General features: G+C 52.7%; 58 protein-coding genes and 2 pseudogenes (2 of these 60 running past the window's edge). 39 read left to right on the forward strand and 21 right to left on the reverse strand.

Annotated features, from left to right (window positions below; genetic code table 11):
• From HV107_RS11390 to rluF, 4 genes are all read left to right on the forward strand, one after another.
• Positions 1-31: the end of a Na/Pi cotransporter family protein gene (locus HV107_RS11390; protein ID WP_182063271.1), read on the forward strand. 1601 nt of this gene lie to the left of the window's left edge; 31 of the gene's 1632 nt are visible here — the last part of the coding sequence; its start codon lies beyond the left edge, outside the window; it ends in the stop codon at positions 29-31.
• Positions 32-175: 144 nt separating this feature from the next.
• Positions 176-532, forward strand: coding sequence for a type II toxin-antitoxin system RelE/ParE family toxin (locus HV107_RS11395; protein ID WP_182063272.1), 357 nt, complete (start codon positions 176-178; stop codon positions 530-532).
• The gene (locus HV107_RS11400) at positions 529-867 is read left to right on the forward strand and encodes a helix-turn-helix domain-containing protein (protein WP_182063273.1); all 339 of its coding nucleotides are present in this window, start codon (positions 529-531) and stop codon (positions 865-867) included. Before HV107_RS11395 ends, HV107_RS11400 begins: the two co-directional genes overlap by 4 nt.
• Before the next feature lie 51 nt (positions 868-918).
• Entirely contained in the window at positions 919-1791 is an 873-nt protein-coding gene (gene rluF / locus HV107_RS11405; protein WP_182063274.1) for a 23S rRNA pseudouridine(2604) synthase RluF, read from the forward strand.
• Here the strand turns inward: rluF and HV107_RS11410 are convergent, their stop codons facing one another.
• From HV107_RS11410 to lysC, 3 genes are all read right to left on the reverse strand, one after another.
• Entirely contained in the window at positions 1792-2064 is a 273-nt protein-coding gene (locus tag HV107_RS11410; protein ID WP_182063275.1) for a DUF3811 domain-containing protein, read from the reverse strand.
• 50 nt (positions 2065-2114) lie between these two features.
• Complete coding sequence (panS, locus tag HV107_RS11415) at positions 2115-3059, reverse strand: ketopantoate/pantoate/pantothenate transporter PanS (protein ID WP_182063276.1); 945 nt, start codon at positions 3057-3059, stop codon at positions 2115-2117.
• Positions 3060-3152: 93 nt separating this feature from the next.
• The gene (gene lysC, locus HV107_RS11420) at positions 3153-4502 is read right to left on the reverse strand and encodes a lysine-sensitive aspartokinase 3 (protein ID WP_182063277.1); all 1350 of its coding nucleotides are present in this window, start codon (positions 4500-4502) and stop codon (positions 3153-3155) included.
• A gap of 374 nt (positions 4503-4876) precedes the next feature.
• Here lysC and pgi point away from each other — a divergent pair, with 374 nt between their 5' ends.
• The 6 genes from pgi (at position 4877) to psiE (ending at position 11257) form a co-directional block, all read left to right on the forward strand.
• Positions 4877-6526 (forward strand): glucose-6-phosphate isomerase, encoded by a 1650-nt coding sequence (gene pgi, locus HV107_RS11425; RefSeq protein ID WP_182063278.1) that lies wholly within the window; start codon positions 4877-4879, stop codon positions 6524-6526.
• A 366-nt stretch (positions 6527-6892) separates the two neighbouring features.
• The gene (gene yjbE, locus HV107_RS11430) at positions 6893-7135 is read left to right on the forward strand and encodes an exopolysaccharide production protein YjbE (RefSeq protein ID WP_013095034.1); all 243 of its coding nucleotides are present in this window, start codon (positions 6893-6895) and stop codon (positions 7133-7135) included.
• Between the two features lie 63 nt (positions 7136-7198).
• Entirely contained in the window at positions 7199-7837 is a 639-nt protein-coding gene (locus HV107_RS11435; protein WP_182063279.1) for a YjbF family lipoprotein, read from the forward strand.
• Positions 7834-8571, forward strand: a complete 738-nt coding sequence (locus tag HV107_RS11440; RefSeq protein WP_182063280.1) for a capsule biosynthesis GfcC D2 domain-containing protein — start codon at positions 7834-7836, stop codon at positions 8569-8571. The genes HV107_RS11435 and HV107_RS11440 overlap by 4 nt, the downstream gene beginning before the upstream one ends.
• Positions 8571-10667 (forward strand): YjbH domain-containing protein, encoded by a 2097-nt coding sequence (locus HV107_RS11445; RefSeq protein ID WP_182063281.1) that lies wholly within the window; start codon positions 8571-8573, stop codon positions 10665-10667. The genes HV107_RS11440 and HV107_RS11445 overlap by 1 nt, the downstream gene beginning before the upstream one ends.
• Before the next feature lie 179 nt (positions 10668-10846).
• The gene (gene psiE / locus HV107_RS11450; RefSeq protein ID WP_000202963.1) at positions 10847-11257 is read left to right on the forward strand and encodes a phosphate-starvation-inducible protein PsiE; all 411 of its coding nucleotides are present in this window, start codon (positions 10847-10849) and stop codon (positions 11255-11257) included.
• 96 nt (positions 11258-11353) lie between these two features.
• Here psiE and malG read toward each other — a convergent pair whose 3' ends face one another.
• The 3 genes from malG to malE form a co-directional block, all read right to left on the reverse strand.
• A complete protein-coding gene (gene malG / locus HV107_RS11455; RefSeq protein ID WP_182063282.1) occupies positions 11354-12244 on the reverse strand; it encodes a maltose ABC transporter permease MalG in 891 nt (296 codons plus the stop codon).
• 14 nt (positions 12245-12258) lie between these two features.
• The gene (gene malF, locus HV107_RS11460) at positions 12259-13800 is read right to left on the reverse strand and encodes a maltose ABC transporter permease MalF (protein WP_182063283.1); all 1542 of its coding nucleotides are present in this window, start codon (positions 13798-13800) and stop codon (positions 12259-12261) included.
• A gap of 121 nt (positions 13801-13921) precedes the next feature.
• Positions 13922-15112 carry a maltose/maltodextrin ABC transporter substrate-binding protein MalE gene (malE, locus tag HV107_RS11465; RefSeq protein ID WP_182063284.1) on the reverse strand — a complete coding sequence of 397 codons (1191 nt, stop codon included), beginning with the start codon at positions 15110-15112 and terminating at the stop codon, positions 13922-13924.
• Between the two features lie 371 nt (positions 15113-15483).
• Between malE and malK the strand changes: the two genes are divergently transcribed.
• The 6 genes from malK to HV107_RS11495 all read left to right on the forward strand — a co-directional run bounded on the left by malK (position 15484) and on the right by HV107_RS11495 (position 22031).
• Positions 15484-16593 carry a maltose/maltodextrin ABC transporter ATP-binding protein MalK gene (gene malK / locus HV107_RS11470; RefSeq protein ID WP_182063285.1) on the forward strand — a complete coding sequence of 370 codons (1110 nt, stop codon included), beginning with the start codon at positions 15484-15486 and terminating at the stop codon, positions 16591-16593.
• A gap of 71 nt (positions 16594-16664) precedes the next feature.
• The gene (locus HV107_RS11475) at positions 16665-17978 is read left to right on the forward strand and encodes a maltoporin (RefSeq protein WP_182063286.1); all 1314 of its coding nucleotides are present in this window, start codon (positions 16665-16667) and stop codon (positions 17976-17978) included.
• A 114-nt stretch (positions 17979-18092) separates the two neighbouring features.
• The gene (malM, locus tag HV107_RS11480; RefSeq protein ID WP_182063287.1) at positions 18093-19046 is read left to right on the forward strand and encodes a maltose operon protein MalM; all 954 of its coding nucleotides are present in this window, start codon (positions 18093-18095) and stop codon (positions 19044-19046) included.
• A gap of 178 nt (positions 19047-19224) precedes the next feature.
• Positions 19225-19722 carry a chorismate lyase gene (ubiC, locus tag HV107_RS11485; RefSeq protein ID WP_182063288.1) on the forward strand — a complete coding sequence of 166 codons (498 nt, stop codon included), beginning with the start codon at positions 19225-19227 and terminating at the stop codon, positions 19720-19722.
• Positions 19723-19734: 12 nt separating this feature from the next.
• Positions 19735-20604, forward strand: coding sequence for a 4-hydroxybenzoate octaprenyltransferase (gene ubiA / locus HV107_RS11490; RefSeq protein ID WP_182063289.1), 870 nt, complete (start codon positions 19735-19737; stop codon positions 20602-20604).
• A 69-nt stretch (positions 20605-20673) separates the two neighbouring features.
• Positions 20674-22031 (forward strand): IS3 family transposase gene (locus HV107_RS11495; protein ID WP_105318584.1). Its coding sequence is split into 2 segments (ribosomal slippage): positions 20674-21136 and positions 21136-22031, totalling 1359 coding nucleotides; the frame shifts between segments, so codons are not numbered across the junction.
• Positions 22032-22136: 105 nt separating this feature from the next.
• Here the strand turns inward: HV107_RS11495 and plsB are convergent.
• A complete protein-coding gene (plsB, locus tag HV107_RS11500; RefSeq protein WP_182063290.1) occupies positions 22137-24557 on the reverse strand; it encodes a glycerol-3-phosphate 1-O-acyltransferase PlsB in 2421 nt (806 codons plus the stop codon).
• 153 nt (positions 24558-24710) lie between these two features.
• Here plsB and HV107_RS11505 point away from each other — a divergent pair, with 153 nt between their 5' ends.
• The 4 genes from HV107_RS11505 (at position 24711) to HV107_RS11520 (ending at position 27527) form a co-directional block, all read left to right on the forward strand.
• The gene (locus HV107_RS11505; protein WP_014068500.1) at positions 24711-25079 is read left to right on the forward strand and encodes a diacylglycerol kinase; all 369 of its coding nucleotides are present in this window, start codon (positions 24711-24713) and stop codon (positions 25077-25079) included.
• A gap of 108 nt (positions 25080-25187) precedes the next feature.
• Positions 25188-25796, forward strand: a complete 609-nt coding sequence (lexA, locus tag HV107_RS11510; RefSeq protein WP_182063291.1) for a transcriptional repressor LexA — start codon at positions 25188-25190, stop codon at positions 25794-25796.
• A 63-nt stretch (positions 25797-25859) separates the two neighbouring features.
• Complete coding sequence (gene dinF / locus HV107_RS11515; RefSeq protein WP_182063292.1) at positions 25860-27197, forward strand: MATE family efflux transporter DinF; 1338 nt, start codon at positions 25860-25862, stop codon at positions 27195-27197.
• Between the two features lie 120 nt (positions 27198-27317).
• Positions 27318-27527 carry a CsbD family protein gene (locus HV107_RS11520; RefSeq protein ID WP_028017939.1) on the forward strand — a complete coding sequence of 70 codons (210 nt, stop codon included), beginning with the start codon at positions 27318-27320 and terminating at the stop codon, positions 27525-27527.
• A 69-nt stretch (positions 27528-27596) separates the two neighbouring features.
• On the opposite strand, the gene zur is transcribed toward HV107_RS11520, so the two are convergent.
• The gene (gene zur, locus HV107_RS11525) at positions 27597-28109 is read right to left on the reverse strand and encodes a zinc uptake transcriptional repressor Zur (protein ID WP_182063293.1); all 513 of its coding nucleotides are present in this window, start codon (positions 28107-28109) and stop codon (positions 27597-27599) included.
• Between the two features lie 116 nt (positions 28110-28225).
• On the opposite strand from zur, the gene HV107_RS11530 reads away from it, so the two are divergent.
• Both HV107_RS11530 and traF read left to right on the forward strand, forming a co-directional pair.
• A complete protein-coding gene (locus HV107_RS11530; protein ID WP_166718264.1) occupies positions 28226-28714 on the forward strand; it encodes a cupin domain-containing protein in 489 nt (162 codons plus the stop codon).
• Positions 28715-28884: 170 nt separating this feature from the next.
• Positions 28885-30132 carry a conjugal transfer protein TraF gene (traF, locus tag HV107_RS11535; protein ID WP_182063294.1) on the forward strand — a complete coding sequence of 416 codons (1248 nt, stop codon included), beginning with the start codon at positions 28885-28887 and terminating at the stop codon, positions 30130-30132.
• Positions 30133-30164: 32 nt separating this feature from the next.
• Here traF and HV107_RS11540 read toward each other — a convergent pair whose 3' ends face one another.
• Together HV107_RS11540 and HV107_RS11545 are read right to left on the reverse strand one after the other, a co-directional pair.
• Positions 30165-30500 carry a type II toxin-antitoxin system HicB family antitoxin gene (locus HV107_RS11540; RefSeq protein ID WP_014068507.1) on the reverse strand — a complete coding sequence of 112 codons (336 nt, stop codon included), beginning with the start codon at positions 30498-30500 and terminating at the stop codon, positions 30165-30167.
• Complete coding sequence (locus HV107_RS11545; RefSeq protein WP_259349694.1) at positions 30497-30763, reverse strand: type II toxin-antitoxin system HicA family toxin; 267 nt, start codon at positions 30761-30763, stop codon at positions 30497-30499. Before HV107_RS11545 ends, HV107_RS11540 begins: the two co-directional genes overlap by 4 nt.
• Positions 30764-30906: 143 nt before the next feature.
• Here HV107_RS11545 and dusA point away from each other — a divergent pair, with 143 nt between their 5' ends.
• Both dusA and pspG read left to right on the forward strand, forming a co-directional pair.
• Positions 30907-31902 (forward strand): tRNA dihydrouridine(20/20a) synthase DusA, encoded by a 996-nt coding sequence (dusA, locus tag HV107_RS11550; RefSeq protein ID WP_182063295.1) that lies wholly within the window; start codon positions 30907-30909, stop codon positions 31900-31902.
• 136 nt (positions 31903-32038) lie between these two features.
• Complete coding sequence (pspG, locus tag HV107_RS11555) at positions 32039-32281, forward strand: envelope stress response protein PspG (RefSeq protein ID WP_182063296.1); 243 nt, start codon at positions 32039-32041, stop codon at positions 32279-32281.
• Positions 32282-32467: 186 nt separating this feature from the next.
• On the opposite strand, the gene HV107_RS11560 is transcribed toward pspG, so the two are convergent.
• On the reverse strand, positions 32468-33451 hold the full coding sequence (locus tag HV107_RS11560; RefSeq protein ID WP_182063297.1) for a quinone oxidoreductase: 984 nt from the start codon (positions 33449-33451) through the stop codon (positions 32468-32470).
• A 65-nt stretch (positions 33452-33516) separates the two neighbouring features.
• Between HV107_RS11560 and dnaB the strand changes: the two genes are divergently transcribed.
• Complete coding sequence (gene dnaB, locus HV107_RS11565) at positions 33517-34929, forward strand: replicative DNA helicase (RefSeq protein WP_182063298.1); 1413 nt, start codon at positions 33517-33519, stop codon at positions 34927-34929.
• A gap of 16 nt (positions 34930-34945) precedes the next feature.
• The gene (gene alr, locus HV107_RS11570; protein ID WP_182063299.1) at positions 34946-36025 is read left to right on the forward strand and encodes an alanine racemase; all 1080 of its coding nucleotides are present in this window, start codon (positions 34946-34948) and stop codon (positions 36023-36025) included.
• Between the two features lie 59 nt (positions 36026-36084).
• Here alr and HV107_RS11575 read toward each other — a convergent pair whose 3' ends face one another.
• Positions 36085-37215 (reverse strand): hypothetical protein, encoded by a 1131-nt coding sequence (locus tag HV107_RS11575; RefSeq protein WP_182063300.1) that lies wholly within the window; start codon positions 37213-37215, stop codon positions 36085-36087.
• 279 nt (positions 37216-37494) lie between these two features.
• Between HV107_RS11575 and HV107_RS11580 the strand changes: the two genes are divergently transcribed.
• Positions 37495-38127 carry a response regulator transcription factor gene (locus tag HV107_RS11580; RefSeq protein WP_259349695.1) on the forward strand — a complete coding sequence of 211 codons (633 nt, stop codon included), beginning with the start codon at positions 37495-37497 and terminating at the stop codon, positions 38125-38127.
• 83 nt (positions 38128-38210) lie between these two features.
• Here HV107_RS11580 and HV107_RS11585 read toward each other — a convergent pair whose 3' ends face one another.
• From HV107_RS11585 to HV107_RS11610, 6 genes are all read right to left on the reverse strand, one after another.
• A complete protein-coding gene (locus HV107_RS11585; RefSeq protein ID WP_182063301.1) occupies positions 38211-38501 on the reverse strand; it encodes a hypothetical protein in 291 nt (96 codons plus the stop codon).
• Between the two features lies 1 nt (position 38502).
• Positions 38503-38910, reverse strand: a complete 408-nt coding sequence (locus tag HV107_RS11590) for a hypothetical protein (RefSeq protein ID WP_182063302.1) — start codon at positions 38908-38910, stop codon at positions 38503-38505.
• A 64-nt stretch (positions 38911-38974) separates the two neighbouring features.
• A complete protein-coding gene (locus HV107_RS11595) occupies positions 38975-39457 on the reverse strand; it encodes a ribonuclease domain-containing protein (RefSeq protein ID WP_182063303.1) in 483 nt (160 codons plus the stop codon).
• A 17-nt stretch (positions 39458-39474) separates the two neighbouring features.
• Positions 39475-39924, reverse strand: coding sequence for a lysozyme (locus tag HV107_RS11600; RefSeq protein ID WP_182063509.1), 450 nt, complete (start codon positions 39922-39924; stop codon positions 39475-39477).
• Entirely contained in the window at positions 39924-40526 is a 603-nt protein-coding gene (locus tag HV107_RS11605) for a DUF2589 domain-containing protein (protein ID WP_182063304.1), read from the reverse strand. The genes HV107_RS11600 and HV107_RS11605 overlap by 1 nt, the downstream gene beginning before the upstream one ends.
• Before the next feature lie 74 nt (positions 40527-40600).
• The gene (locus tag HV107_RS11610) at positions 40601-41158 is read right to left on the reverse strand and encodes a DUF2589 domain-containing protein (protein WP_182063305.1); all 558 of its coding nucleotides are present in this window, start codon (positions 41156-41158) and stop codon (positions 40601-40603) included.
• Positions 41159-41364: 206 nt separating this feature from the next.
• Between HV107_RS11610 and tyrB the strand changes: the two genes are divergently transcribed.
• The 3 genes from tyrB (at position 41365) to HV107_RS11625 (ending at position 44002) form a co-directional block, all read left to right on the forward strand.
• Complete coding sequence (tyrB, locus tag HV107_RS11615) at positions 41365-42558, forward strand: aromatic amino acid transaminase (protein ID WP_182063306.1); 1194 nt, start codon at positions 41365-41367, stop codon at positions 42556-42558.
• A gap of 260 nt (positions 42559-42818) precedes the next feature.
• A complete protein-coding gene (gene aphA, locus HV107_RS11620) occupies positions 42819-43532 on the forward strand; it encodes an acid phosphatase AphA (protein ID WP_166718272.1) in 714 nt (237 codons plus the stop codon).
• 116 nt (positions 43533-43648) lie between these two features.
• Positions 43649-44002 carry an MmcQ/YjbR family DNA-binding protein gene (locus HV107_RS11625; protein ID WP_182063307.1) on the forward strand — a complete coding sequence of 118 codons (354 nt, stop codon included), beginning with the start codon at positions 43649-43651 and terminating at the stop codon, positions 44000-44002.
• Positions 44003-44005: 3 nt separating this feature from the next.
• On the opposite strand, the gene uvrA is transcribed toward HV107_RS11625, so the two are convergent.
• On the reverse strand, positions 44006-46828 hold the full coding sequence (uvrA, locus tag HV107_RS11630) for an excinuclease ABC subunit UvrA (RefSeq protein WP_182063308.1): 2823 nt from the start codon (positions 46826-46828) through the stop codon (positions 44006-44008).
• Between the two features lie 251 nt (positions 46829-47079).
• Between uvrA and ssb1 the strand changes: the two genes are divergently transcribed.
• A complete protein-coding gene (ssb1, locus tag HV107_RS11635; protein WP_014068526.1) occupies positions 47080-47604 on the forward strand; it encodes a single-stranded DNA-binding protein SSB1 in 525 nt (174 codons plus the stop codon).
• A gap of 79 nt (positions 47605-47683) precedes the next feature.
• Here the strand turns inward: ssb1 and HV107_RS11640 are convergent, their stop codons facing one another.
• Positions 47684-47965, reverse strand: a complete 282-nt coding sequence (locus tag HV107_RS11640; protein WP_182063309.1) for a YjcB family protein — start codon at positions 47963-47965, stop codon at positions 47684-47686.
• Between the two features lie 481 nt (positions 47966-48446).
• On the opposite strand from HV107_RS11640, the gene HV107_RS11645 reads away from it, so the two are divergent.
• The 4 genes and pseudogenes from HV107_RS11645 to HV107_RS11660 all read left to right on the forward strand — a co-directional run.
• The gene (locus HV107_RS11645; protein WP_182063510.1) at positions 48447-49850 is read left to right on the forward strand and encodes a sensor domain-containing diguanylate cyclase; all 1404 of its coding nucleotides are present in this window, start codon (positions 48447-48449) and stop codon (positions 49848-49850) included.
• A gap of 339 nt (positions 49851-50189) precedes the next feature.
• A pseudogene (locus HV107_RS11650) lies at positions 50190-50732 on the forward strand (CSS-motif domain-containing protein); the annotation flags it as partial.
• Positions 50733-50788: 56 nt separating this feature from the next.
• A protein-coding gene (locus HV107_RS11655; protein WP_095033700.1) for an IS1-like element IS1B family transposase occupies positions 50789-51486 on the forward strand; the annotation gives its coding sequence in 2 pieces (ribosomal slippage) (positions 50789-51038 and positions 51038-51486; 699 coding nt in all).
• Between the two features lie 11 nt (positions 51487-51497).
• Positions 51498-52535, forward strand: a pseudogene (locus tag HV107_RS11660) (EAL domain-containing protein); the annotation flags it as partial.
• Between the two features lie 5 nt (positions 52536-52540).
• Here HV107_RS11660 and soxS read toward each other — a convergent pair.
• Positions 52541-52867, reverse strand: coding sequence for a superoxide response transcriptional regulator SoxS (gene soxS / locus HV107_RS11665; RefSeq protein ID WP_003860277.1), 327 nt, complete (start codon positions 52865-52867; stop codon positions 52541-52543).
• Between the two features lie 98 nt (positions 52868-52965).
• Between soxS and soxR the strand changes: the two genes are divergently transcribed.
• From soxR to HV107_RS11685, 4 genes are all read left to right on the forward strand, one after another.
• On the forward strand, positions 52966-53424 hold the full coding sequence (gene soxR / locus HV107_RS11670; protein WP_014068530.1) for a redox-sensitive transcriptional activator SoxR: 459 nt from the start codon (positions 52966-52968) through the stop codon (positions 53422-53424).
• Between the two features lie 331 nt (positions 53425-53755).
• Complete coding sequence (locus HV107_RS11675; protein WP_182063511.1) at positions 53756-54427, forward strand: glutathione S-transferase family protein; 672 nt, start codon at positions 53756-53758, stop codon at positions 54425-54427.
• A 298-nt stretch (positions 54428-54725) separates the two neighbouring features.
• Positions 54726-56075 carry a guanine/hypoxanthine transporter GhxP gene (gene ghxP, locus HV107_RS11680; protein ID WP_182063310.1) on the forward strand — a complete coding sequence of 450 codons (1350 nt, stop codon included), beginning with the start codon at positions 54726-54728 and terminating at the stop codon, positions 56073-56075.
• 149 nt (positions 56076-56224) lie between these two features.
• A protein-coding gene (locus HV107_RS11685; protein WP_182063311.1) for a Na+/H+ antiporter crosses the window boundary here: on the forward strand, positions 56225-57125 show its 5' portion. The gene runs 746 nt beyond the window's last position; the window shows 901 of its 1647 coding nt (coding positions 1-901); its start codon is at positions 56225-56227; its stop codon lies beyond the right edge, outside the window.

Consider the following 57125-nt stretch of genomic DNA (forward strand, 5'->3'; position numbering starts at 1 on the left):
GGATGAAGACGACGAGCGAGACGAGTATTAATCTCTGAAAGCGCCTCGCAGTTTCCCGCTGTGGGGCGTGACTCAATCTCACTGAAAATTTAACGTTATCCCATTGGACATGCGCTTACACGTGAAGGAACGTGTTATGCCTGTGTTTGTATAAAATTTTATACAGGGATGTGTTATGCTTTCAGAAAGGCCAGCGATGCGACCCATCGCATGGATAGGGAGTGCATTTGACGATTTACTCAGCTTTCCTGAGGTCATCCGCAAAGACGCAGGTTTTCAGTTACACCGCCTGCAAGCCGGGTTAGAGGCCGCTGACTGGAAGCCGATGCCGGAAATCGGTAAAGGCGTTGCTGAAATACGGCTTAGAAGCCATACGGGCGCTTATCGAATTCTCTATTTGGCCCGTTTTGAAGATGCGGTATATGTGCTGCATTGCTTTATGAAGAAAACACAGCGGACTTCCGGACAGGATAAGCACATCGCTAAAGCCCGTTTGCAGGCAGTGATTGATGCGAGGAATAATCGAAAATGAGTAAAGGTGTTGATACTAAAATTCGCCATGTTACGGCGGCAGAAACCAACATATTTTCCGAGCTGGGCTTTGAAGCGAGTGAAGCAAAACGGCTGCAAAAGGATGCTGATAAAGAAGTTGAACAACTGCTGGCCATCAAGCGACAACTGATGCAGGAGATCTCCGCATGGATTGCTGATAATAAGCTCCGTCAGGCTGATGCTGCAGCCATGCTCAATGTCTCTCGTCCACGTGTTTCGGATGTAGTTAACCTCAAAACCAGCAAGTTCACGCTCGATACTCTGGTCATGATGCTAAGTAAACTTGGAAAACCTGTCTCAGTTACCATCGGCTAATCTTTTTACCAGCCCAAACCTAAGGTATATTTCGCCTCTACAGGAGAAACTATGCTGCCAACTCAATCAACCCGATTAAACAAATACATTAGCGAGAGCGGGATCTGCTCACGTCGCGAGGCTGACCGTTACATTGAACAGGGTAACGTGTTCCTCAACGGCAAACGCGCCACCATCGGCGACCAGGTGGTACCTGGCGATGTGGTCAAAGTGAATGGTCAGGTCATCGAACCCCGCGATGCCGAAGACCTGGTGTTTATCGCGTTGAATAAACCGGTTGGTATCGTCAGTACCACGGAAGATGGCGAGCGGGACAACATTGTTGATTTCGTTAACCACAGCAGCCGTGTCTTCCCGATTGGCCGACTGGATAAAGACTCTCAGGGGCTGATTTTTCTCACCAACCACGGCGACCTGGTAAACAAAATTCTGCGTGCCGGAAACGACCACGAAAAAGAGTACATCGTCACGGTGAATAAACCGGTCACTGACGAGTTTATCCGTGGAATGGGCGCTGGCGTGCCGATTCTGGGCACCGTTACCAAAAAGTGTAAGGTGAAGAAAGAAGCCCCGTTTGCGTTTCGCATTACGCTGGTACAGGGCTTAAACCGCCAGATCCGCCGTATGTGCGAGCACTTCGGTTATGACGTGACGAAGCTGGAACGCACCCGAATCATGAACGTCAGCCTGTCCGGTATTCCATTGGGCGAGTGGCGTGATTTAACCGGTGACGAGCTGATTGAGCTGTTCAAGCTGATTGAGGATTCATCTTCTGAAGCGAAACCAAAAGCGAAAGCCAAACCGAAGGCTCAGGCGGTTAAACGCCCGGTGGTGAAAGCCCCGCAGGCAGAAGATAAAGGGCGAGGTAAACCGGCTAACGGAAAACGCTTTACCCAGCCTGGGCGCAAAAAGAAAGGGCGCTAATCAGCGCCGTCCCCGGGTAGAGGTGTTTGCCGACCAGGAAAAAGTCGTCTCTGCATCGGGTTTATAAGCCTGCTGTTTCTTCAACTTGCGGGCTTTTTTTGCTTCTGCTTCACGCTGTTCCATCAGTTTGTCGATGTACTCTTTTTTTACCTGATTGGTTTCGCCGTTAGTCAGTGTGCGGCCATGGGCGATACGGGCGCGGCCGAGAAGCGTCTTGAGTTCACGCTGCTCGGCTTCTGTCATATCTTGCTGGGTCAATCGTTGTGTCGCCATCGCTGAAGCCTCATGTGGAAGAGGCTTCAGTGTAAAACAAGTGGCGGAAATTAACCTTGTTTCACCACATCTTTTTTCGGTTGTTCTTCGATGGGTTTACCAGACCAGTAACCTGCCAGCAGGGAGCCTGAAAGGTTATGCCAGACGGAGAACAACGCGCCAGGCAGGGCGGCCAGCGGCGAGAAGTAGATTTTACCGAGTGCCGCGGCCAGGCCAGAGTTTTGCATTCCCACTTCAATCGCCAGCGTGCGGCAGGTAGATTCGTCAAAGCCGAACAGTTTGCCACCCCAGTAGCCTCCCAGCAGGCCAATGGTGTTATGCAGTACCACAGCAATGATCACCACAAAGCCGACAGACGCAATGTGCGAGGCGGAGCCTGCTACCACGGCGCTGATGATTGCCAGAATACAGACCATCGAAAACGCCGGCAGACAGGGTTCGACCGCCTTCACCAGGCGCGGGAACAGATGGTGGATAACCAGCCCCAGTGCAATCGGGATCACCACAATTTGCAGAATGCTGAGCAACATCCCCATTACGTCTACCTGAATATGTGCGTCGACATACAGGCGGGTTAACAGCGGTGTGGCAATCACGCCCACGAGAGTAGACGCGGACGAGATGGTCACGGAGAGCGCAACATCGCCTTTCGCCAGATAGATCATCACGTTGGAGGCCGTACCGCTTGCCACGCTGCCCACCAGCACCATCCCGGCGGATAAATCTGGCGGCATCTTAAAGGCCATTGCCAGCAGCCAGGCCGCGAGCGGCATCACCAGATAGTGCAGGAAAATACCCGCCGCGACAGGTGCAGGGCGCGACAGCACGCGTTTAAAGTCGTCAATTTTCAGGTGCACGCCCATGCCGAACATAATCAGCATCAGCAGCGTGGTGACCCAGGGGCCGATGCCCGTGAAGCTGGTGGGGGTGTAATACGCGAGTACAGAGAGCAGCAGTGCCCATAACGGGAACAGCCGGGTGATGGCGGATAACATAGTTAATTCCTTGCAGTATTGTCGTGTTGTTTAGTTATGAAAAAGCCGGGTCTGTGCCCAGCTTATAGGTATTGTTTATCGTGCTAACGAATTTTATTCAAACAAATTCTGATGAAGTTTTTGCACGACAAGCTCCGCCTGATCGGCCGGCACCAGGAAGCAAAGGTTGTAGCTGGATGCACCGTAGCAAATCATGCGGATGTTGAACGGGTCGAGCACGCCAAAGACCTCTTTACCCACGCCACAGGCGCGTGACAGCTTGTTACCGATGATGGCAACCAGCGCCAGGTTTTCTTCGACTTCCACGCGGCACAGCTCAGACAGCTCAATCAACAGCGATTGCGTCAGCAAGGTATCGCCAGTAGAAGTTGAACCGGTGGTATCCAGCGTCAACGCGATGCTCACTTCGGAGGTGGTGATCAGATCCACGGAGATATTATGGCGTGCCAGAATGCTAAACACTTCCGCCAGGAAACCGCGGGAATGCAGCATATTGTGGCTATGGAGCGTCACCAGCGTCTGGCGGCGGCGCAGGGCCAGCGCGCGGAACAGCGGTGGGTTTTCCGTTTTCTTACAGACCAGCGTACCACCCGCTTTCGGATCTTTACTGGAGCCGACGAACACCGGAATATCGCTGCGCACGGCTGGCAGCAGCGTTGCAGGGTGCAGCACTTTCGCGCCGAAGGTGGCCATTTCCGCCGCTTCTTCAAACGCGATCACATCAATTCGTTTCGCTGCGGAAACGACGCGCGGGTCGGTGGTGTAAATGCCCGGAACGTCAGTCCAGATATCCACACGGGTAGCGTGCAGTGCTTCACCCAGCAGTGCGGCGGTGTAGTCGCTGCCACCACGGCCAAGCGTTGTAGTTCGGCCTTTCGCTTCGCTACCGATAAAGCCCTGGGTGATAACGATACCCTCTGCCAGACGCGGTGCCAGCTGCTGAGTAGTCAGCTCGGCCAGCGCTTCAACGTCCGGTTCGGCGCGGCCAAAGCGATCGCTGGTACGCATCACTTTACGCACGTCAAACCACTGCGCCTGAATGTTACGTTCGCGCATGATTTCCACAAACAGCAGAGTGGACATCAGTTCACCATGGCTGACCAGTTCGTCGGTCAGGGCGGTGGAGGTTGCCAGAGAGGCGGCTTCTGCCAGGGTGGTGATGTTTTCCAGCAGACGTTCCACTTCCTCGCGGATGACGTTCGGGTTCTGCAGGCGTTCAAGGATGTCGAACTGAATTTTGCGCAGTGCATCCAGCTTAACGAAACGTTCTGTCGCTTCCAGTCCTTCAGACAGAGAAACCAGCAGGTTCGTCACGCCAGCGGATGCAGAAAGCACCACCAGGCGGGCATTCGGATCGGCTAGCACCACATCGGCGCTGCGGTTCATGGCATCGTAATCAGCCACACTGGTGCCGCCAAACTTAGCGACCACAAAACTCGTCATAACAACCTCGTGTCAGGGAATGAATAAAGCGACCTTGGCACAAGAATGAAACGAAAACAGGTGCAGGCGCAAATACGGCCCTATAAATAAAATGTGGGGGAGGTCCTGTCAATGCTGGGATTATGCGGATTTTTCATGGGGGGGCACCCCTCAGTAACAGGACTTATAACAAGCCGCTATTTTATTCTGCAAATCAGGACGTTCTGAACGACATTCAACCCCCTCGGGGGCAGGTTTTAGCAGCTATACTTTTCGGGTCTTTTCACCTGCGTTTGATGCAGGCCAGGGCAATGGCATAAAAACCATCACAATTTTTATTTGCAGGCGCTACAATCGACCGCAGTCACAATTCTCAAATCAGAAGAGTATTGCTAATGAAAAACATCAACCCAACGCAGACCGCTGCCTGGCAGGCACTACAGAAACATTTTGATGAAATGAAAGACGTCACTATCGCGGATCTGTTCGCGAAAGATGCCGATCGTTTCAACAAGTTCTCCGCGACCTTCGACGACCTGATGCTGGTGGACTTCTCCAAAAACCGCATTACCGAAGAGACACTGGCAAAATTGCAGGATCTGGCGAAAGAAACCGCGCTCAGTGATGCCATTAAATCCATGTTCTCTGGTGAGAAGATCAACCGCACCGAAGACCGCGCTGTGCTGCACGTTGCACTGCGTAACCGTAGCAATACTCCAATCATCGTCGATGGCAAAGATGTGATGCCGGAAGTGAACGCGGTGCTGGAGAAGATGAAAGCCTTCTCTGAAGCGATCATCTCTGGTAGCTGGAAAGGTTACACCGGTAAAGCTATCACTGACGTGGTGAACATCGGTATCGGCGGTTCAGACCTCGGTCCATTCATGGTGACCGAAGCGCTGCGCCCGTACAAAAACCACCTCAACATGCACTTCGTTTCTAACGTTGATGGTACACACATTGCTGAAGTGCTGAAGAACGTGAACCCGGAAACCACCCTGTTCCTGGTGGCGTCTAAAACCTTCACCACGCAGGAAACCATGACCAACGCCCATAGCGCGCGTGACTGGTTCCTGGAAACCGCAGGTGACAACAAGCACGTCGCGAAACACTTCGCCGCGCTGTCTACCAACGGTAAAGCGGTTGGCGAGTTCGGTATCGACACGGCAAACATGTTCGAGTTCTGGGACTGGGTTGGTGGCCGTTACTCTCTGTGGTCTGCAATCGGTTTGTCCATCATCCTGTCTGTTGGCTTTGACAACTTCGTTGAGCTGCTTTCCGGCGCACATGCGATGGATAAACACTTCGCGTCCACCGCGCCTGAGAAAAACCTGCCAGTGCTGCTGGCGCTGATTGGTATCTGGTACAACAACTTCTTTGGCGCTGAAACCGAAGCTATCCTGCCATACGACCAGTACATGCACCGCTTTGCTGCCTACTTCCAGCAGGGCAACATGGAATCCAACGGTAAATACGTTGACCGTAACGGCAATGCCGTGGACTACCAGACTGGCCCAATCATCTGGGGCGAGCCAGGCACCAACGGCCAACATGCGTTCTACCAGCTGATCCACCAGGGCACCAAGATGGTACCGTGCGATTTCATCGCGCCTGCTATTACTCATAACCCGCTGTCGGATCACCATCCGAAACTGCTGTCTAACTTCTTCGCTCAGACTGAAGCGCTGGCGTTCGGCAAGTCCCGCGACGTGGTTGAACAGGAATACCGCGACCAGGGTAAAGATCCGGCGACCCTGGATCACGTTGTGCCGTTCAAAGTGTTCGAAGGCAACCGTCCAACCAACTCTATCCTGCTGCGCGAAATCACCCCGTTCAGCCTGGGTGCGCTGATTGCCCTGTATGAGCACAAAATCTTTACTCAGGGCGCGATCCTGAACATCTTCACCTTTGACCAGTGGGGCGTTGAGCTGGGCAAACAGCTGGCAAACCGCATTCTGCCAGAGCTGGGTGACGACAAAGCGATTAACAGCCACGACAGTTCTACAAATGGTTTGATTAACCGTTATAAAGCATGGCGTGCATAATTAATATGTCATGAAAAATGCCGGCGAAATGCCGGCATTTTTTTATCGGATAATTCCTGATGTCTGTTATTTAACTCAAATTACTGTTCTGAGTTTAATCTGAAAAAGTCCATTAACCTGTTAATTACTGCGGTTTATTTTAGGAATATACGGAGAATGAAACTGGTAATAACTTATTATAACTTTATGAATGTAATGGGATTTATATTTATTTAATTATTGTTGTGTGTCGCAAATATCCAATATTCTGAAAACTCCCTCTCTATTTACCTGCACGGCAATCCCTCTGCTTTAGTTGTGTATACTCGATTCCGCTCGAAATTCTTTTTGGGCACATCTCCATTCATTCAATGAAGGGAAATTGTTATGAAGAAAGTACTGTATGGCATTTTTGCCATATCTGCGCTTGCGGCGACATCTGTATATGCGGCTCCGGTTCAGGTCGGGGAAGCTGCAGGGTCGGCAGCGACGTCTGCGTCTGCGGGGAGTTCTACCGCAGCCAGCACCAGCACCGTAAGTTCAGCCGTGGGTGTCGCGCTGGCGGCAACCGGTGGCGGTGATGGCTCCAATACCGGAACCACGACCACCACGACGACCAGCACCCAGTAATACCGGGTGTTTTAATCATAACCACACTTCGGTGTGGTTATTTCGCCCCTTCGGAGAAGAGTCGTGAAGCGACCTGCAATCATCATGATTTGCCTGCTCTTGCAGGCGTGCTCAGCCACCACTAAAGGGCTGGGGAATTCGCTGTGGGACAGCATGTTTGGTACGCCTGGCGTCCATCTTACTGATGACGATATCCAGAACATGCCTTATGCCAGCCAGTACATGCAGTTAAACGATGGCCCGCAACTGTTTGTGGTGCTCGCTTTCGATGAAAACGGGCAGCAGAAATGGGTGACGCAGGATCAGGCCACCATCGTGATGCAGCATGGTCGCATCGTAAAAACGCTGCTCGGCGGCGACAACCTGCTTGAGGTCCACAACCTTGCGGCCGACCCGCTCATCAAGCCGAATCAGGTAACCGACGGCGCAAGCTGGACACGCACGATGGGCTGGACGGAACACAAACAGGTGCGCTACGCCACGGCACACTCTGTATTCCGCTGGGACGGTACGGACAGCGTAAGGGTCGGCAGCGATGAAACCCAGGTTCGCGTGCTGGATGAAGCGGTCACGACCGACCAGGCAAGCTGGCATAACCGCTACTGGGTGGATGAAGAAGGGCAGATACGCCAGTCACTACAGTACCTCGGCGCTAATTTCTTCCCGGTAAAAACCACTCTGATCAAGGCGGCGAAACCATGAAAATCCGCACTAGCATGGCGCTGATCCTGTGCCTTGCCGCGCCGCTGGCCTGGTCTGCGGGCACGGTGAAGGTTTACACGCCTGACAGCACACAACCCAAAACCTTAACCAATGCCGGGCATCTGCTTGATCTTGTCGGCCAGCCAAGGCTTGCAAACAGCTGGTGGCCCGGGGCTGTTATCAGCGAGCGTCAGGCAACGGTGCTGGCAGAACAAAAACAGCGCGCGTTGCTCGCAAGGCTTACCGGCCTTGCAGAACAGGAAGATGGCGATGACGCGGCGGCAATCAACAGCGTTCGCCAGCAGATGCAGACGCTGAAGATAACCGGCCGCCAGCAGATCAATCTCGACCCGGATGCGGTGAGAGTGGCAGAGAACGGCAACCCAACGCTCGAAGGGGGGTACACGCTCTGGCTTCCGGCTCAGCCTTCAACCATCACCGTGATGGGGCTTGTCAGCAGTCCGGGTAAAAAGCCCTTCACGCCAGGGCGCGATGTGGCGAGTTACCTTGACGAGCAGAGCGCGTTAAGCGGCGCGGATAACAGCTACGCCTGGGTAGTTTATCCCGACGGGCGCACGCAAAAAGTCCCTGTGGCCTACTGGAACAAACGCCATATCGAGCCCATGCCCGGCAGCGTGATTTTTGTCGGCTTTGCCGACCACTTCTGGACGAAGGCATATGACGGACTCAACGCCGATATCCTTCACACCCTGATGCAGCGGATACCGGATTAATGAAAAGAACTTATCTCTACAGCATGTTAGCGCTGTGCGTTAGCGCTGCCTGCCATGCAGAAACGTATCCGGCGCCTGTTGGTCCATCGCAATCGGACTTCGGCGGTGTCGGGTTAATGCAAACGCCCACGGCACGCATGGCGCGTGAAGGGGAACTGAGCCTTAACTATCGCGATAACGATCAGTACCGCTATTACTCTGCTTCTGTGCAGCTGTTTCCATGGCTTGAAACCACGCTGCGTTATACCGATGTGCGCACCAAAAAATACAGCAGCGTAGAGGCATTCTCCGGCGACCAGACATACAAAGATAAAGCTTTCGACGTCAAACTGCGCTTGTGGGAAGAGAGCTACTGGATGCCGCAAGTGTCCGTGGGGGCGCGGGATATCGGCGGTACGGGCCTGTTTGATGCGGAGTATATTGTTGCCAGCAAAGCCTGGGGCCCGTTTGATTTCTCGTTGGGTATGGGCTGGGGGTATCTCGGCACCAGCGGTAACGTGAAAAACCCGTTCTGCTCCTACAGCGACAAATATTGTTATCGCGACAACAGCTACCAGAAAGCCGGCTCCATCAACGGCGACCAGATGTTCCATGGCCCGGCCTCACTGTTTGGCGGCGTAGAATACCAGACGCCGTGGCAGCCATTACGCCTCAAGCTGGAGTACGAAGGGAATAACTACAGCGACGATTTCGCCGGGAAGATTGAGCAGAAGAGCAAGTTTAACGTCGGCGCCATTTACCGCGTCACCGATTGGGCCGACGTTAACCTCAGCTATGAGCGCGGTAACACCGTGATGTTTGGTTTCACCCTGCGCACCAACTTCAATGATATGCGGCCGCATTACAACGACAATGCACGGCCTGCGTATCAGCCCGAGCCGCAGGACGCCATTATTCAGCACTCCGTGGTGGCCAACCAGCTTACGCTGCTGAAATACAACGCGGGCCTGGCGGATCCGAAAATTCAGGTGAAAGGCGACACACTTTACGTCACCGGCGAGCAGGTGAAATACCGCGACTCGCGTGAAGGGAGCGAGCGCGCCAACCGGATAATCATGAACGATCTGCCGGACGGGATCCGCACGATCCGCGTCACGGAAAACCGCCTTAATTTACCGCAGGTGACCACGGAAACGGATGTGGCCAGCCTGAAACGCCATCTGGAAGGTGAACCGCTGGGCCATGAAACCGAGCTGGTGCAAAAACGCATTGAGCCTGTTGTGCCTGATACCACCGAGCAGGGCTGGTATATCGATAAATCGCGCTTTGATTTCCATATCGATCCGGTGCTGAGCCAGTCCGTCGGCGGGCCGGAAAACTTCTACATGTATCAGCTGGGTGTAATGGCCACGGCGGATCTGTGGGTTACTGACCATCTGCTGACCACTGGTAGTCTGTTTGGCAACATCGCCAACAACTACGACAAATTCAACTACACCAACCCGCCAAACGACTCGAAGCTGCCGCGCGTGCGTACACGCGTGCGTGAGTACGTGCAGAATAATGCCTATGTGAATAACCTCCAGGCGAACTACTTCCAGTACTTCGGCAACGGTTTCTACGGCCAGGTGTACGGTGGCTATCTGGAAACCATGTACGGCGGCGCGGGGGCAGAGGTGCTTTACCGTCCTGTTGACAGCAACTGGGCGTTTGGAGTGGATGCCAACTACGTGAAACAGCGTGACTGGCGCAGTGCGCAGGACATGATGAAGTTCACCGATTACAGCGTTAAAACTGGTCATCTGACAGCCTACTGGACGCCATCGTTCGCCCCGGATGTGCTGGTCAAAGCCAGCGTCGGGCAGTATCTGGCGGGGGATAAAGGCGGTACGCTGGATATCTCTAAACACTTCGACAGCGGTGTTGTGGTGGGCGGTTATGCCACTATCACCAACGTGTCACCGGATGAATACGGGGAAGGAGACTTCACCAAAGGGGTGTATGTATCGATTCCGCTGGATCTGTTCTCCACCAGTGCGACGCGCAGCCGCGCGGCAATCGGCTGGACGCCACTCACGCGTGACGGTGGCCAGCAGCTTGGGCGTAAGTTCCAGCTGTACGACATGACCAGCGATAAGAACATTAACTTCCGCTGATGTTTGTTTGCCCGGTGGCGCTGCGCTTACCGGGCCTACGATAGTGTTTTTTGTAGGCCGGGCAAACGCAGTGCCGCCCGGCAAGAATGCTCATGCGGACAAAACATAAACAAAAAATATAGATCTCCGTCACATTTTTGCGTTATACAGGAACCTCGCCCTGGAGAATGAGGTGCTGTATGACATCCCTGACTCGTCCGCGTGTTGAGTTTATCTCAACAATCCTCCAGACCGTGCTGAATCTCGGTCTGCTGAGCCTTGGTCTGATACTGGTCGTCTTTCTGGGAAAAGAAACGGTGCATCTGGCGGATGTGCTGTTCGCCCCTGAACAAACCAGCAAATATGCGCTGGTAGAAGGACTGGTGGTCTACTTTCTCTACTTTGAATTTATCGCCCTGATTGTGAAGTATTTTCAGTCAGGCTTTCACTTCCCGCTACGCTATTTTGTCTACATTGGGATCACGGCGATAGTGCGGCTGATCATCGTCGATCATAAATCTCCCCTGGATGTGCTGATCTATTCGGCGGCGATCCTGCTTTTGGTTATCACCCTCTGGCTGTGCAACTCTAAACGGCTGAAACGAGAATAAAAAAAGGGCGCTCCGAAGAGCGCCTAACAACAGTCACAAGTTGGGTCAATACAATACGTCAAAGTTGAGGGTTGCAGTGGCATAACACAATGAAACTTAACCTTTTACACCGCCCGCCGTCAGGCCGTTAACCAGCCAGCGCTGCGCCAGCAGGAACACCACGGTAATCGGGATGGCAGAGAGTACAGCTGCCGCAGCAAAGTCGCCCCACAGGTAGTTTTGCGGGTTGAGGTATTGCTGCATCCCTACCGCCAGGGTGTAGCTGTTCACATCGCGCAGTAACAGAGACGCGACCGGCACTTCGGTGATAGCGGCGATAAACGACAGGATAAACACCACCGCCAGGATAGGCACCGACAGTGGCAGCAGTACCAGACGGAACGCCTGCCATGGGGTTGCGCCATCCAGCGCCGCCGCTTCTTCCAGCGAGTTGTCGATGGTTTCGAAATACCCTTTGATGGTCCACACATGCAGTGCGATACCGCCAAGATAGGCGAAGATCACGCCGCCGTGCGTGTTCAGGCCGATAAACGGCACATACTGCCCAAGGCGGTCAAACAAGGCATACAAGGCGACCAGAGACAGTACCGCCGGGAACATCTGGAAAATCAACATCCCTTTCAGCAGTGTAGCTTTGCCCGGGAAGCGCATACGGGCGAAAGCATACGCACAGGTGGTTGAGAGCGTTACGATACCAATCGCGGTGATCCCGGCGATTTTTATCGAGTTCCACAGCCACAGCAGCACCGGGAACGGTGGCGGCGTGACGCGGCCATCCGCATGTTCCACGCTAAAGCCAAGCGCTAACTTCCAGTGTTCCCAGGAGATTTCATCCGGGATCAGGCTACCTGTCGCAAAGTTACCCGAGCGCAGGGAGATGGCGATGACCATCAGCAGCGGGAACATGATTGCTGCGATAAAAATCAGCAGGCCTAAATGCGTCGCGAAGAGGCGCAGCTTCTGAGATTTGGGTTGAACCATAGACATAATCAGTGCCCTCCTTAATCAAATTTCATTCGTGTAGCTTTCAGATTCACAATCGCCAGAGCGCCTACCAGCAGGAAGATCAGGGTGGCAATCGCCGCCGCCAGACCGAAGTCCTGACCACCGCCACCTTCGAAGGCGATACGGTAGGTGTAGCTCACGAGCAGGTCGGTATAGCCTGCGGGCGTTGTGGTGCCAAGACGGTCAGGGCCGCCGTTGGTCAACAGCTGAATCAGTACGAAGTTGTTAAAGTTAAAAGCAAAGCTTGCAATCATCAGCGGCGTCAGCGGTTTAATAAGCAGCGGCAGCGTGATTTTAAAGAAGTTCTGGAACGGGCCAGCGCCATCCATTGCCGAGGCTTCGTACAGGTCGTCCGGGATGGCTTTCAGCAGGCCCATGCACAGGATCATCATGTACGGATAACCAAGCCAGGTGTTCACGATGATAATCATCGAACGGGCCGTTGTCGGGTCGCTGAACCAGGCCGGTTTGATACCGAACAGTGCGCTCAGCATCATGTTGATTTCACCGAAGCTCTGGTTAAACAGCCCTTTGAAAATCAGAATCGAGATAAACGATGGTACGGCATACGGCAGGATAAGCAGCACGCGGTAAATCGCTTTGCCTTTCAGTGATTCCCACTGCACGAGACACGCCAGCACCATGCCCACGGCAACGGTCAGGATCACGGTCAGCACCGAGAAGACGACCGTCCAGACAAAGATGGCGAAGAAGGGTTTTTGAATGCCTTCATCGGTAAACACGCGGGCAAAGTTGTCCCAGCCGATGGTCACGGTATAGCCCGGGCTGAGTTTGTCATCACCCCATTTGCCATCGGCAGTGATGGACTGATAGAAACCAATGTCGTTGTTCGGGCGATATTTCACGCCGCTCTGGTTGTTAGTCAGCGTGCCGTCATTGGCCAGTGTGTAAAGCGGCTGAGTGCCGGAGAACTGGCGCAGTGAACTCATGGTCACTTTGCTTTCATCGGGCAGCATGGCAGTCAACTGGGTCAGTGCCAGGCGGTTCTGGGTAATGATTCGCAGGTTGGCGCGTTCACCTTCCGGCAGGGCGGCCTCTTTTAAGGCCAGCTTCTGTTCGCCGCCGAATTTGAACGTGTCGGAAACAAAGCTTTTACCGCTCTCTTCGTCAGTGAGTGCTAACTTCCACTCATCACCCGCAGGATACAAGCCGAAGTTGAAGGTCTTACCCGCCTGGTATGAGCGATCCAGAAGCACCTGCGTTGCGCGTTCTTGCGCCAACTGGTTGGTGCTGCTGTAGTTAGTAAAGGCGATAGCAATGGTACAAATCAGCGGGAACAGGACGAACAGCCCCATCCCGGCGACACCCGGATAAACGTAACGCCATGCATAGGCTTTACGATTAGCGAAAATATACAGGCCAGCAGAGCTTAAAATCAGCGTCACGATGGCGAACAGGTACTCCCCCTGTACGTACATTAAAACAATCAAGTAGCCCACCAGCAGGCATAACAGACCAATCACTGACCATTTCAGTGTGTCACTTTGCCACCAGTGTTTCTTTTTAATGACATCCATGGGGTTCTTCCTCTACAACGGTGAAAACTTATTGTCAGGTGGCGCTGCGCTTACCTGACCTACGGATCGTGCCGTAGTCGTAGGGCGGGTAAGCGCAAGCGCCACCCGCCGTTTTTCTGACTTACTTGGTGATACGGCCCTGAGCATCTTTCAGCGCAGCATCGACAGTCTGACGACCGCTTGCGGCGTTAATGACCGCAGTACGGGTGGCATACCAGAATGCGGCCATTTGTGGGATGTTCGGCATGATTTCGCCTTTCTGGGCGTTATCCATGGTGGCCGCGATACGTGGGTCTTTTGCTAAATGATCCTGGAAGGATTTCAGCGCAACAGCACCCAGCGGTTTGTCCTTGTTCACTTCATCCAGACCCTGATCGGTCAGCAGGTAGTTTTCCAGGAACTCTTTCGCCAGCTCTTTGTTCGGGCTGGCGGCGTTGATACCTGCGCTCAGCACGCCAACGAACGGTTTAGACGGCTTGCCTTTGAACGTTGGCAGCAGCGTTACGCCGTAGTTGATTTTGCTCTTGTCGATGTTGGTCCAGGCCCACGGACCGTTGATGGTCATCGCGGTTTCGCCTTTGTTGAACGCAGCTTCCGCGATGGAGTAATCGGTATCGGCGTTCATGTGTTTGTTCTTGATAAGGTCGACCAGGAAGGTCAGACCCGCTTTCGCGCCAGCGCTGTCCACGCCCACGTCTTTCACGTCATACTTGCCGTTTGCAAATTTGAACGCGTAACCACCGTCGGCGGCAATCAGCGGCCAGGTGAAGTACGGTTCTTGCAGGTTGAACATCAGCGCAGATTTACCTTTCGCCTTCAGCGCTTTATCCAGAGCAGGGATCTCTTCCCAGGTTTTCGGTGGGTTTGGCACCAGGTCTTTGTTGTAGATCAGAGAGAGGGCTTCAACCGCGATTGGGTAGGCGATCAGCTTGCCGTTATAGCGAACGGCATCCCAGGTGAACGGGAACAGTTTGTCCTGGAACGCTTTGTCTGGCGTAACTTCAGCCAGCAGGCCAGATTGTGCGTAACCGCCGAAACGGTCATGCGCCCAGAAGATGATGTCCGGGCCATCGCCCGTTGCAGCAACTTGTGGGAATTTCTCTTCCAGTTTATCCGGGTGTTCAATGGTGACTTTGATACCCGTGTCTTTCTCGAATTTTTTACCCACTTCGGCCAGGCCGTTATAGCCTTTATCGCCGTTAATCCAGATAACCAGCTTACCTTCTTCAATTTTGGCGAGAGCCGGTGCGGAAATCATCATTGCTGCCAGGGCGGACAATGCGAAAACGCGTGCGCCAGTCTTGATCTTCATATCTGCCATCCTTTTTTGGTGATGTGCTCGTGGATACACTGAGGTGGTTCAACGTGACTCAGTCTCCTTATTTGACATCCTCTTTCCATCCTCCTGAGCCCTACGCCCCACCCCCTGTTTGTGTGATCTCTGTTGCATAAATTTAAGTTATGAGTGCTGGCGCACATAAAAACACACTGAATTTTGCAGGCCGCTTCACGATTTTAGTATCAGCGCCCCAGACGCGGTCGCAGAGCCTGCTCTCTCATCCTCCCGTCTCCTCCCCCATAAAAAAGCCGGGGGTGGAGGATTCACGAAAGTTATGGATACCCCATAATGAACTTATCTTGAATGTTTCTGTCGGTGACAGGTTGTAACGAAGGGAGAAGGGCATGGCGAGCGTACAGCTGCGTAATGTAACGAAAGCCTGGGGCGACGTAGTGGTGTCGAAAGACATCAATCTGGACATCACCGAAGGTGAGTTTGTGGTGTTTGTTGGCCCATCAGGCTGCGGTAAATCTACTCTGCTGCGTATGATTGCCGGTCTTGAAACGATCACCAGTGGCGATTTGTTCATTGGTGAAACCCGTATGAACGACATCCCGCCTGCCGAACGTGGTGTAGGCATGGTGTTCCAGTCTTATGCACTTTATCCACACCTGTCCGTTGCCGAAAACATGTCATTTGGCCTGAAGCTGGCAGGGGCGAAAAAAGAGGTGATTAACCAGCGTGTGACTCAGGTCGCCGAAGTTTTACAGCTGGCTCACCTGCTGGAGCGTAAACCAAAAGCGCTCTCCGGTGGTCAGCGTCAACGTGTGGCAATTGGCCGTACGCTGGTGGCGGAACCGCGCGTGTTCCTGCTTGATGAACCTCTTTCTAACCTGGATGCCGCACTGCGCGTCCAGATGCGTATCGAAATTTCCCGTCTGCACAAGCGTCTTGGTCGCACCATGATTTACGTCACCCACGATCAGGTCGAAGCGATGACGCTGGCCGACAAGATTGTGGTGCTGGATGCCGGTCGTGTGGCGCAGGTGGGCAAACCGCTGGAGCTTTATCACTACCCGGCAGACCGCTTTGTTGCGGGCTTTATTGGCTCGCCAAAGATGAACTTCCTGCCGGTCAAAGTGACAGCCACCGCGATTGAACAGGTACAGGTGGAGCTGCCAAACCGCCAGCAAGTCTGGCTGCCCGTTGACAGCGCCAACGTACAGGTAGGGGCGAATATGTCCCTCGGAATTCGCCCTGAACATTTACTGCCGAGCCACATCGCTGATGTGACGCTGGAAGGTGAAGTTCAGGTTGTAGAACAGCTTGGTCACGAAACACAGATTCATATCCAGATCCCCGCCATCCGTCAGAACCTGGTTTACCGCCAGAATGACGTGGTGTTGGTAGAAGAGGGTGCCACATTCGCTATCGGCTTGCCGCCAGAGCGTTGCCATCTGTTCCGTGAGGATGGCACTGCATGTCGTCGGCTGCACAAAGAGCCAGGCGTTTAAGCAATCCCAATAAAAGACACGAAACCATCAGGTGAAGTGTTCAAAGAAAAGCAATGATCTCAGGAGATAGAATGATGATTACTCTGCGCAAACAAGTCCCTCTGGCGATCGCCATTGCGGCAGGCATCCTGTCTGCCCAGGCAGGAGCCGTAGACTTTAAAGGTTATGCTCGTTCCGGCATTGGCTGGACCGGGAGTGGCGGTGAACAACAATGTTTCCAGGCAACAGGTGCTCAAAGTAAATACCGTCTTGGTAACGAATGTGAAACGTATGCCGAGTTAAAACTGGGCCAGGAAGTATGGAAAGAAGGCGATAAGAGCTTCTATTTCGATACTAACGTAGCGTATTCCGTTTCTCAGCAGAACGACTGGGAATCCACCAGCCCGGCTTTCCGTGAAGCTAACGTGCAGGGTAAAAACCTCATCGACGCACTGCCAGGTTCTACCATCTGGGCAGGTAAGCGTTTCTATCAACGTCATGACGTCCACATGATCGACTTCTACTACTGGGATATTTCTGGTCCTGGTGCGGGTATCGAAAACATCGATCTGGGCTTCGGTAAACTTTCTCTGGCAGCGACCCGTTCTTCTGAATCGGGCGGTTCTGCGACCTTCGCTGACCGTGATGCACTGGGTAACCGTATTTATGACAACCTGGTACCGAACGATGTCTTCGACGTCCGTTTAGCACAGATGCAGGTCAACGAAGGCGGTACGCTGGAGTTCGGTGTTGACTACGGTCACACCAACATTCCAGACGACTACTACCTGCAACCTGGCGCGTCTAAAGACGGCTGGATGTTCACCGCTGAACATACCCAAAGTATGCTGAAGGGCTTCAACAAGTTCGTTCTGCAATACGCAACTGACTCTATGACCTCCAACGGTAAAGGCCGTCCTGAAGGTGGTAGCATCAACAACAACGGTGACATGTGGCGCGTGCTGGACCACGGTGCGATCTCTCTGGGCGACTCCTGGGACCTGATGTACGTGGGTATGTACCAGGACATCAACCTGGATAACAACAACGGTACCAAATGGTGGACCGTCGGTGTTCGTCCTATGTACAAATGGACGCCAATCATGAGCACCTTGCTGGAAGTTGGCTACGACAACGTCAAATCTCAGAAAACTGACGATACCAACAGCCAGTACAAAATCACCCTGGCACAACAATGGCAGGCAGGCGACAGCATCTGGTCCCGTCCGGCTATCCGTGTCTTCGCAACCTACGCGAAGTGGGATGAGAAATGGGGCTACGCGAACAGCGACTCCGGTACTGGTTATGATTCTGGCGTAGCGTACAGCGACACTTCCGCGAAAACCTTCAGCCGTGGCGACTCTGATGAGTGGACCTTCGGTGCCCAGATGGAAATCTGGTGGTAATACGTAAGACCTGACGTAATGACCTAAAAAGAGGGGCGAAAGCCCCTCTATCCTTAGGGTGCTGCGCGCTATTGCCTGGCCACCGCAGTGCTCACGCTATCAGAGGTAATAACAATGAAAATGAAGAAAAGTCTCGTCGCGCTGTGCCTCTCTGCGGGGCTGCTGGCAAGTGTACCGGCTATCACCTTTGCAGATGTGAATTTCGTTCCTCAGAATACCAGTGCTGCGCCAGCAATTCCGGCGGCGGCGCTCCAGCAACTCGCCTGGACCCCGGTTGATCAATCTAAAGTCCAGTCAACGCAGCTCTCTGCGGGCGGCCAACAGCTTAATGTTCCCGGCATTACTGGCCCGGTTGCCGCCTTTAGCGTACCGGCAAATATCGGTGAACTGACGCTGACCCTGACCAGTGAAGTGAGCAATCAAACCAGCGTATTTGCGCCTAACGTGCTGATCCTTGATCAGAATATGACGCCATCTGCCTTCTTCCCAAGCGAGTACTTTGGCTACCAGGAACCTGGCGTGATGAGCGCTGATCGCCTGGAAGGGAAAATGCGCCTGACGCCTGCGCTGGGTCAGCAGAAGATCTATGTGCTGGTCTTCACCACCGAGAAAGACTTGCAGCAGACCACCAAGCTTATCGACCCGGCTAAAGCCTATGCAAAAGGCACAGGTAACTCGGTACCGGATATCCCGGACCCGTTGGCGCGCCACGTAACCGATGGCCTGCTGAAGCTGAAAGTTTCAACAAACAATGCATCCAGCGTCCTGGTTGGCCCACTGTTTGGCTCCTCCGGCACCGGCCCTGTGACCGTGGGTAATACCGCCGCACCTGTTTATGCTGCTCCAGCCGCTGCGGCAGCTGCACCGGTTGCCGCTGCATCTCAGGCTCCGGCAAAACCATCCGAGCCGGTGCTCAACGATACCGAATCTTACTTTAACAACGCCATTAAGCAGGCTGTTAAGAAAGGCGATGTCGATAAAGCACTGAAGCTGCTTGATGAAGCTGAGCGTTTAGGTTCAACCACTGCCCGTTCCACCTTTATCAGCAGTGTAAAAGGCAAGGGGTAACCGTTTCCCCACAGTGCTGATTTGTTAGTTTTAGTGCGCCTGAGTGGGCGCACTTTTTTTTGTGTCGCCCGCGCTGTTGCGCTGTTGTTGCGATAGTGATCGCTAAATAACGTTTGGCCGCCCTCAATCCGTTTTTCTGCGATACAATGCCATTATGTTATGTATCGGAGAGTCTGGCATGTCACACCCTGCGCTAACGCAACTGCGTGCGCTGCGCTATTTCGACCAAATACCTGCGCTTGACCCGGAGCAGCTTGACTGGTTGCTGCTGGAAGATTCCATGACTAAACGTTTTGAGCAACAGGGCAAAACGGTCACCGTGACGCTGATTCAGGAAGGGTTTGTCACCCCTGAGGCGATTGCCAGTGAGTTGCCGCTGCTGCCAAAAGAAGAACGCTACTGGTTACGTGAGATTTTACTTTGTGCAGATGGCGAGCCGTGGCTTGCCGGGCGGACGGTTGTGCCTGAATCCACCTTGTCCGGGCCGGAATTAGCGCTGCAACAACTGGGGAAAACGCCGCTGGGGCGATATCTTTTCACCTCCTCCGAACTTACCCGTGATTTTATTGAGATTGGCCGCGATGCCGATCTGTGGGGGCGCCGTTCCCGCCTTCGCCTGAGCGGTAAACCGTTAATGCTGACGGAGCTTTTTTTACCGGCATCGCCGTTGTACTGAGAGGAAGAAAAAATGGAGTGGAGTCTGAAGCAGAACAAGCTGCTGGCCTATCACCGCTTAATGCGTACTGATAAACCCATCGGCGCGTTGCTGCTGCTGTGGCCTACCCTGTGGGCGCTGTGGGTTGCGACCCCCGGTTTGCCGCCACTGTGGATCCTGGCGGTGTTTGTCGCTGGAGTCTGGCTGATGCGTGCGGCAGGCTGCGTGGTAAACGACTACGCGGACCGTAAATTCGACGGCCACGTGAAACGTACCGCCAACCGCCCGCTACCAAGCGGTCAGGTCACGGAAAAAGAAGCGCGCACGCTGTTTATCGTGCTGGTGGTGCTCTCCTTTTTACTGGTGTTAACCCTCAACACCATGACCATCCTGCTTTCTGTCGCGGCACTGGCGCTGGCCTGGGTGTATCCGTTTATGAAGCGCTATACCCATCTGCCGCAGGTGGTGCTGGGTGCTGCGTTTGGCTGGTCGATTCCGATGGCGTTTGCGGCGGTCAGCGAAACCGTACCGCTCAGCTGTTGGCTGATGTTCCTGGCTAATATCCTGTGGGCCGTGGCGTACGATACCCAGTATGCAATGGTCGACCGCGACGATGACCTGAAAATTGGGATCAAATCGACGGCGATCCTGTTTGGCCGCCAGGACAAGCTGATTATCGGGATTTTGCAGGTAGCGGTACTGGCGCTGATGGTGGCGATTGGTCGCCTGAACGAGCTGAACTGGGAATTTTACTGGTCAGTGCTGATTGCCGGGATGCTGTTTGTATATCAGCAAAAGCTGATCGCGAAGCGCGAGCGTGAAGCCTGCTTTAAAGCGTTTCTGAACAATAACTACGTGGGCCTGGTGCTGTTTTTAGGGCTGGCGATGAGTTATTTTTCATAATAAAAAAGCAGCCAGATTGAAGTGAACCCCGAAAGTTGGACATCCAACGATTAGGGGTTTTGCGTTTCAATGGGCAGAAAAAAATACTCACCTGAATTCAAGCAGCAAGTCGTACTCCACTATCTGTTCAGCAGTGATGGTGCAAAGAAAACAGCGCGGTTGTTCGGCGTTGATCACGGAGCGGTCAGACGCTGGACTGAGCACTGGAAAGTGAATGGGATGGACAGTTTTACCATTCCTACCAGGGCTTACTCTGCCGAGTTTAAAGAGTCTGTCGTGCTCTGGATGCAGCAACACAACAAATCATCCCGGAAAGCTGCGGCGGAGTTTCGTATTGCAGCCGCTTGTACTGTCAGCAAATGGGAGCGTCTTTACCGTACTGGCGGTATCATTGCCCTACAGGATAAACCCAGAGGACGCCAGATGAAGTCAGGGAAGAACGAAACTTCAGATAAAGAACTTAATAATCCCCGTCCAGCGTTCCAGAACGCTGAGGAAGAACTTGAATACCTGCGTGTTGAGAATGCCTACCTAAAAAAGCTTCAGGCCTTGATTCGGGAAAAGCAGAAGACAAAGCAAAAATAATTACCGAATTGAGGCGAAACCATAACCTGAGAATGCTGCTTCATATAGCAGGATTACCTCGCAGCACGTACTACTGGCATGTCAAAGCAGATAGCCGTGGAGAGCGCTATGAGGGCGAACAGCAAAGAATAGCCGCACTGTTCCACTATCATAAAGGACGATATGGTTACCGGCGCATTACCCTGGCGTTGCGTAATGAAGGCTATGGCATTAATCATAAAACAGTACGGAAACTGATGCGCAAGATGGGGCTGGCCTCATGCCTGAGAAGCAAAAAGTATCAGTCATACAAAGGCACCTACGGTAAAGTAGCGCCAAATACCCTTGCACGTGATTTTAAGGCCAGCAGTCCAAACCAGAAATGGGTCACGGATGTGACAGAGTTCAACGTAAAAGGGACAAAGCTGTATCTGTCACCAGTGCTTGATCTGTATAACAGCGAGATAATAGCCTGGAATATGACGACGCATCCGGGAATGAATCTGGTCGAAAACATGCTCAGCAAAGCCGTCAAGAGGCTGAAACCGGGTGACAGACCGGTACTGCACTCTGATCAGGGTTGGCAGTATCAGATGGCACGGTATCAGGAGAAACTTAAAGCTAAAGGCATAGAACAAAGCATGTCGCGCAAAGGGAACTGTCTGGACAATGCAGTGATAGAAAATTTTTTTGGTCTGCTGAAAACAGAATGTTGGTACCACGAAGAGTTTGAAAATACAGACCATCTACGAAAAACGGTGGAAGAGTATATCCACTACTACAACAACGAACGAATCAAGCTAAAACTAAACGGCCTGAGTCCGGTACAATACCGAACCCAGGCCATGTCAGCCGCCAGTTAAGAACGTGTCCAATATATGGGGTTCACTTCAAGATGGCTGCTTTTTTATTTTCACCCTCTCCCTGTGGGAGAGGGCCGGGGTGAGGGCATCAGGCCGCGATTAACATCATTCGTCCTGCGTCGCGCTCTCAATCGTTAAACGCACATCAGACGTAATCAGATCAGCCAGCATCTGGTAAACCTTCAGCGTCTCTTCTGGCTCGGCATCGCCGGTATCACTGATAAACCCTTCATCACGCAGCGTCAGCACTAAAGAGCTGAATACCGCTTTGTCGAAGAATTCTGGCGCGTTAATGCCGTGCAGTACCGACAGGCGCTGTGCCAGCGTGCGGCTCTCTTTCTCAAGCGTGCCGCGGTTGATGGATGGGTTAGCACTCAACAACCAGAACGTAATGGCATAGCGTTGCAGGGTTTCACGCGCGCCAGCCGCCAGCAGTTGCAGGGTGCGGGAGCGAGATGGGTTGATATGCAGCTCGTCATTATTGACGGTGATAAGCCCCTGACGACGCAGCTCTTCGGTCAATTTATCCAGCTCTGCCGCCAGCTCGGTTTTACTCCAGCGCAGGAACAGCTCGGCTTTCAACATCGGATACAGCGCGTCGACATGACGCAGCAGGTCCTGACGAGAAATACGACGATGCTGGGTAATAATGGCGGCCATCAGCGAAGGCAGCATCAGCATATGCGCGATGTTGTTACGATAGTAAGTCATCAGCACCGCCTGCTCGCGCGGCAGAATGATGATGTCGCCAATCGTATCTTTCTCAACTTCGAACTTATTCATCTGCAAGGCATGATCGATAAGCTCGCTGGCGGTTGCGGCAGGCGCCGTCGAGTCCACTGAGTACGGAACATTCCGCATAATGTCCAGATAGCAATCGAGCTGCTCGGTAAGCTGTTCACGGGTCAGTGAACGCTGACGCGATGCCAGCAGCGCAGTACAGCACAGGTTCATGGCGTTGGCCGCACCTGCGTTGTTAATACGCACCATCAGCTCGGCGGCAATGCCGTTCACCGTTGGCGTCAGCCATGCAGGGCGTATCGCTTCGATAGGGTCGATAGACTCGCGCCATTCCGGGACATGGTGGTTAAGGTAGTTCATCAGCGGCATTGGCTCGCCGAAGTTCACGTAGCCCTGACCCAGATTACGCAGCTTGCTCAGACCACGCAGCATCTGTGGCAGGCTCTCTTTCTCTTTGGTCGCACCGCGCAGCTCTTTGGCGTACGTTCCCACTTCCATCACGTGCTCGTAACCGATGTAAATCGGCACCAGCGTAATTGGGCGGGTACCGCCGCGCAACATGGCCTGGATAGTCATCGACAGCGTGCCGGTTTTCGGATCAAGCAGGCGGCCAGTACGGGAACGCCCACCTTCCACGAAATACTCAACGGAATAACCACGGCTGAACAGCTCGCCCAGATATTCGCGGAATACGGTGGAATAGAGCTTGTTACCTTTGAAGGTACGACGAATAAAGAAGGCACCAAGGCGGCGGAAAATCGGCCCTGCTGGCCAGAAGTTCAGGTTAATACCGGCCGCGATGTGCGGTGGCACCAGACCCTGATGATAAAGCACGTAGGAAAGCAGCAGGTAGTCCATGTGGCTGCGGTGGCAGGGCACATAGACAATTTCGTGGCCGTCATGTGCCAGCTGGCGCACGCGCTCGGCGTTGTGGACGTTGATCCCCTGATAGAGGCGGTTCCACGTAAAGCTCAGAATACGATCGGACAGGCGAATCATCTCGTAGGAGAAGTTCGCGGCGATCTCTTCCATCAATGCGATGGCGTTCTGCTGTGCTTTCTCATGCGAAATCTTCTTGCTGCGCGCTTCGTCTTCCACGGCGCGGGCAATGGCTTTAGACGCCAGCAATTTATTGAACAGGTCCTGACGCGCCGGGAGGCGCGGCCCTACGGCTGCAAGACGCTGGCGCGCAAAGTGCATACGTGCCACGCGAGCCAGTTTTTGCGCGATGATTTTATCCGTACCGTGTTCATCTGCCATACGGCGCAGCGACACAGAAGGAGAGAAACGCACGAAGCTATCGCGACCAAGCCAGGACACCGCGAAGAATTTCTGGATACCGTTGAGCATCCGCAGCGGTGGGTTTTCTTCCCCTTTTTCGCGACCTGGGCGACGACCAAACATCACCGATACCGGCACCATCTGCACATCCAAATCAGGATTGCTGCGGTGTAGATCGAGGTAGTCGTGGAACAGCTTGATGGACTCTTCTTTTGGCGTGTAATAGGTAAACACACGCGGCCCGCCGTGAATGAACACGTAGCGCGGCAGCAGAGTACCGTCGATCTCCAGTGGTTCAAGCGGATCGGGTAAATCATGCGCCAGACACTGGGCGCGGAGCGTGAGCAAGTCTGCCTTCGAGTTGTAAGGCAAAACATACATAATAGGGCGAGAGGTATCGAGCCCTAATTCCAGCGCGGGTTCTGCTGGGATAGACTTGCTTTTTACCAGAACGGTTAATGGTAAATTAAGTAATTTGTAGTAAATTCGTGGCCAGCCGGACATAAACGATGTAAAGCCTCTGGTTAATAATGCAATTGCGGCGCAAGGATAACAGAAAGCGCGCAAAATTTCTGTTGTTACCCGTCATACTTCAGGCGGCAGTAAACGCACTGCGTCTATAGTTACTGACGCTATTTCTAATAAAAGGTTCTTTTAATGGCCAATAATACCACTGGGTTAACCCGAATCATCAAAGCTGCCGGCTATTCATGGAAAGGTTTCCGTGCCGCGTGGATCAATGAAGCCGCTTTTCGTCAGGAAGGCGTTGCCGCAATCGTTGCGGTAATCATTGCCTGTTTCCTTGATGTTGATGCCATAACGCGCGTTCTTCTTATTGGTTCTGTGCTTCTGGTGATGATAGTGGAAATTCTCAATAGCGCTATTGAGGCGGTAGTTGATCGTATTGGCTCTGATTTCCATGAGCTCTCTGGTCGTGCAAAAGATATGGGGTCTGCCGCCGTGTTGCTGGCGATTATCACTGCGGTTATCACCTGGGTCACGCTGCTTTGGTCGCATTTCCGATGAGCCTCGAGGAATAATTAAGTCCCTGGTTTTTTGTGCAGTTTTTGGTTCCAAAATCACCTTTGACTGTATATACTCACAGCATAACTGTATATACACCCAGGGGGCGGAATGAAAGCGTTAACGACCAGGCAGCAAGAGGTGTTTGATCTCATCCGGGATCATATCGGCCAGACAGGAATGCCACCTACGCGTGCGGAAATCGCGCAGCGTCTGGGTTTCCGTTCTCCAAATGCTGCCGAGGAACACCTTAAAGCGCTGGCGCGTAAAGGCGTGATTGAGATTGTTTCTGGCGCTTCACGCGGCATCCGTCTGCTGGTAGAAGAAGAGACGGGCATTCCGCTGGTTGGCCGTGTCGCGGCAGGTGAACCTTTGCTCGCACAACAGCATATTGAAGGTCACTATCAGGTCGATCCTGGCATGTTCAAACCGAGTGCAGATTTCCTGCTGCGCGTTAGCGGCATGTCCATGAAAGATATCGGTATTCTCGATGGCGATCTGCTGGCGGTTCATAAGACTCAGGATGTGCGCAACGGCCAGGTGGTGGTGGCGCGTATTGATGACGAAGTTACCGTTAAGCGCCTGAAAAAACAGGGAAATACTGTGCAACTGCTGCCGGAAAACAGCGAATTCTCCCCAATCGTGGTGGATCTTCGCGAACATAACTTCTCCATTGAAGGTCTGGCGGTTGGCGTCATCCGCAACGGAGAATGGCTGTAATCTCCCCCTGACAGGCTACGGAGCCTCCGTAGCCTGATTCATTTCCCACTCCCGGTATTTTTCATGTCACTGCTGACTGCTTCCGATAAGGCATTGTGGCGTCTTGCACTGCCGATGATTTTTTCCAATATCACCGTTCCGCTGTTGGGGCTGGTCGATACGGCGGTTATTGGTCATCTGGATTCACCGGTGTATCTGGGTGGCGTGGCGATTGGCGCAACGGCAACCAGCTTCCTCTTTATGCTGCTGCTTTTTTTACGCATGAGCACCACCGGGTTAACGGCACAGGCGTTTGGCGCAAAAGATCCCCTGCGTCTGGCGCGTGCGCTGGTACAGCCGTTAATTCTGGCGCTGGGTGCGGGTGTACTTATCGTTCTGCTGCGTACACCACTGATTGAGCTGGCATTACACATTGTAGGTGGCAGTGAAGCGGTGCTGGAGCAGGCACGGCTTTTCCTTGATATTCGCTGGCTAAGCGCACCGGCATCTCTGGCGAATCTGGTTCTGCTGGGCTGGTTGCTGGGCGTTCAGTATGCCCGTGCTCCCGTTATCCTGCTGGTTGTCGGGAACGTCCTGAACATAGTGCTCGACCTCTGGCTGGTTATGGGGTTGCACATGAATGTGCAGGGCGCGGCGCTGGCAACGGCTATTGCCGAGTACGGCACGCTGATTATCGGGTTGTGGATGGTCTGGCGTGTTCTGGTTATGCGGGGCATAACACCTGCACTGCTGAAGGCTGCCTGGCGCGGCAATATCCGCAAGCTGCTGGCGCTTAACCGCGACATCATGCTGCGCTCGCTTTTGCTGCAACTGTGCTTTGGCACTCTGACGGTCTTTGGCGCGCGGCTTGGCCCGGAAATCGTTGCTGTCAACGCGGTGTTAATGACGCTGCTGACCTTTACCGCCTATGCCCTCGACGGCTTTGCCTACGCGGTAGAAGCCCATTCCGGGCAAGCGTATGGCGCGCGCGAAAGCGGGCAATTACATGATGTCTGGCGTGCTGCATGTCGTCAGGCTGGACTGGTGGCGCTGGCATTTGCACTCATCTACGCCTGCTTTGGTGAGTATATTGTTGCGCTGCTCACGTCATTACCTGCACTGCGTGAGCTGGCAAGCCACTACATCATCTGGCAGGTGATCTTACCGGTTGTGGGCGTCTGGTGTTATTTACTCGACGGGATGTTCATTGGCGCAACGCGTGGCGCGGAAATGCGTAACAGCATGGCGGTCGCGGTGGGTGGGTTTGGTTTAACGCTGCTCACGGTGCCGTATCTGGGGAATCATGGGTTATGGCTGGCCCTCGCGGTCTTTCTTCTTCTTCGTGGCCTCTCGCTGGCGTTTATCTGGCGTCGTCACTGGAAAAATAATACCTGGCTTTCATCTCGTCACGACATCTCCTGATGGTAAAAGATTCTGAATAAATTCCTGAGTGCCAGATGCTCAACTAAAATTGTTATCACGTCCAGCATGAAATGAAGGTTTTGGGCGGCCCTTTCACTCTTTAACGATGAGGACCTGATGATGAATAAAGACGAAATCAGCGGCAACTGGAAACAGTTCAAAGGTAAAGCGAAAGAGCAATGGGGTAAGCTGACAGATGACGATATGACGGTCATCGAAGGAAAGCGCGATCAGCTTGTCGGTAAAATTCAGGAACGCTATGGCTACGCCAAAGATCAGGCGGAGAAAGAAGTCGGCGACTGGGAAAAGCGTAACGACTATCGCTGGTAGACCGGTAATACCCGCAAGTACAAGGATGTACACCCTGAGGGCGGCCCTGAGCCGCCTTATCTTTTGCCGTTAGCGCGGTTTTTTCTTTACCAGAATGGAGTGGTCATGCTGGCACGCATCCTGATGGCTGCATGATTCGACTTCCACGCACGCAGAGCATAATCCGTGTGCTTCAATCACATTATGGCGCAGGGCGAAGCCCATTTTGGCTGCCAGCGTATGCATAATGTCTTCAACACCTTCTGCACACTCTTCTTTCACCACGCCGCAGCGGTCGCAGATAAACATGGCCGAGGTGTGGGTAGGCTGATCAAATAAATGGCACAGCACATAGCTGTTTGTTGATTCGACCTTGTGCACAAAGCCCTGCTCCAGCAGGAAATCCAGCGCGCGATAGACGGTAGGCGGCTTGGCCTGCGGCTCGCTTGCGCGCAGCAGGTCGAGTAAATCATACGCACTGATGGCGCCCTGTTGCAGGCTCATCAGACGCAATACTTCAAGGCGCTGTGGGGTCAGGCGCACATTGCGTTGCGCACAGAGCTTTTCAGCTTGCGCCAGCAGCTCTTTTGTGGACTTATCCATTTAGCACCTCGGCTGTATATGGGATGGAAAACCCTCACTTTATCATGTTCTGTTAAAAACACCGAGAACCGCCAGGTGTGCTATACCTGAGGCATTGAAATTCGGGGAAACACCTAATGAAAAGACCTGACTGTATTCGACACTGGCGCGATGTGGAAGGCGCGGATGATTCTACTTATCCCGACAGCACTGAGCGTTTTTCCATTGGCGCACCACTGGCCCGTAAACTTGGCCTGGGGCGAATTGGTATTCATCACGAACGCCTGCCGCCAGGGCGGCGTACGTCTTATCCCCATGCGGAAAGTGACGAAGAGGAGTTTATCTATGTACTGGAAGGCTATCCGGAAGCCTGGATAAATGGCTATCTGTGGAAGCTGGAGCCGGGTGATAGCGTGGGGTTTCCGGCCGGAACCGGGGTATGCCATACCTTTATCAACAATACGGATGAAGAGGTCCGGCTGCTGGTCGTTGGCGAGGCCAACAAAAAGCACAACCGCATCTATTATCCACTGAATCCGGTTTATGCCGCCACGCGTGAAGACCGGTGGGTAGACCATCCGCCGCAGTTTTTTGGCCCGCACGATGGAAAACCTGGGCGAAAATAATATCCTCTTCTATAAATATTGAAGGCCGTCACAAAATACAACAGGCCCGGTGGTGATTTAACTTAGGGAAATAGCGGGTCTTTTTGTACTTATTCACAGCAATAGTTCGTTCCTGTTTGGGTGATAACAGACAGGGGTTATTTCATAACAGACTATAAGACGAGCATACTGTGAAGAAACATTTTAAATTTTCGGTGGTTAGCATCGCTGTCTCCTTGTTTATGGCAAATCAGGCGGGAGCAGCCAATACCTGGACAGAAGCGCGTAGTGACGCGATGGGTGGCACGGGCGTAGCGGCAGGCAGCTATGGCAGCGGGGTGTTAATCAACCCGGCATTGCTGGCAAAGGCGAAACCTGACGATGACGTCACCCTTATTTTACCCTCCATTGGCGCGCAGATTTCTGATAAAGACAATCTGCGGGATAAGATTGATGACATCAGCGATGACGTGAACCGTTATCGCAGCACGCTGGATAGCATCAATCTTATCGACCTGTTAAATCCTCTTAGTCCTGCATCGCGGGAAGTTTCTTCTGCGGCAGGCGACCTGGCCGATCAACTGGATTCACTGAAAGGAAAAACTGCCAGCGGTAAAGCGGGTGGTGGGATCGCTGTAAGCATTCCTAATGATGTGCTCTCGGTGGCATTTGTGGCAAAAGCCAACGCGCGTGCACGCGTGAGTTCTTACATCGATCAGGGCGATATCGACAAACTACGGGCAGTGGAAGCTGCACCATCTGCTGTGTTTGGCGTTGATCCGAACGATCTGAAATCGAAAGGTTTTGGCCGTGCGGCAATTGTTTCAGACTACGGCGTGGTGGTGGCGCGTCAGTTTGATATCAGCGGTGTGCCAGTGTCTGTGGGGATCACCCCGAAGCTGCAACAAACCTGGCTGTATAACTACACGGTGTCTATCTACAACTTCAACAGCGACGACATCAACAGCAGCCGTTACCGTAACGATGACACCGGGTTTAACGTCGATGCGGGTATTGCCGCTGACTTTGGCGATAACTGGACGGTCGGCCTGACCGGGCATAACCTCTTCTCGCGCGATATCGATACCAAAGAGGTGGATGGCGTGCGCGATACCTACCAGATAAGCCCTGTCGTCACCGCTGGTGCAGCATGGCATACCGATCTTCTGACCCTGACTGCGGATGGCGACCTGACGGAAACCAAAGGCTTTAAAAGTGAAGAGAACTCTCAGTACGTGGGTGTTGGTGCAGAAGTTACTCCGTTGAGCTGGCTGGCGGTTCGCGCCGGTTACCGGGCAGACGTGAAGAACAATGACAGCAACGTCTTTACGGCGGGTGTCGGGTTCGCACCGCTCAACACGGTACATGTCGACCTGATGGGCCTGTACGGTGAAGACGAAACCTGGGGGGCAGGAGCACAGTTGACTCTGGCATTCTAAGAAAAAAGGCACCAGCAATGGTGCCTTTTAACTTATCCATGCGCCGCTTTAGTGAGCGTATCGCTGATCCACTGGTTAACGCTTTTACCTGACACTTCAGCTGCGATATTAATCGCAGAGTGAATTTCCGGCGCTATTCGTAAACTGATTTTCCCGCTTGCCGGACGCAGGGGCTCTCGACCTTGTTCTGTGCAGTAAGCAAGATAATCATCAACGGCTTCTTCAAAGGCTGTACGGAGGCCAGAAACATTATCTGCATGAAAACCAATAACATCTCTTATACCTGCTACATGCCCAACGAAGCACAGGTCTTCATCACTGTAATCGATTTTTGCGGCATAGCCTTTATAAGTCATGGTGTTAATCATGGAGATACTCCTGTTGCGATGAGAAAAGCCATTGCGTCGCGAACCTGGTAAACCTTCTCTTCTTTATCCGGATGAGGACGATGAAACGAAGCTACAACTCCATTAATTTCGAATCTCACCCTTGAGTCGTTACCTTCAGACATTTTTGCACCCAGCGCGATAAAAAGTGCTTCAATTTTGCGCCATTCCAGAGAGCAAGGTGTTGGTAAAGAGAAAATTAACTGCAATGTTTTTTGGTGGCGGGCGTTCAATGTTTTCATCATTTGTATATTCCATTCAATGTTAATCCGCCGCCAGGTTGAGAATAATGATATCATTTTTTGATATCACATTAAGTCGAATCGTATCCCTTTTGAGCCTGTGCTATAGTAGCGCCCCTTTTCCACCAGATGCTTAAAACTTCGCCATGTCGTCAGAATCACAGACTGTTTTTCCTGCACACCGTTTCTCCATTGCGCCGATGCTCGACTGGACGGACAGACACTGCCGCTACTTCCTGCGTCAGCTCTCCCGCCACACGTTGCTGTACACCGAAATGGTGACAACCGGTGCGATCATTCACGGAAAGGGCGACTATCTGGCGTACAGCGAAGAAGAGCATCCGGTTGCGTTGCAGCTTGGCGGGAGCGATCCGGCAGCGCTGGCGCAGTGCGCGAAGCTTGCTGAGGAGCGGGGTTACGACGAGATTAACCTCAACGTCGGCTGCCCGTCCGATCGCGTGCAGAACGGCATGTTTGGCGCGTGCCTGATGGGCAATGCGCAGCTGGTCGCAGACTGCATCAAGGCGATGCGTGATGTGGTCTCCATACCGGTAACGGTCAAAACCCGTATCGGTATCGACGATCAGGACAGCTACGAATTCCTGTGTGAATTCATCAATACCGTTGCCGGAAAAGGCGAGTGCGAGATGTTTATCATCCATGCACGTAAAGCCTGGCTATCAGGCCTCAGCCCGAAAGAGAACCGCGAAATTCCACCGCTGGACTACCCGCGCGTCTATCAGCTGAAGCGTGATTTCCCGCAGCTGACGATGTCGATTAACGGCGGAATTAAATCGCTGGAAGAAGCCAAAGTGCATCTTGACCATATGGATGGTGTGATGGTTGGCCGTGAGGCGTACCAGAACCCGGGCATCCTGGCGACGGTTGACCGTGAAATCTTTGGCGTGGAAGGTGCTGATACTGACCCGGTCTCCGTAGTGCGAGCCATGTATCCGTACATTGAACGCGAGCTGAGCAACGGCACCTATCTTGGCCACATTACCCGCCACATGCTTGGCCTGTTCCAGGGGATCCCGGGGGCGCGTCAGTGGCGTCGTTACCTCAGCGAGAACGCGCATAAGGCCGGTGCAGACATCGAGGTGCTGGAGCACGCGCTGCGTCTGGTCGCCGATAAGCGATAAATTTCGCTAAAAGATAGTTAATTTCACCACGCCCTGCACATTGTTGCGGGGCGTTTTGTTTTGATAACAATGAGTTAGGTTTGGCACGTTTCTTGTAATGCTCAATGCATCATTGGGCATTACCTGGGAGAGAACCATGCTCGAACTACTTTTTGTGATTGGCTTTTTTGTCATGCTGCTGGTGACCGGCGTATCGTTGCTCGGTATCCTGGCGGCGATGGTGGTGGCGACGGTCGTCATGTTTATTGGTGGGTTATTTGCCCTGACGATCAAACTGTTACCGTGGTTACTGCTGGCAATTGCTGTTGTGTGGGTGATTCGGGCGATTAGATCACCAAAAGTCCAAAATTATCAGCGCAATAACCGCTTTCGTTACTAAGGTATTGAGGGGTTCATCACATACCTGCAACTTTTCCGGCTGCATTGCATAGAACGGAATAGGATTTAGTTATCTATTCTGTCACTATGGCTACCGCTAAAGAATTCATCGAGCTGTACCCTACATACAGCCGAACTAAAAAAAGAAAGGGCTTCCTGAAAAGGAAGCCCAATTTCTTTTCAGGGATCAGGGAATTAACAGACTCGACCCCTGCGTCACCCGACTCTCCAGCACCTCATGCGCGCGCTGCGCATCAGCCAGCGGATATTTCTGCGCATCTGCCACATCCACTTTAATTACCCCGCTGGCGATCAGTGAAAACAGCTCGTTGCTGGCTTCCTCCAGCTCTTCCCGGTTAGTGATGTAACCCTGAAGAGAAGGGCGCGTGACATAAAGCGAGCCTTTCTGATTCAGAATACCCAGGTTAACACCGGTCACGGCACCTGACGAATTACCAAAGCTCACCATCAGGCCGCGGCGTTGCAGGCAGTCCAGCGAGGCTTCCCAGGTGTCTTTGCCCACCGAGTCATACACCACGCGCACTTTTTTGCCGTTGGTTATCTCTTTTAACCGCTCAACAATGCTCTCTTCACGGTAGTTAATCACCTGCCATGCGCCAGCCTTCAATGCGCGCTGTGCTTTTTGCGCATTGCCTACGGTGCCGATAAGTTTCGCACCTAACGCTTTTGCCCACTGGCAGGCGATAAGGCCCACACCTCCGGCGGCGGCATGGAACAGGAATTGTTCGTCGGGTTTGATCTCGTAAGTTTTGCGCAGCAGATAGTAAACGGTTAGCCCTTTCAGGAAAGAGGCCGCTGCTTGTTCAAACGAAATGGCGTTAGGTAAAAGGGCGGCTTTATCCGCTGGCACGTTGTGTACGGAACTGTAGGCTCCCAGCGCCGATTGCGCATAAACCACGCGGTCACCTTCTTTAAGGTGCTTAACGGCGCTGCCCACTTTAATCACCACACCTGCCGCTTCGGTTCCCAGCCCGCTTGGCAGAGACGGTGGTGGATAGAGCCCACCGCGAATATAGGTGTCGATGTAATTAATGCCGATGGCTTTGTTTTCAACCTGAACGTCGTTTTCACCCGGTGCGGCGGGGGTAAACTCCACGGCGTTGAGTACCTCAGGGCCACCATGCTTGTGAAATTCAATACGCGTTGCCATGCTTCCTCCATAAGAAAATGTGGTAATCTTTCGACCCACTCTTTATCTCGGTAACTCCATTCACTATGGCAGGAAACAAACCCTTCAACAAACAGACTGAACCCCGTGAACGTGATTATCAGGTCGCCGGGTTAAAAGTCCCGCCGCACTCGATTGAAGCGGAACAGTCGGTGTTGGGCGGTTTAATGCTGGACAACGAACGCTGGGACGATGTCGCCGAGCGCGTCGTGTCCGACGACTTCTATACCCGTCCGCACCGCCATATTTTTACCGAAATGGCGCGTCTGCAAGAATCGGGCAGTCCGATTGACCTGATTACGCTCGCGGAATCGCTGGAGCGACAGGGGCAACTGGACAGCGTCGGTGGGTTTGCCTATCTGGCCGAGTTATCGAAAAACACGCCAAGTGCGGCGAACATCAGTGCCTACGCCGACATCGTGCGTGAACGTGCCGTTGTCCGCGAAATGATTTCGGTGGCCAATGAAATCGCCGAAGCAGGCTTTGACCCACAGGGGCGCAACAGCGAAGATCTGCTCGACCTGGCTGAATCACGCGTGTTTAAAATTGCCGAAAGTCGCGCGAATAAAGACGAAGGCCCCAAAAATATAGCCGATGTGCTCGATGCCACCGTCGCGCGTATCGAACAACTTTTCCAGCAACCGCACGACGGTGTAACCGGCGTCAATACCGGCTACGACGACCTCAACAAGAAAACCGCAGGCCTACAGCCGTCGGACTTGATTATCGTCGCTGCGCGTCCTTCGATGGGTAAAACGACATTTGCGATGAACCTCGTCGAAAATGCGGCGATGTTGCAGGATAAACCGGTTCTGATTTTCAGTCTTGAGATGCCATCAGAACAGATCATGATGCGTTCTCTGGCATCGCTGTCACGCGTGGATCAGACCCGAATTCGTACCGGTCAGCTTGATGACGAGGACTGGGCGCGTATCTCCGGCACCATGGGGATCTTGCTGGAAAAACGTAATATCTATATCGATGACTCGTCCGGTCTGACGCCAACGGAAGTGCGTTCCCGTGCGCGCCGTATTGCCCGCGAACACGGCGGCATCGGCCTTATCATGATCGACTACCTCCAGCTGATGCGCGTGCCGTCACTTTCGGACAACCGTACGCTGGAAATCGCAGAAATTTCCCGCTCACTCAAAGCGTTAGCTAAAGAACTACAGGTTCCTGTTGTGGCCCTGTCACAGCTTAACCGCTCCCTGGAACAACGTGCGGATAAACGCCCGGTCAACTCCGACCTGCGTGAATCTGGCTCCATTGAGCAGGATGCGGACTTAATCATGTTTATCTACCGTGATGAGGTTTATCACGAGAACAGCGACCTGAAAGGGATCGCGGAAATCATTATCGGTAAGCAACGTAACGGCCCAATCGGTACGGTACGTCTGACCTTTAACGGACAGTGGTCGCGTTTCGACAACTATGCCGGTCCTCAATATGATGATGAGTAATTTCTAAGGAATTCAAATGCAAGCGGCAACAGTTGTTATTAACCGCCGCGCTCTGCGACACAACCTGCAACGTCTGCGTGAACTGGCACCTGCCAGCAAGCTCGTTGCAGTCGTGAAAGCGAACGCTTACGGACACGGTCTTCTTGAGACCGCGCGAACGCTCCCCGATGCCGACGCTTTTGGCGTCGCCCGTCTTGAAGAAGCTCTGCGCCTGCGCGCAGGCGGAATTACCCAGCCCATTCTGCTGCTCGAAGGCTTCTTTGAAGCCAGCGACCTCACCACGATTGCCGACCAGCATCTGCATACCGCGATCCATAACGAAGAGCAGCTTGCTGCACTGGAAACCGCCGAGCTCAGCGAGCCGGTGACCGTGTGGATGAAGCTCGACACCGGGATGCACCGTCTGGGCGTGCGCCCGGAGAAGGCGGATGCGTTTTACCAGCGCCTGTGTGAGTGCAAAAACGTGCGCCAGCCGGTCAATATTGTCAGCCATTTTGCCCGTGCCGATGAGCCAGAATGTGGCGCCACTGAGCAACAGCTCGATATCTTCAACACTTTCTGTGAAGGCAAACCGGGAATGCGCTCTATTGCCGCATCCGGCGGCATTTTGCTCTGGCCGCAGTCCCATTTCGACTGGGCGCGTCCTGGCATCATTCTCTATGGCGTTTCGCCGCTGGACAACAAGCCCTGGGGGCCGGATTTTGGCTTCCAGCCAGTGATGTCGCTGGTGTCTAACCTGATTGCCGTGCGTGAGCACAAAGCGGGTGAGCCTGTGGGCTACGGGGGAACCTGGATCAGCGAGCGCGATACGCGGCTTGGCGTGGTGGCGATGGGGTATGGCGATGGTTATCCACGCGCCGCGCCGTCTGGTACACCAGTGCTGGTCAATGGCCGCGAAGTGACGATTGTTGGCCGCGTGGCGATGGACATGATTTGCGTCGACCTGGGGCCGGAAGCCCAGGACAAAGCGGGTGATGATGTGGTGATGTGGGGCGAAGGATTACCCGTAGAACGCATTGCTGAAATAACGAAAGTGAGTGCTTACGAACTTATTACGCGCCTGACGTCACGGGTGGCGATGAAGTACGTCGATTAAGTTAAGGCGTTCGCGTCCAACCGCCTCGGGTGCCGTTGGACGCGATCCCGCCACCAGACTTATTTCAACACGTTGTAGATGGCCTGGTTGGTTAAGTAATCCGATGCCAGCCCCGATACTGGGTTAAAGCGAGTACCCTGCACGGACGAGAACGGTTTTCCGGTACTGCCCAGAGAAACGTAACGCTCCCCCTGATCGTTCTCAGAAACCGTATATACCGTTTTTTGCATCTGTGCGAATTGCCCCGCATTACGCTGGTTTGCCTGATGCAGTTCCAGCAGCTGTAATCCGCTCAGATTCAGCGTTTTATCCAGGCTTACTCCCCATCTTTGCAGGCACACTTCAGCGAAATGCCGCACGATCGTTCCCGGTTCATGCAGCACTTTTTCGCCACTGTCGCCATTTGCGGAAGCATTGCCTACCAGCGTCGCATGTCGCCCTGACATCGGGTAAATATGCACCGCCGTCGCGTTGTCGGTATCCGGGACCACGCACGAGAAACCTTTCGAGCGCTCGTCTCTGGCGTAGAAAGCCACATACTCTTTGACATTGCGGCCAAGCGTGACCTTCTCCGTCTGGAAGTTCCCCATACCCGGCACCGGATCGATGGCAAAAATATTCACCGGAATAGTGGCCAAAAGCGGATCGGCCAGCATGGCATTGGCGAGCATATGGCAGCTAATTCCCCCGCGGCTCCAGCCTACCAGGTTAACCTGAGTTGGCAGGATTTGCCCTTTGCGGAAGGTCTTGATGATCTGCTGCTGAAGCGCCTGCTGCGTCACTTTGCGATCACCATAGTCATATTTACGCCACCAGAAAGAGCCAGTCACTTCGACATCCTGGATGGGGACTCCCGCTTTTTTTAGCTGTTCATAATTCTCCTGGGTCAGCTTTTCGCGCTGCCAGTCAACGTGGCCTTTAATAATATTGATGGCATGTTGCACATTTTCCTTCCAGCCACTGCCCACAAGCTGTCCGCGAAGTTGCGAATAATCGCCGCTTTTTACCCACAGCTCATCGCTTTGCAAATTGCCGCTTCCTGGCCCATCAAGAATGACCCATTCGGCAAACTCTTTGCCTTTGTTGTTCGCGGCCAGTGCGGAAATTAATTCGCCATTCCAGTAATTAGCATGAGAATCATCGAATTTATTAGAGCCGGTACCACAAAAAAATACTGTTAATGTCGTCATAAATAACCTCGTTAAAATATTACTGTATAGGTGGATGACACAGCTGCCTTTTAATAATAAGTGTCAGGGTTATATTTAAAATATGCCGATAAGCCTGGGCTTTTTCTGATAGAAATGGTTTTTCGGGTTATATTTTATTAAGGCTGTATTTTTCGTTAAGTGTTACTTAACTTTTTGATCAGGGAATATGACATTCGCCTTATGCCGAATGCTGTTTTTACAGTTCGGGAATAGCACTCATACTCATTTTCGGAAAAGGTTGATTGAATAATTCAAGGAATGGAAATCACACGAGGTTATGCTGCGATGAATATATTGATGATCGATGAATTGCCGATCTACATTCACGGTATGAAGACTGAGCTGAAAAGAGTCATGCCGGAATGTACTGTTTTTGCTACAAACAGCTTTGAAGATGCACAGACTATTCTGGCATCAATGCCGGTAAACATTATTTTGCTCGACGGTGAAATGAAATGCAGTGATTTCATCAATAGCCTGACGTCCAATTGGCCCACATTGCCGATTGTGGTGATGTTAAGAAAAGCGACAGACAGGATATTTAATTTTTACATTCGACAAAATGTAAAAGGCATTTTCACCAAAGAGCTTCCGGTAGAGAAAATCAGCCAGATATTAAGCATGGTTTCCTCCGGGGTGGTCTGCTTTCCCGAGCAGGCGGTGGTTCACCGGGAACAGCCCGTTAGCGCATTGCCGATCCACTCTCTGAGCCGTCGGCAGCAGGAAGTTCTCAAACTTCTGGCCAACGGAGGAACAAATAAGCAAATCAGCAGACAACTCAACATCAGTGCAGGCACGGTCAAAGTGCACCTCGAGTCAATCTTTCATCGGCTTCAGGTAAACAACCGCACCCAGGCCGCAATGCTTTATTTTAAATATATTGCTAATTAGACGACACGCCGTAAATTTTTGCACTATGATTGTCATGTTAAATAAAAGCGCAACAAGTGGGCCCTGTTGCGCTTTTATCGTGTTTAGTGAGATTGTGATTTGAAATAATAGATAACCACAATTAAGGTTCCGAAATCTTGTAATAACCAAAAAGGGAAGCTATCGCTCAAAATGTCAGCGCTTGTCAAAATAAATTTAACGTTTAAGCTGCTTTCGCCAAAAAAGCCAAACGCCAGTGCCGCCAAACCGACTTTACAGAGTGTCGGCAAGGCGTGTACGCGTCGGCTGTAGGCCGCAAATAATATCAATAGCGACGTCACCAGATCGACAACAATAATAAAAGGCAGAACCCATCCATTCATTATGTTAAGCATCTTATTCTCCATCAGGTTTGTTGTTATTTAAATCAGGCTGAGGGAGTGACTCATTTCTGACTTTGCTTTTGATGACGCTGGCAACATCAAAAATATCGCGCTGTTCATGACGGCGAAAGAAGTTAGCCAGCCAAACAATCAGCCCATTGCTCATGGCACCCAATATGTACCCTAAACCCAGCGTAATATCGGCCTGGTTAAGATCTATTTTCAGCCAGCGGGCTGCTAACCCACCTAACGCCACCGCTGCCCCCATACTGATACCACCAAAAATGATGCCCGCCATAAACCGGCTGTGCTGGTGCAACCGCTGTGGTTGCCAGAAAAAAGAGATACTTACACCACCAAATAAACCTGAAAAAGCCAGTAATGCTTCACTGATAAGCGTAGGGAGAAAGTTGTCAGACATGACGTTATCCTCAACAAAGATAAAACCCCGGTAAATGGGGTTTTATCACCGTGACAGGGGCGGATTATTGGCAAGGTTCCAGCTCAGCCAAATGCTGATACGTATCGGTTGTGATAAACCGCTGTTGCCCGGAAAGGCTGTAAATCAGGTGCTTAGGGCTGCGATAGCCCTTCTGGACGTCGATGTCCGCGCTGAGCCACTGTTGTTTTGCGGGCAAAGCCGGGTTTGCGTAGCTATCGCCGCCAATCCATTTTTTGTTGGTGGGTTTTACCCCCCAGAGAGTCTCCATTTCACTGCCGGACCAGCCAAGACGTTTTGCTTCGTGGGTCGTGATATAGCGATCGGGCAGGCGGCCAAAGTTCTTGATATTGCGCAGCGTGGTCGCCAGGTCAGTCACGTCGTTAATAGGTGCGACGCCCTGCTCAGATAAAAACGTATTGGTCTCTTTAATTTCATCTTCGCAGGTTTTCAGGGCAGCGCTGGCCTGCATCGCAGCAGAAAGGGTGACGGCCAGAACAGCGACGTTTATGAAAGTACATTTTTTCATCGTATTTTCCTGTTTAATTAACTGAGAAATAACTTCATTTCCGCCTCACGGCGTCGGGTAAGGCCAGTCAACACTTTGCCGCCCGCTTTGTTCCAGCTTTTGAACTGGAGCGCTGCGCCGTCGATATCCCCGGCGTTAAATTTCTTCAGCAGGGTCGATTTCTTTAAATTGCCGACGCCGAGGTTGAAGGCAAACGACACCAGTGCATCGAACTGACTTTGGGTTGCGCTGTGGATCAGCAGCTTTTTAACGCCATCCTCCGTGCGCTTCAGGTCTTTGCGCAGCAGGGTTTTGGCTTCGCCAGTGGTGATTTTGATGAGTTTTTCCATCTCCTCTTTGAGGATCAAATGGCCGTAGCCGATGGTCCACAAACCCACGGCGTCGCGATAACGCTCCAGCTTCAGTCCTTCAAAATGGCAAATCAGCTCGACGCCTTTATCGCCGGTGCTATCAGGTTGTTTTTGCATCATGGAGTCTCCTCTGCTTTGGGACGGGGAATGACTTTGTTGGTGTATTCGTCGATCAAACGCATCACGCTTTCCGGCGGGGGTAATGCGGTAAATTGCATCTCCACGTCGACGTGGCGGCTATCGCGTCCACCTTTGCTGTCGCTTGAGGGCGAAAGGCTGACGTGGAAGCGACCAAATTCGTTTTCACCTGCCTGCTGCGACGGGGTTTGCATCCCTTCAGTGCGGATCGTGAGGTTGACCTTCATTTTTTCCAGCATCAGCCCGCGCGGGGTGGAAAGCGCGACCAGCGGCAGGTCAAAATAGTGCTTTTCATCCAGCGCCAGCTGAACGGTGCGGGGGATCAGCGAGCCGTCGTCCGCCGGTTCAAAAAAAGGGTCCAGCGCCTTCATATATTGCTGGGCGATCATTTCATTGGCTGCCGTCGCCGCGTATTGCATTCCCCGGGTAATATCTTCAAGCGTGACGGGTACGCCCGGAATATCTGCGGGAGGCGGTGGATTATTTCCCTTTACCGGAGGCGGCGTTCCATCAGCCTCTTTCTCCGTCTTATTCTCTGGCTCCTCATCCTTGTTGCCGCGTAGCCATGTTTTAAAAGACATAATTCACTCCTGAAGTGAGGCCACCGACGGCAGCCTCATGCGTTAGGGAAAAGCAATACTCTGCTGGCGAGCCGTTACTGCGCCGCGACAGGCTTGGTTTTGGCGTTGGTGAGGTAATCAATAACGCGTTGCAGCGCTTCAGGCGGTTCCTGACGTTTGATCTGCGTGTGAATGGAATACTTGGCGCGGGTGTCGGTGGAGCGAGTTTGCTCCGATTTATGCGATACCTTGCCGGTCATTTTGGCTTTGAACACGCCCCAGCCGATGGACGCTTCAACGGAGGCTTCCGCTTCAGTGCTGCTGGAGCTGGCTTCGCTCTGGCTCACTTCCAGTTCGAAGTCGATGGTGCCGTCTTCAATGCAAATGATTGGGTGAGTGATGGCCGCCAGCAGCGGGATGCTCATTTTGCGGGTGACGCTGCCTTTGCTAACGCCTTGCTCGTCCACCACGGTTTCGTCGTAATCGAACTCAATGGCGACGGCTTTACCGTCTTTAATACAGACGGAAAGCAGGAAATCGGTATACGACTTGCTGGCCTGAACCTGCGCTTTGATCATTGCCTGCAGCGGGCCGCCGATCATATGTTCCAGCGGCAGGGCGTTAATGACTGAACCAATAAATTGTGAATCCATAATGTGAACTCCTTGAATCAGTGAATGCGCGGATGCGCAGGGTTCACATTACGGCAGGGCGAGAGCGTGAAATATTGGGCAAATGACACGGGGCGAGAGTGCAAAAAACCTATGCCGATCGCAGGATGCGGGGAAAGGGTGGTGTTACGGGAGGTTCCGGTTTATTGTTGAATTCCCTGCCTGATAATAATCTGGAGAACCATCGCGTGTTTCAGAAAGTTGACGCCTACGCCGGCGACCCCATTCTCTCCTTAATGGAGCGTTTCAAAGAAGATCCTCGCAGCGACAAAGTGAACCTGAGCATTGGTCTGTATTACAACGAGGATGCCATTATTCCTCAGTTGCAGGCTGTTGCAGAAGCCGAAGCGCGTCTGAATGCCATGCCACATGGCGCATCGCTTTATCTGCCGATGGAAGGGTTAAATGCCTACCGTAACACCATCGCGCCGCTGCTGTTTGGTGCCGATCATCCGGTGCTTGCGCAAAAACGCGTCGCCACCATCCAGACGCTGGGCGGCTCGGGTGCGCTGAAAGTCGGCGCAGACTTCCTGAAAAAATATTTCCCGGATTCCGGCGTGTGGGTCAGTGATCCTACGTGGGAAAACCACATTGCTATCTTCGAAGGTGCGGGTTTTAAGGTCGCGACTTATCCGTGGTTCGACAATGAAACCAACGGTGTGCGTGTAGAGTCACTGCTGGAAAAACTGAATACCCTGCCAGAGCGCAGTATTGTGCTGCTGCACCCGTGCTGCCACAACCCAACGGGCGCAGACCTCACCAATCCTCAGTGGGATGCGGTGATTGAGGTACTGAAAGCGCGCAACCTGATCCCGTTCCTCGACATTGCCTATCAGGGTTTTGGCGCAGGTATGGAAGAAGATGCCTACGCTATTCGCGCCGTTGCCAGCGCCGGATTACCTGCACTGGTCAGCAACTCGTTCTCGAAAATCTTCTCCCTGTATGGCGAGCGCGTAGGCGGCCTGTCTGTGATCTGTGAAGATGCTGAAGCCGCAGGGCGTGTGCTGGGTCAGCTGAAAGCGACCGTGCGCCGTATCTACTCCAGCCCACCAAACTTTGGTGCGCAGGTTGTGGCGACCGTTCTGGGTGACGATAAACTGAAAGCCACCTGGCTTGCGGAAGTGGAAGCGATGCGTAAGCGTATCCTGGCGATGCGTCAGGAGCTGGTAAACGTGCTGAAAGAGGCGGTTCCAGGGCATAACTTTGACTACCTGCTCAGGCAGCGCGGTATGTTCAGCTATACCGGCCTGAGTGCCGCACAGGTTGACCGTATGCGTGATGAGTTCGGTGTTTACCTGATTGCCAGCGGCCGTATGTGCTTAGCCGGTCTGAATACCAGTAACGTTCAGCGCGTGGCGCAGGCATTTGCTGCTGTAATGTAAGTACTCACTCACTGAACTATGTAGGCCGGGTAAGGCGTAGCCGCCACCCGGCTTTTTTTGTACCCGTGTAAAAGATTGCCCGGTGGCGCGGCGCTTACCCGGCCTGCGTCTCTCATCCACACTCTGTGATCTTCTTCTTTTTATTCAGATCCATAAGCAAAAACTCCTTTCATTCGACTCCCCCAGGGGTTATGGTCGGGTAGTTTTTTGACCGTTCGCTCAAAATAAAACGATAACAAACTGAATATTCAGGGGAAAACATGCGCAAGATCACACTGGCGCTCAGCGCCGCCTGCTTATTGTTCTCGCTTAATAGTGCAGTCGTTGCGCGAGCTTCCGCGCCCACACCGGTTTACACCGGAACCACCGCCGCCATTCTTGCTGAGCAAGCACCGATTCACTGGGTTTCTGTGGCACAGATTGAAAACAGCCTGATGGGCCGCCCGCCGATGGCCGTGGGTTTTGATATCGACGACACCGTCTTGTTCTCAAGCCCGGGTTTCTGGCGCGGTAAGAAAATGTACTCACCGGACAGCGAAGCCTATCTGAAAAACCCGGAATTCTGGGAAAAAATGAATAATGGCTGGGATGAGTTCAGCATTCCGAAAGAAGTGGCTCGCTCACTGATTGCCATGCACGTTAAGCGTGGCGACAGCATTTTCTTTGTGACCGGACGCAGCCAGACCAAAACCGAAACGGTATCCAAAACCTTGCAGGACGATTTTCTGATCCCTGCCGCCAATATGAACCCGGTGATTTTTGCGGGTGATAAACCTGGCCAGAACACCAAAACGCAGTGGCTGGAGCAGAAAAATATCAAAGTGTTTTATGGTGATTCTGACAACGATATCACCGCTGCTCGTGATGTAGGTGCCAGAGGGATCAGGGTGTTACGCGCCTCTAATTCGACCTATCGACCACTGCCGATGGCGGGGAGTTTTGGCGAAGAGGTGATTGTGAATTCTGAATACTGAGGTATGCTGATTTTTTGAACAAATCAGGCCTGCCGGGTTTACCTTTTGTCGTCTTGCTGCACACTTAAAGAGGCAGGTACTCAGGTCGTGTTCAACCCATTTACAGGTGAGCAAAGATGACAATCTCGGAGATACTTCAATACTGCATGAATAAGCCTGGCGCAGAGCAAAGCGTCCACAGTGACTGGAAAGCCACGCAGATAAAGGTTGGTGATGTACTGTTTGCCATGGTGAAAGAGATCGAAGGTCGCCCGGCGGCATCGCTGAAAACCAGCCCGGAGCTGGCTGAGCTGTTACGCGAGCAGCACCATGATGTCCGGCCAAGCAAGCATCTCAATAAAGCCCACTGGAGCACCGTCTATCTTGATGGCTCGCTGCCTGGCTCGCAAATTTACTATCTGGTGGATGCGTCTTATCAGCAGGCCGTTGAACTGTTGCCGGACACGACCCGACAACAGCTCTCCGTGTGACGATTACAGCAAAGGCTTGAGGAAACGTGCGGTGTGCGAAGCTTCGCACTCTGCAACGGTTTCTGGCGTACCGGACACGAGAATTTCACCGCCGCCGCTACCGCCTTCAGGGCCGAGATCCACAATCCAGTCTGCAGTTTTAATCACATCGAGATTGTGCTCAATCACCACAATGGTATTGCCCTGATCGCGCAACTGATGCAGTACGTCGAGCAACTGCTGGATATCCGCAAAGTGCAGGCCTGTGGTCGGTTCATCCAGAATGTACAGCGTCTGACCGGTGCCGCGCTTGGACAGTTCGCGCGCCAGCTTCACGCGCTGCGCTTCACCGCCGGAAAGCGTGGTCGCTGACTGCCCCAGACGGATATAGGTCAGCCCCACATCCATCAGCGTTTGCAGTTTACGCGCCAGCGCAGGAACGGCATCAAAGAACTCGCGCGCCTCTTCAATGGTCATATCCAGCACTTCGTGGATGGTCTTGCCTTTGTATTTAATCTCCAGCGTTTCGCGGTTATAGCGCTTACCTTTGCACTGGTCGCACGGTACGTAGATATCTGGCAGGAAGTGCATCTCAACCTTGATAACCCCGTCGCCCTGACAGGCTTCACAACGACCACCGCGCACGTTAAAGCTGAAACGTCCTGGCGTATACCCGCGCGAACGGGATTCCGGCACACCAGCGAAGAGTTCGCGTACAGGTGTGAACACGCCGGTATAGGTTGCCGGGTTGGAACGCGGCGTGCGGCCAATCGGGCTCTGATCGATATCGATAACCTTATCGAAATGCTCCAGCCCCTGAATATCGCGGTACGGTGCTGGTTCTGCGAGCGTTGCGCCATTAAGCTGGGTCTGCGCAATCGGGAACAGCGTATCGTTGATAAGCGTCGATTTACCGGAACCGGACACGCCGGTAATACAGGTGAACAGGCCGACGGGCAGCGTCAGGGTTACGTCTTTCAGGTTGTTGCCGCGCGCCCCAGTCAGCTTCAGCACTTTTTCTGGGTTCGCCGCCACACGCTGTTTCGGTACCTCAATCTTGCGTTTGCCGCTCATGTACTGGCCGGTCAGTGATTCTGGCACCGCCATAATATCCTTGAGCGTCCCTTCCGCCACGACCTGACCGCCATGCACGCCTGCGCCCGGGCCGATGTCGATAACGTGGTCAGCGGCGCGAATAGCGTCTTCATCGTGCTCGACCACAATCACCGTGTTGCCGAGGTTACGCAGGTGGATAAGCGTACCGAGCAGGCGTTCGTTATCGCGCTGATGCAGGCCGATAGACGGCTCGTCCAGCACGTACATCACGCCCACTAAGCCCGCACCAATCTGGCTTGCCAGGCGGATACGCTGTGCTTCACCACCGGAGAGCGTTTCAGCCGATCGGGAAAGCGTCAGGTAGTTCAGACCCACGTTCACCAGGAATTTCAGGCGATCGCCAATCTCTTTCAGCACTTTTTCGGCAATTTTCGCGCGCTGTCCGGAAAGCTTCAGGTTAGTGAAGAAGTCCATCGCGTGGCCGATGCTCATATCTGAGATGGTCGGCAGCGCCGTGTTTTCGACAAACACATGACGCGCTTCGCGACGCAGGCGCGTGCCGTCGCAGGTGGCGCAGGAGCGGTTGCTGATAAACTTCGCCAGCTCTTCACGTACAGCGCTGGATTCCGTCTCTTTGTAGCGGCGCTCCATGTTGTGCAGCACGCCTTCAAACGGGTGACGGCGCACGGAGGTATCGCCACGATCGTTCATGTATTTGAATTCGATGTTCTCTTTACCGGAACCGTACAGCACCACTTTGTGTACCGTCGGGTTCAGGCTGCCCCATGGGGCTTCAACATCGAATTTATAGTGCTCTGCTAACGACTTGAGCATCTGGAAATAGTAGAAGTTACGCTTATCCCAGCCGCGAATAGCGCCGCCAGCCAGCGACAGCTCCGGGTTCTGAATCACGCGGTCTGGATCGAAATACTGCTGAACGCCCAGCCCGTCGCATGTCGGACATGCGCCCGCCGGGTTGTTGAACGAGAACAGGCGTGGTTCAAGCTCGCGCATACTGTAGCCGCAAATTGGGCAGGCAAAGTTAGCAGAGAAGAGCAGCTCTTCGGCTTTTGGGTCGTCCATGTCGGACACCACGGCGGTGCCGCCTGAGAGTTCGAGCGCCGTTTCAAACGATTCGGCCAGACGTGTTGCCAGATCCTCACGCACTTTGAAGCGGTCAATCACCACTTCGATGGTGTGTTTCTTCTGTAATTCCAGCTTCGGTGGATCAGACAGGTCACACACTTCTCCGTCGATACGGGCGCGGATGTAGCCCTGGCTTGCCAGGTTTTCCAGCGTTTTGGTGTGCTCGCCTTTACGCTCTTTAATGATAGGGGCGAGCAGCATCAGGCGTTTACCTTCCGGCTGCGCCAGCACGTTATCGACCATCTGGCTCACGGTTTGCGCGGCCAGTGGTACATCGTGGTCCGGGCAGCGCGGCTCACCAACGCGTGCAAACAGCAGGCGCAGGTAATCATGAATTTCGGTAATCGTACCGACCGTTGAACGCGGGTTATGTGAAGTCGATTTCTGCTCGATAGAGATAGCAGGTGACAACCCTTCAATGTGGTCAACGTCCGGTTTTTCCATTAACGACAGGAACTGCCGGGCATAGGCTGAGAGTGATTCAACGTAACGACGCTGTCCTTCGGCGTATAAAGTGTCGAAAGCCAGCGAGGATTTGCCAGACCCCGAAAGCCCGGTCACGACGATGAGTTTGTCGCGAGGGATAATGAGGTTGATATTTTTGAGATTATGGGTGCGGGCGCCCCGAACTTCGATCTTATCCATTCACCTTTCCCGGTAGGAACACTGTTTGCCTGGTTTGTTTGAAGGACAACCGGCTGTCAGAAACGGCTAATTATGACACAAATTGACCTGTTTGGATATACAGTATTGGAATGCATTTTCTGATTCGCTGTGTAACAATGTTCAGTTCGCGAGAGAAGTCTGGAACATGCTACGCAACTATCAAAGTGGCGTATGGAAATGGTACACTCTCGCGTTTACACTATTAAGAAACGTATTCAGGAGACACGAACATGGCCAGCAGAGGCGTAAACAAGGTGATTCTCGTCGGTAATCTGGGCCAGGACCCGGAAGTACGCTATATGCCGAGTGGTGGCGCAGTTGCCAACATTACGCTGGCTACTTCCGAATCCTGGCGTGATAAAGCGACCGGCGAAATGAAAGAGCAGACCGAATGGCACCGTGTTGTGCTGTTTGGCAAACTGGCTGAAGTGGCGGGTGAGTACCTGCGTAAAGGTTCTCAGGTGTACATCGAAGGCCAGCTGCGTACCCGCAAATGGACCGATCAGTCCGGCGCTGAAAAATACACGACCGAAATCGTGGTTAACGTTGGTGGCACCATGCAGATGCTGGGTGGCCGTCAGGGCGGTGGCGCACCAGCAGGTGGCGGCCAGCAGCAGGGCGGTTGGGGTCAGCCTCAGCAGCCACAGGGTGGCAACCAGTTCAGCGGCGGCGCGCAGTCTCGTCCGCAGCAGCAGTCTGCTCCAGCGCCATCTAATGAGCCGCCAATGGACTTCGACGACGATATCCCGTTCTGATTTCCTTTCAGGCATAAAAAAACCTCGCAAATGCGAGGTTTTTTTATTGTGCTCATCAGCACCCGCAGGAATTACTCTGTCAGGTAATCACCATCGGCCAGTCCGGCGGGGTGTGGCTCATTGCTTCAACCATGACGACTTTCATATTTTCCCAGATGGTTGCGATATCCAGCAGAGTGATGCCAAGCAAGCCCGTTGCAAACCAACATGCTGCGCCCAGTCCCAGCACGGTGCTGATCACTGCAAGGCCAGCGTAGTCAGATTTACGAAATTGAATGTTCAGCGTGCTGGCTAAAAACATCAATACCGCACTGAACAACGGCCAGCGCAGGAGAACCATGCTGGTGGTAATGGTTGCCATAAACCTATCCTCGAAAAGCAGACGAACGACTGAAACAGTGTTTTGAGTTACATGATATGTGTGAACTATATCACACTTGATGTTTTATTCGCCAGTATCAGGAAGATGAAAAGAGGGGCAGGTATAGACACGAGATATGCTTCAGAACGTAAAGTGAAAATATATCTTTGCAGGCTAATGATGAGCTTTTCCCGCTCTTTTTAATAAATTCATTGAGATAGCAAAACCTCTGCAATATTTCATTAGTTGTATAATGTTTACAGCATAAACCCTATAGATTATGCTTGAGTGGACAAATAAATGTACTCGTAGCTAATAATTCAGGTTTTTGAATTTTTTGGTTTTTTTCTGTTGCGTATCATTTTCATTACACACAGAGTGTTATTTAATTATTCTGAATTTTAATTCAGTAATTAACGGTTTTTTTGAATCTGAATATATGTTGCGGTCGGTCTATCATTTAATGACCTGCGAACAAATGATGAAAGAAAAACGACGCGATATTGTTAATGACAGTATGCAGGCGCTGCACGCACTGGCTAAGCTTATGCCACTGCTTAATTCTCAGTGCTCTTTATCGGAAATGCTGGACACCATTAACCGGGTTTTAGGTTCAACACTTGCCTGGGTCAGCGTTGATGACGATGACGGATTGCAACGGGTGGTGTGTGCAGGTGACGTCACCTGTCACTCTTTCGAAGTGACTGATTTTCTTGCCAGTACCTCGCTGCAACGCCATCACCGATCGTGGCGGGTGGTGTACTGGAAAGAGCATATCGGCCGCACGCTTTTTCCTCCTCAGCATCCGGGCTACACGCAGTTACAAAGCGGTGTTTTATGCAAACTCTCTTCACACGACTGGCGCTGTAGCGGTTATTTCTTTTTAGCGTTTGATGAACGACTCAATTCTCTCCCTATCCTCAAAAATATCGTGGTGGTACTGGTTGAGAAGCTAAAAGACTATTTTGAAGAAATTATTGCGCGAGAAAAAACAGCGCAAGAAATGCAGCGGGTTGTCACGCAGTATAAAACCTTGTTCGAGCGGGCCCCGGTGCTAATGAACTCCTTCGACAAACACAATCGTTGTGTATTGTGGAATGCGGAATGCGAAAAAGTGTTTGGCTGGAGTATGGCGGAGGTCGCCGCACATTCCGATCCGTTGGTACTTTTCTATCCTGATCCTGAAGAGCGCCGGCGGGTGCGGGAGTCTGTGCATGTTTCCCCCCTTAAAGACATGTATGAGTGGCATCCTCTGCGCAGAGATGGGATGCAGCTGACTATCTTGTGGTCTAACATTCTGTTACCCGACAACTCGATTCTGAATATTGGTCTGGACATTACCGAGCGGAAAAAAGCAGAGCAGCAGCTGGCGGTTAAGGCCACCACTGACGATCTCACCGGCTGTTTTAACCGTTCAGCGATTTTGCAGCAGCTTAAATCGGCGCTGGCGGCGAATTCGCGACAGGATGCAGACAGTCACTTTTGTGTGCTGATGTTCGACCTGGATTATTTTAAGCAAATCAACGATGAGTGGGGACATCTGGTTGGCGATGCCGCACTGATCCATTTTTGCGACCGGCTACGGGAGTTAAGTCCGACAGGTTCTGCACTTGGGCGAGTGGGTGGCGAAGAATTTTTACTTTTGCTGGCGCGAACTGACGGTGATGCTGCAACTCGGCTCTCCAACCAGTTACGTCACATATTGAAGACAAAACCCCTGATTGTCGGCGACAGAAAACTGGAGCTCGCGTTTAGCGCGGGTGTTGTGGAGGTGGGGCAGGGTCAGCGTGATACCTCGACATTACTCACGCGAGCAGATAAAGCATTATATGATGCGAAGCGTGCAGGAAGAGGAAAAACAGTGCTGGCTTCTGATTATTTATAAATCGAATCAGGGATGACTTGCCACCAAATAGGATAAAATTGCATGCTCAACTTGTTCTTTTTTCATGCTGCCAATAGTTTAGCTTAATCACCGATCCTCTGTTGTGTTATCTTAAAACCTCCCGCTCAGACTGGATAATTATTTTCCTTAATAGAAACGGAACGAATACTTTCAGTTTGGCTTACGGGAGAATATTATCGGCATAACGAAAATTAAGATTTTTAATACTAAAAGTCAGTTGCTAACTTCGCATGATTCATGCAACGTAATCACCTGTTTATCAAAGCATCCGGCCTTCATTACTACAGGCGTACAAAATGCAGGGATATAGGGCGGGAAATGAATCGTAGCGCACGGCGCAAGATGCTAAGGGTGGTAGGGATCATCATGGTAGTTCTGCTACCGGTGATGCTTGCGCTATGGTTTGCCCAGCTAAGAGCCGTAACAGAAACAAGTGCCCAATTACGAACATTTGCCGAGCTGGCGTTAGATAAAACAGAGCTTGTAATTCAGCAGGTTGACCTGGCGCGTGATGACGCTGAAAAATATCGGGGTAAATTGTGTACGCCTACACATCGTCAATATATGTTGAACGTTGTGCGTGGTCGTTTGTTCGTCGCTGATTTAATTTATGCCGAAGGTCAGAATTTTCTTTGTTCGACAGTTCTTACGCCTGAACAACCCTACTTAATATCCTCCGCCAATTACAAACGCAAACCTGATGTTGCTATCTATTATTATCGTGATACGCCATTTTTTACCGGTTATAAAATGACGTATATGCAGCGCGGGAATTATGTCGTCGTAGTCAACCCACTTTCTTACAGCGAGGTGATGTCGGCCGATCATTCGCTGGCGTGGGGAGTATATGACACCGTCACCAGGTGATGCTGCCAACTTACTGATTTAGTGTATGATGGTGTTTTTGAGGTGCTCCAGTGGCTTCTGTTTCTATCAGCTGTCCCTCCTGTTCAGCTACTGACGGGGTGGTGCGTAACGGCAAAAGCACCGCCGGACATCAGCGCTATCTCTGCTCTCACTGCCGTAAAACATGGCAACTGCAGTTCACTTACACCGCTTCTCAACCCGGTACGCACCAGAAAATCATTGATATGGCCATGAATGGCGTTGGATGCCGGGCAACCGCCCGCATTATGGGCGTTGGCCTCAACACGATTTTCCGCCATTTAAAAAACTCAGGCCGCAGTCGGTAACCTCGCGCATACAGCCGGGCAGTGACGTCATCGTCTGCGCGGAAATGGACGAACAGTGGGGATACGTCGGGGCTAAATCGCGCCAGCGCTGGCTGTTTTACGCGTATGACAGGCTCCGGAAGACGGTTGTTGCGCACGTATTCGGTGAACGCACTATGGCGACGCTGGGGCGTCTTATGAGCCTGCTGTCACCCTTTGACGTGGTGATATGGATGACGGATGGCTGGCCGCTGTATGAATCCCGCCTGAAGGGAAAGCTGCACGTAATCAGCAAGCGATATACGCAGCGAATTGAGCGGCATAACCTGAATCTGAGGCAGCACCTGGCACGGCTGGGACGGAAGTCGCTGTCGTTCTCAAAATCGGTGGAGCTGCATGACAAAGTCATCGGGCATTATCTGAACATAAAACACTATCAATAAGTTGGAGTCATTACCCCGTCACCAATGCATTTTTTTCAGTCAGCGCGCAGGCCAACGTTTCATTATTAAATTCGATGATTCGACATAAGGAATCGACATTTCAAAAAGATGAGCGTTTTTACACGATTGTAAATTCCGAAAAACGCCCTATTGCCGCCATCGTCTCGACATCGAATAAACGGTTTTATGAAACGCTCTATCACCAGGCAACCCTGACGCTGCCGCTGGGGATGATTTGCAGCATTATTATACTGCTGGTGTGGTCACGTACGCATCGTGAGCTCAATTCCCCTGGACGATTGCTGCACCGGGCGCTGAATAAACGCCAGTTGTGCGTTCATTATCAACCCATCATTGATATTAAAAATAACCGCTGTGTGGGTGCGGAAGCCCTGCTGAGATGGCCTGGATTTAACGGTCAGATAGTGATGAGCCCTGCAGATTTTATTCCGCTGGCCGAAAAAGAAGGGATGATTGAACGCATTACCGATTACGTCGTTGAAGAGGTCTTTAGCGATCTGGGTAATTTCCTTGCCGCAAATCCCCATCTTTATATTTCGATTAACTTATCGGCTGCGGATTTCCACTCCTCGCGTCTGATCGCCCTGATCTCGGATAAGGCCCGCTTCCACTCGGTTCGCGCACAGCAGATCAAAATCGAAGTAACAGAACGTGGCTTTATCGATGTTCCTAAAACGACACCGGTTATCCAGGCGTTCCGCCAGGCGGGTTATGAAGTGGCTATCGATGACTTCGGTACAGGCTACTCGAACCTGCATAACCTTTATTCCCTGAACGTCGATATCCTCAAGATTGATAAATCTTTCGTCGACACGCTGACAACTAACAGCACCAGCCACCTGATTGCAGAGCACATTATCGAAATGGCGCAAAGCCTGCGCTTAAAAACCATCGCGGAAGGGGTGGAAACGGCAGAGCAGGTGAGCTGGCTGTTAAAGCGTGGCGTGCAATATTGTCAGGGATGGCACTTCGCGAAAGCGATGCCGCCGCAGGAATTTATGACCTGGCAGCAGCAACCTTTGCACTAAACGCATTAATTTAACTGATGGCGATAATCGCTCGGTGTGCGGTCGAACTCGCGACGGAACACGCGGGAAAAGGTCTGTTGCGACACATAACCCAGATCCATGGCGATATCAAAGATAGGCCGTTGCGTAGAGCGCAATGCCTGCGCTGCCAGCAGTAGCCTGCGCTGACGTATGTAATCGCCCAGCGTTTGATGCATGACTGTGCGGAACATTCTCTGTAAATACCATTTCGAATAGCCCGACTTCTTAGCGACCACATCAATGTTCAACGGTTGGTCGATATGTTCATCAATCCATTCAATAAGTGTCTGAATAATCTGCTGATGCGACATAAGGTTGCCCCTCTGTAGATACAACTATCTCTGTTGATTCGTCGTTTTCTCTGCGGGGGAGTATAATTCCTCAAGTTAACTTGAGGTAAAGAGGTTTTATGGAAAAGAGATTACCGCGCATCAAAGCGCTCTTAACCCCTGGAGAAGTGGCAAAACGAAGCGGTGTGGCGGTATCGGCGCTCCACTTCTATGAAAGCAAAGGGTTAATTAAAAGTATTCGTAATGGCGGGAACCAGCGTCGTTACACCCGCGATGTGCTCCGTTACGTGGCCATTATCAAAATTGCGCAACGAATCGGAATTCCCCTGGCCACCATTGGCGATGCATTTGGCGTTCTGCCGGAAGGACACACACTGAGCGCAAAAGAGTGGAAGGAGCTTTCCTCCCAGTGGCGTGATGAACTGGACAGGCGCATTCATACCCTGGTGGCATTGCGCGATGAACTGGACGGCTGCATTGGCTGCGGATGTCTATCACGCAGTGATTGTCCGTTGCGTAACCCGGGAGACAAACTCGGCGAGCAGGGGACAGGGGCGCGCTTACTGGAAGAGGATTGAGGAGATGTGCAGCCTGTTTGCCGGGTAAGGCGCAGCCGCAACCCGGCAAAAACACCGCACCCTATAAAGAACTAAAGCGCCACATAAAGGGCGCTTTAGTTTTTCCCGGTCTTTGTCTTTCACTCTATCCCGCTGGTTCACGGGAGGGTTTCCCCCGACATCAGCACCCCTCATGTCGAGCTAGTTGGGGAGGTTCCGGATTGTGCTGACACTTTAATTCTATGCAAGGAGCTGATTTTCGCCAGCGATTGAGTTCACTTTTTAGCCAAATTATTTTCGCTGTGTTATTCAATTTTCTATAGTTAAACAGTGTGAATCACAGGAGAACATGATGCTCACCGTACACCATCTTAATCAGTCGCGTTCGCAGCGTGTGATTTGGGCGCTGGAGGAACTCTCTCTGCCTTATCAGATAGTTCGCTATCAGCGCGAAAAAAACATGCTGGCACCTGCAGCGCTTCGGAAAGTACATCCGCTGGGTAAATCCCCGGTGATTGAAGATAACGGGCTGATTCTGGCAGAGTCGGGAGCCATTCTGGAATATCTCCAGGAAACCTATGACGCAGAATTTCAGTTTAAACCGCGAGATCCTGCGCATAAGGTGCAATACCGTTTCTGGCTGCACTACGCAGAAGGTTCTCTTATGCCGCTGCTGTTGATGAAGCTCGTTTTTGCAAGCCTTGGAAAACCGCCTATCCCGTTTGGCCTGCGGGCCCTGGGTAAGGTACTGGGGCAAGGTGTACAAAAGGCCTGGCTCAATCGACAGCTGGAAACACACGCGCGCTATATCGAATCTTATCTTAGCGAAAATAGCTGGTTTGCCGGTGAGCACTTCAGCATGGCCGATATTCAGATGAGTTTTCCGATTTTTGCGCTGCTGGCGCGAGGTGGCGTTGAAAACCTGCCGCATATTCATGCCTGGAAGAAAAGGGTGGAAATGCGCCCGGGATGGCAGCGTACACTCGAACAAGGCGGGCCGTTCGATATTCCAGGTGAAGGCTGAAATGTTACTAAATTGCGCATAGACGATAACGTTTGCGCATCCTCTGGTTAATTCTTCAGCGTCATAAGGTAATTTTAGTGAAAAACGAGAAAGTTAAGTTGAAAAGGGCGGTGATTAGGCTAGATAATCGTTTGCCTTAACTTGACCACCCGTTTTGTAAGCGCGGAGCTAAACGTTTGCTTTTTTTGTGACGCCCCTATTCGTTACAAACGTAGCACAAGGATTTGACGTTTTGCTGGCAGTGGAGTCTCCACCACGTTTACGGACTTTCTATAAAAACTCTCAGGGGATGTTTTCTATGTCTACGCCATCTGCGCGTACTGGCGGTTCACTTGACGCCATGTTTAAAATTTCTGCACGCGGCAGCACCGTGCGCCAGGAAGTCGTTGCCGGTCTGACAACGTTTCTGGCGATGGTTTATTCCGTCATCGTTGTGCCGGGGATGCTCGGTAAAGCGGGCTTCCCGCCAGCGGCTGTTTTTGTTGCCACCTGCCTCGTGGCCGGTGTCGGCTCCATCGTGATGGGCCTGTGGGCGAACCTGCCACTGGCCATCGGTTGCGCCATCTCTCTGACCGCATTTACCGCATTCAGCCTGGTTCTGGGTCAACACATCAGCGTACCTGTTGCGCTCGGCGCCGTGTTCCTGATGGGTGTCCTGTTTACGGTGATTTCCGCAACCGGCATTCGTAGCTGGATCTTGCGCAACCTTCCGCACGGTGTGGCGCACGGTACGGGTATCGGTATCGGCCTGTTCCTGCTGCTGATCGCGGCTAACGGTGTAGGTCTGGTTATCAAAAACCCACTGGACGGCCTGCCGGTTGCCCTGGGTCACTTCGCCAGCTTCCCGGTTATCATGTCTCTGATTGGCCTTGCGGTGATTATCGGTCTGGAAAAACTGAAAGTCCCGGGCGGTATCCTGCTGACCATTATCGGTGTTTCCGTTGTTGGCCTGATTTTCGATCCGAGCGTTCATTTCTCCGGTATCTTCGCCATGCCATCCCTGAGCGATGACAAAGGCAACTCCCTGATTGGCAGCCTGGATATCGTTGGTGCGCTGAACCCGGTGATCCTGCCAAGTGTACTGGCACTGGTGATGACGGCGGTGTTTGATGCCACCGGTACCATCCGTGCGGTAGCAGGCCAGGCGAATCTGCTGGACAAAGACGGCCAGATTATCGATGGCGGCAAAGCGCTGACCACCGACTCCCTGAGCAGCGTCTTCTCAGGCCTGGTGGGTGCCGCGCCAGCAGCTGTGTACATCGAGTCCGCAGCGGGCACGGCGGCAGGCGGTAAAACTGGCCTGACAGCTATCACCGTTGGTGTGCTGTTCCTGCTTATCCTGTTCCTCTCCCCACTTTCCTACCTGGTGCCTGCGTATGCAACGGCACCGGCGCTGATGTATGTCGGCCTGCTGATGCTGAGCAACGTGGCTAAAATCGACTTTGCTGATTTTGTCGATGCCATGTCAGGCCTGATTACGGCGGTGTTCATCGTGCTGACCTGTAACATCGTTACCGGCATCATGATTGGTTTCGCATCGCTGGTGATTGGCCGCCTGGTGTCCGGTGAGTGGCGTAAGCTGAACATCGGTACTGTGGTCATCGCCATTGCACTGGTCGCGTTCTACGCGGGTGGTTGGGCGATTTAAGTTGTCGATATATGCGAAAACGGGTGGCTTTGGCCGCCCGTTTTTATTTTCGGAACACACATCGTTGCCAATTGCGTTACTCTCTGGAAGATAGAATAGAGGCACGACGCCTTCCGTAGTACACAAGAATCATCGCAAACAGGGAACGCATGGAAATCTTTTTCACAATACTCATCATGACCCTTTTGGTCTCGCTATCCGGGGTGGTCACCCGCGTACTGCCCTTTCAGTTACCCCTGCCATTAATGCAAATTGCCATTGGTGCGCTGCTGGCATGGCCGACCTTTGGTTTACACGTCGAGTTCGACCCGGAGTTGTTCCTCGTGCTGTTTATCCCGCCGCTGCTGTTTGCTGATGGCTGGAAAACCCCGACGCGCGAATTCCTGGAGCACGGGCGAGAGATCTTCGGCCTGGCGCTGGCGCTGGTGGTGGTGACGGTGGTGGGGATAGGGTTCCTGATTTACTGGGCGGTGCCGGGTATCCCGCTGATTCCGGCCTTTGCGCTGGCGGCGGTGCTGTCGCCAACCGATGCCGTGGCGCTGTCCGGCATTGTAGGTGAAGGCCGTATTCCGAAGAAAATCATGGGCATTTTGCAGGGGGAGGCGCTGATGAACGACGCCTCCGGTCTGGTCGCCCTGAAATTTGCCGTGGCCGTTGCGATGGGCACGATGGTCTTTACCGTCGGCGGCGCGACCCTGGAGTTCTTTAAGGTGGCCATTGGCGGTATCCTGGCAGGCTTTGTGGTGAGCTGGCTGTATGGCCGTTCACTGGGCTTTCTCAGCCGCTGGGGCGGCGATGAACCTGCCACGCAGATTGTTCTGCTGTTCCTGCTGCCGTTCGCCTCCTATCTGATTGCTGAACATATTGGCGTGTCGGGCATCCTCGCGGCGGTTGCGGCAGGGATGACCATCACCCGTGCGGGCGTAATGCGCCGTGCGCCGCTGGCGATGCGTCTGCGTGCGAACAGTACCTGGGCGATGCTGGAGTTCGTGTTTAACGGCATGGTATTCCTGCTGTTAGGCCTGCAACTGCCGGGCATTCTGGAGTCTT

The sequence above is a fragment of the Enterobacter sp. RHBSTW-00175 genome (assembly GCF_013927005.1).
GTDB lineage: Bacteria > Pseudomonadota > Gammaproteobacteria > Enterobacterales > Enterobacteriaceae > Enterobacter.

Bases quoted from the DNA above. Each gene is read 5' to 3' on its own strand.
- lexA (WP_182063291.1), top strand. From the start codon at position 25,188: ATGAAAGCGTTAACGACCAGGCAGCAAGAGGTGTTTGATCTCATCCGG.
- HV107_RS11585 (WP_182063301.1), bottom strand. From the start codon at position 38,501: ATGCTTAACATAATGAATGGATGGGTTCTGCCTTTTATTATTGTTGTC.
- HV107_RS11605 (WP_182063304.1), bottom strand. From the start codon at position 40,526: ATGTCTTTTAAAACATGGCTACGCGGCAACAAGGATGAGGAGCCAGAG.
- soxR (WP_014068530.1), top strand. From the start codon at position 52,966: ATGGAAAAGAGATTACCGCGCATCAAAGCGCTCTTAACCCCTGGAGAA.
- HV107_RS11575 (WP_182063300.1), bottom strand. From the start codon at position 37,215: ATGACGACATTAACAGTATTTTTTTGTGGTACCGGCTCTAATAAATTC.
- zur (WP_182063293.1), bottom strand. From the start codon at position 28,109: ATGGATAAGTCCACAAAAGAGCTGCTGGCGCAAGCTGAAAAGCTCTGT.
- plsB (WP_182063290.1), bottom strand. From the start codon at position 24,557: ATGTCCGGCTGGCCACGAATTTACTACAAATTACTTAATTTACCATTA.
- ubiC (WP_182063288.1), top strand. From the start codon at position 19,225: ATGTCACACCCTGCGCTAACGCAACTGCGTGCGCTGCGCTATTTCGAC.
- aphA (WP_166718272.1), top strand. From the start codon at position 42,819: ATGCGCAAGATCACACTGGCGCTCAGCGCCGCCTGCTTATTGTTCTCG.
- HV107_RS11590 (WP_182063302.1), bottom strand. From the start codon at position 38,910: ATGTCTGACAACTTTCTCCCTACGCTTATCAGTGAAGCATTACTGGCT.
- panS (WP_182063276.1), bottom strand. From the start codon at position 3,059: ATGTTATCCGCCATCACCCGGCTGTTCCCGTTATGGGCACTGCTGCTC.
- yjbE (WP_013095034.1), top strand. From the start codon at position 6,893: ATGAAGAAAGTACTGTATGGCATTTTTGCCATATCTGCGCTTGCGGCG.
- pgi (WP_182063278.1), top strand. From the start codon at position 4,877: ATGAAAAACATCAACCCAACGCAGACCGCTGCCTGGCAGGCACTACAG.
- HV107_RS11440 (WP_182063280.1), top strand. From the start codon at position 7,834: ATGAAAATCCGCACTAGCATGGCGCTGATCCTGTGCCTTGCCGCGCCG.
- soxS (WP_003860277.1), bottom strand. From the start codon at position 52,867: ATGTCGCATCAGCAGATTATTCAGACACTTATTGAATGGATTGATGAA.
- malK (WP_182063285.1), top strand. From the start codon at position 15,484: ATGGCGAGCGTACAGCTGCGTAATGTAACGAAAGCCTGGGGCGACGTA.
- HV107_RS11445 (WP_182063281.1), top strand. From the start codon at position 8,571: ATGAAAAGAACTTATCTCTACAGCATGTTAGCGCTGTGCGTTAGCGCT.
- ghxP (WP_182063310.1), top strand. From the start codon at position 54,726: ATGTCTACGCCATCTGCGCGTACTGGCGGTTCACTTGACGCCATGTTT.
- HV107_RS11395 (WP_182063272.1), top strand. From the start codon at position 176: ATGCTTTCAGAAAGGCCAGCGATGCGACCCATCGCATGGATAGGGAGT.
- rluF (WP_182063274.1), top strand. From the start codon at position 919: ATGCTGCCAACTCAATCAACCCGATTAAACAAATACATTAGCGAGAGC.
- HV107_RS11675 (WP_182063511.1), top strand. From the start codon at position 53,756: ATGCTCACCGTACACCATCTTAATCAGTCGCGTTCGCAGCGTGTGATT.
- uvrA (WP_182063308.1), bottom strand. From the start codon at position 46,828: ATGGATAAGATCGAAGTTCGGGGCGCCCGCACCCATAATCTCAAAAAT.
- dusA (WP_182063295.1), top strand. From the start codon at position 30,907: ATGTCGTCAGAATCACAGACTGTTTTTCCTGCACACCGTTTCTCCATT.
- ssb1 (WP_014068526.1), top strand. From the start codon at position 47,080: ATGGCCAGCAGAGGCGTAAACAAGGTGATTCTCGTCGGTAATCTGGGC.
- psiE (WP_000202963.1), top strand. From the start codon at position 10,847: ATGACATCCCTGACTCGTCCGCGTGTTGAGTTTATCTCAACAATCCTC.
- HV107_RS11560 (WP_182063297.1), bottom strand. From the start codon at position 33,451: ATGGCAACGCGTATTGAATTTCACAAGCATGGTGGCCCTGAGGTACTC.
- HV107_RS11610 (WP_182063305.1), bottom strand. From the start codon at position 41,158: ATGGATTCACAATTTATTGGTTCAGTCATTAACGCCCTGCCGCTGGAA.
- HV107_RS11530 (WP_166718264.1), top strand. From the start codon at position 28,226: ATGAAAAGACCTGACTGTATTCGACACTGGCGCGATGTGGAAGGCGCG.
- dnaB (WP_182063298.1), top strand. From the start codon at position 33,517: ATGGCAGGAAACAAACCCTTCAACAAACAGACTGAACCCCGTGAACGT.
- HV107_RS11475 (WP_182063286.1), top strand. From the start codon at position 16,665: ATGATGATTACTCTGCGCAAACAAGTCCCTCTGGCGATCGCCATTGCG.
- alr (WP_182063299.1), top strand. From the start codon at position 34,946: ATGCAAGCGGCAACAGTTGTTATTAACCGCCGCGCTCTGCGACACAAC.
- HV107_RS11640 (WP_182063309.1), bottom strand. From the start codon at position 47,965: ATGGCAACCATTACCACCAGCATGGTTCTCCTGCGCTGGCCGTTGTTC.
- HV107_RS11600 (WP_182063509.1), bottom strand. From the start codon at position 39,924: ATGCAAAAACAACCTGATAGCACCGGCGATAAAGGCGTCGAGCTGATT.
- HV107_RS11540 (WP_014068507.1), bottom strand. From the start codon at position 30,500: ATGATTAACACCATGACTTATAAAGGCTATGCCGCAAAAATCGATTAC.
- pspG (WP_182063296.1), top strand. From the start codon at position 32,039: ATGCTCGAACTACTTTTTGTGATTGGCTTTTTTGTCATGCTGCTGGTG.
- HV107_RS11625 (WP_182063307.1), top strand. From the start codon at position 43,649: ATGACAATCTCGGAGATACTTCAATACTGCATGAATAAGCCTGGCGCA.
- HV107_RS11410 (WP_182063275.1), bottom strand. From the start codon at position 2,064: ATGGCGACACAACGATTGACCCAGCAAGATATGACAGAAGCCGAGCAG.
- HV107_RS11645 (WP_182063510.1), top strand. From the start codon at position 48,447: ATGAAAGAAAAACGACGCGATATTGTTAATGACAGTATGCAGGCGCTG.
- malG (WP_182063282.1), bottom strand. From the start codon at position 12,244: ATGTCTATGGTTCAACCCAAATCTCAGAAGCTGCGCCTCTTCGCGACG.
- HV107_RS11520 (WP_028017939.1), top strand. From the start codon at position 27,318: ATGAATAAAGACGAAATCAGCGGCAACTGGAAACAGTTCAAAGGTAAA.
- HV107_RS11505 (WP_014068500.1), top strand. From the start codon at position 24,711: ATGGCCAATAATACCACTGGGTTAACCCGAATCATCAAAGCTGCCGGC.
- malF (WP_182063283.1), bottom strand. From the start codon at position 13,800: ATGGATGTCATTAAAAAGAAACACTGGTGGCAAAGTGACACACTGAAA.
- HV107_RS11545 (WP_259349694.1), bottom strand. From the start codon at position 30,763: ATGATGAAAACATTGAACGCCCGCCACCAAAAAACATTGCAGTTAATT.
- malE (WP_182063284.1), bottom strand. From the start codon at position 15,112: ATGAAGATCAAGACTGGCGCACGCGTTTTCGCATTGTCCGCCCTGGCA.
- ubiA (WP_182063289.1), top strand. From the start codon at position 19,735: ATGGAGTGGAGTCTGAAGCAGAACAAGCTGCTGGCCTATCACCGCTTA.
- malM (WP_182063287.1), top strand. From the start codon at position 18,093: ATGAAAATGAAGAAAAGTCTCGTCGCGCTGTGCCTCTCTGCGGGGCTG.
- HV107_RS11595 (WP_182063303.1), bottom strand. From the start codon at position 39,457: ATGAAAAAATGTACTTTCATAAACGTCGCTGTTCTGGCCGTCACCCTT.
- lysC (WP_182063277.1), bottom strand. From the start codon at position 4,502: ATGACGAGTTTTGTGGTCGCTAAGTTTGGCGGCACCAGTGTGGCTGAT.
- HV107_RS11580 (WP_259349695.1), top strand. From the start codon at position 37,495: ATGGAAATCACACGAGGTTATGCTGCGATGAATATATTGATGATCGAT.
- dinF (WP_182063292.1), top strand. From the start codon at position 25,860: ATGTCACTGCTGACTGCTTCCGATAAGGCATTGTGGCGTCTTGCACTG.
- HV107_RS11400 (WP_182063273.1), top strand. From the start codon at position 529: ATGAGTAAAGGTGTTGATACTAAAATTCGCCATGTTACGGCGGCAGAA.